Annotated in this window: 45 protein-coding genes and 1 pseudogene (2 of these 46 cut by a window edge); 21 read left to right on the top strand and 25 right to left on the bottom strand. The window is 63.1% G+C overall.

Annotation, left to right across the window (positions count from 1 at the left end; all coding sequences use genetic code 11):
* Window positions 1–579, bottom strand: the beginning of a protein-coding gene (locus J4G38_RS13770; protein WP_210517312.1) for a nucleoside/nucleotide kinase family protein. It extends 1,890 nt beyond the left edge of the window; only the first 579 of its 2,469 coding nucleotides appear in the window; its start codon is at window positions 577–579; the stop codon falls past the left edge of the window.
* 695 nt (window positions 580–1,274) lie between these two features.
* Between J4G38_RS13770 and J4G38_RS13765 the strand changes: the two genes are divergently transcribed.
* The 10 genes from J4G38_RS13765 (at window position 1,275) to J4G38_RS13720 (ending at window position 9,277) form a co-directional block, all read left to right on the top strand.
* Window positions 1,275–1,700 carry an Hpt domain-containing protein gene (locus J4G38_RS13765; RefSeq protein WP_210517314.1) on the top strand — a complete coding sequence of 142 codons (426 nt, stop codon included), beginning with the start codon at window positions 1,275–1,277 and terminating at the stop codon, window positions 1,698–1,700.
* Between the two features lie 4 nt (window positions 1,701–1,704).
* Window positions 1,705–2,922 (top strand): glycosyltransferase, encoded by a 1,218-nt coding sequence (locus tag J4G38_RS13760; RefSeq protein ID WP_210517316.1) that lies wholly within the window; start codon window positions 1,705–1,707, stop codon window positions 2,920–2,922.
* Window positions 2,923–2,963: 41 nt separating this feature from the next.
* Window positions 2,964–4,145 (top strand): glycosyltransferase family 4 protein, encoded by a 1,182-nt coding sequence (locus J4G38_RS13755; RefSeq protein WP_210517318.1) that lies wholly within the window; start codon window positions 2,964–2,966, stop codon window positions 4,143–4,145.
* An 88-nt stretch (window positions 4,146–4,233) separates the two neighbouring features.
* Window positions 4,234–4,572 carry a response regulator transcription factor gene (locus tag J4G38_RS13750; protein WP_210517692.1) on the top strand — a complete coding sequence of 113 codons (339 nt, stop codon included), beginning with the start codon at window positions 4,234–4,236 and terminating at the stop codon, window positions 4,570–4,572.
* A 27-nt stretch (window positions 4,573–4,599) separates the two neighbouring features.
* The gene (locus tag J4G38_RS13745) at window positions 4,600–5,766 is read left to right on the top strand and encodes a sugar transferase (RefSeq protein ID WP_317198202.1); all 1,167 of its coding nucleotides are present in this window, start codon (window positions 4,600–4,602) and stop codon (window positions 5,764–5,766) included.
* A complete protein-coding gene (locus tag J4G38_RS13740) occupies window positions 5,766–6,299 on the top strand; it encodes a TolC family protein (RefSeq protein WP_210517321.1) in 534 nt (177 codons plus the stop codon). Before J4G38_RS13745 ends, J4G38_RS13740 begins: the two co-directional genes overlap by 1 nt.
* Before the next feature lie 63 nt (window positions 6,300–6,362).
* A complete protein-coding gene (locus tag J4G38_RS13735) occupies window positions 6,363–6,533 on the top strand; it encodes a hypothetical protein (RefSeq protein WP_210517323.1) in 171 nt (56 codons plus the stop codon).
* A 110-nt stretch (window positions 6,534–6,643) separates the two neighbouring features.
* Window positions 6,644–7,717, top strand: a complete 1,074-nt coding sequence (locus tag J4G38_RS13730) for a hypothetical protein (RefSeq protein WP_210517325.1) — start codon at window positions 6,644–6,646, stop codon at window positions 7,715–7,717.
* Window positions 7,718–7,767: 50 nt separating this feature from the next.
* Window positions 7,768–8,154: a glycosyltransferase family 2 protein gene (locus tag J4G38_RS13725; RefSeq protein ID WP_210517328.1), complete on the top strand. Its 387-nt coding sequence runs from the start codon at window positions 7,768–7,770 to the stop codon at window positions 8,152–8,154.
* A 400-nt stretch (window positions 8,155–8,554) separates the two neighbouring features.
* Entirely contained in the window at window positions 8,555–9,277 is a 723-nt protein-coding gene (locus tag J4G38_RS13720) for a DUF4184 family protein (protein WP_210517333.1), read from the top strand.
* Window positions 9,278–9,363: 86 nt separating this feature from the next.
* On the opposite strand, the gene J4G38_RS28980 is transcribed toward J4G38_RS13720, so the two are convergent.
* The 18 genes from J4G38_RS28980 to J4G38_RS13630 all read right to left on the bottom strand — a co-directional run bounded on the left by J4G38_RS28980 (window position 9,364) and on the right by J4G38_RS13630 (window position 37,402).
* Window positions 9,364–10,881 (bottom strand): TlpA family protein disulfide reductase, encoded by a 1,518-nt coding sequence (locus J4G38_RS28980; RefSeq protein ID WP_210517346.1) that lies wholly within the window; start codon window positions 10,879–10,881, stop codon window positions 9,364–9,366.
* Between the two features lie 145 nt (window positions 10,882–11,026).
* Window positions 11,027–11,680, bottom strand: coding sequence for a hypothetical protein (locus J4G38_RS13710; RefSeq protein WP_210517349.1), 654 nt, complete (start codon window positions 11,678–11,680; stop codon window positions 11,027–11,029).
* Window positions 11,681–11,760: 80 nt separating this feature from the next.
* The gene (locus J4G38_RS13705; RefSeq protein WP_210517352.1) at window positions 11,761–14,478 is read right to left on the bottom strand and encodes a PAS domain-containing protein; all 2,718 of its coding nucleotides are present in this window, start codon (window positions 14,476–14,478) and stop codon (window positions 11,761–11,763) included.
* Between the two features lie 195 nt (window positions 14,479–14,673).
* Entirely contained in the window at window positions 14,674–15,861 is a 1,188-nt protein-coding gene (locus J4G38_RS13700) for an acyltransferase family protein (protein WP_210517354.1), read from the bottom strand.
* A 43-nt stretch (window positions 15,862–15,904) separates the two neighbouring features.
* Window positions 15,905–17,206 (bottom strand): O-antigen ligase family protein, encoded by a 1,302-nt coding sequence (locus tag J4G38_RS13695; RefSeq protein WP_210517357.1) that lies wholly within the window; start codon window positions 17,204–17,206, stop codon window positions 15,905–15,907.
* 6 nt (window positions 17,207–17,212) lie between these two features.
* On the bottom strand, window positions 17,213–18,340 hold the full coding sequence (locus tag J4G38_RS13690) for a glycosyltransferase family 4 protein (RefSeq protein ID WP_210517360.1): 1,128 nt from the start codon (window positions 18,338–18,340) through the stop codon (window positions 17,213–17,215).
* 222 nt (window positions 18,341–18,562) lie between these two features.
* Complete coding sequence (locus J4G38_RS13685; protein WP_210517363.1) at window positions 18,563–19,831, bottom strand: MATE family efflux transporter; 1,269 nt, start codon at window positions 19,829–19,831, stop codon at window positions 18,563–18,565.
* Window positions 19,828–21,969, bottom strand: coding sequence for a GumC family protein (locus tag J4G38_RS13680; protein WP_210517366.1), 2,142 nt, complete (start codon window positions 21,967–21,969; stop codon window positions 19,828–19,830). Before J4G38_RS13680 ends, J4G38_RS13685 begins: the two co-directional genes overlap by 4 nt.
* A gap of 10 nt (window positions 21,970–21,979) precedes the next feature.
* Complete coding sequence (locus tag J4G38_RS13675) at window positions 21,980–22,687, bottom strand: polysaccharide biosynthesis/export family protein (protein ID WP_210517369.1); 708 nt, start codon at window positions 22,685–22,687, stop codon at window positions 21,980–21,982.
* On the bottom strand, window positions 22,635–23,222 hold the full coding sequence (locus tag J4G38_RS13670; RefSeq protein ID WP_210517371.1) for a response regulator: 588 nt from the start codon (window positions 23,220–23,222) through the stop codon (window positions 22,635–22,637). The genes J4G38_RS13675 and J4G38_RS13670 overlap by 53 nt, the downstream gene beginning before the upstream one ends.
* A gap of 210 nt (window positions 23,223–23,432) precedes the next feature.
* Window positions 23,433–23,675, bottom strand: a complete 243-nt coding sequence (locus tag J4G38_RS13665; RefSeq protein ID WP_210517374.1) for a response regulator transcription factor — start codon at window positions 23,673–23,675, stop codon at window positions 23,433–23,435.
* A gap of 127 nt (window positions 23,676–23,802) precedes the next feature.
* Window positions 23,803–25,068 carry an ATP-binding protein gene (locus tag J4G38_RS13660; protein ID WP_210517377.1) on the bottom strand — a complete coding sequence of 422 codons (1,266 nt, stop codon included), beginning with the start codon at window positions 25,066–25,068 and terminating at the stop codon, window positions 23,803–23,805.
* Between the two features lie 9 nt (window positions 25,069–25,077).
* Window positions 25,078–25,524: a response regulator gene (locus tag J4G38_RS13655; protein WP_210517380.1), complete on the bottom strand. Its 447-nt coding sequence runs from the start codon at window positions 25,522–25,524 to the stop codon at window positions 25,078–25,080.
* The gene (locus tag J4G38_RS13650) at window positions 25,525–27,837 is read right to left on the bottom strand and encodes an ATP-binding protein (RefSeq protein ID WP_210517383.1); all 2,313 of its coding nucleotides are present in this window, start codon (window positions 27,835–27,837) and stop codon (window positions 25,525–25,527) included.
* The gene (locus J4G38_RS13645; protein ID WP_210517386.1) at window positions 27,822–28,397 is read right to left on the bottom strand and encodes a biliverdin-producing heme oxygenase; all 576 of its coding nucleotides are present in this window, start codon (window positions 28,395–28,397) and stop codon (window positions 27,822–27,824) included. The genes J4G38_RS13650 and J4G38_RS13645 overlap by 16 nt, the downstream gene beginning before the upstream one ends.
* A gap of 423 nt (window positions 28,398–28,820) precedes the next feature.
* A complete protein-coding gene (locus J4G38_RS13640) occupies window positions 28,821–30,335 on the bottom strand; it encodes a PAS domain-containing sensor histidine kinase (protein WP_210517388.1) in 1,515 nt (504 codons plus the stop codon).
* Between the two features lie 106 nt (window positions 30,336–30,441).
* Window positions 30,442–31,530, bottom strand: coding sequence for a chemotaxis protein CheB (locus J4G38_RS13635; protein WP_210517390.1), 1,089 nt, complete (start codon window positions 31,528–31,530; stop codon window positions 30,442–30,444).
* A 385-nt stretch (window positions 31,531–31,915) separates the two neighbouring features.
* Entirely contained in the window at window positions 31,916–37,402 is a 5,487-nt protein-coding gene (locus tag J4G38_RS13630) for a beta strand repeat-containing protein (protein WP_210517392.1), read from the bottom strand.
* A 723-nt stretch (window positions 37,403–38,125) separates the two neighbouring features.
* Between J4G38_RS13630 and J4G38_RS13625 the strand changes: the two genes are divergently transcribed.
* The 4 genes and pseudogenes from J4G38_RS13625 to J4G38_RS13610 all read left to right on the top strand — a co-directional run bounded on the left by J4G38_RS13625 (window position 38,126) and on the right by J4G38_RS13610 (window position 43,781).
* On the top strand, window positions 38,126–38,710 hold the full coding sequence (locus J4G38_RS13625; RefSeq protein WP_210517394.1) for a BLUF domain-containing protein: 585 nt from the start codon (window positions 38,126–38,128) through the stop codon (window positions 38,708–38,710).
* 58 nt (window positions 38,711–38,768) lie between these two features.
* Window positions 38,769–39,110, top strand: a pseudogene (locus J4G38_RS29170) (response regulator); the annotation flags it as partial.
* 191 nt (window positions 39,111–39,301) lie between these two features.
* Window positions 39,302–42,577 (top strand): PAS domain S-box protein, encoded by a 3,276-nt coding sequence (locus J4G38_RS13615; protein WP_210517396.1) that lies wholly within the window; start codon window positions 39,302–39,304, stop codon window positions 42,575–42,577.
* A 511-nt stretch (window positions 42,578–43,088) separates the two neighbouring features.
* Window positions 43,089–43,781: a hypothetical protein gene (locus tag J4G38_RS13610; protein WP_210517398.1), complete on the top strand. Its 693-nt coding sequence runs from the start codon at window positions 43,089–43,091 to the stop codon at window positions 43,779–43,781.
* Window positions 43,782–43,971: 190 nt separating this feature from the next.
* On the opposite strand, the gene J4G38_RS13605 is transcribed toward J4G38_RS13610, so the two are convergent.
* From J4G38_RS13605 to J4G38_RS13585, 5 genes are all read right to left on the bottom strand, one after another.
* Window positions 43,972–44,943 (bottom strand): deoxyhypusine synthase family protein, encoded by a 972-nt coding sequence (locus J4G38_RS13605; protein ID WP_210517401.1) that lies wholly within the window; start codon window positions 44,941–44,943, stop codon window positions 43,972–43,974.
* A gap of 171 nt (window positions 44,944–45,114) precedes the next feature.
* Window positions 45,115–45,657, bottom strand: coding sequence for an ATP-dependent protease subunit HslV (gene hslV, locus J4G38_RS13600; protein WP_210517403.1), 543 nt, complete (start codon window positions 45,655–45,657; stop codon window positions 45,115–45,117).
* A gap of 183 nt (window positions 45,658–45,840) precedes the next feature.
* Complete coding sequence (locus J4G38_RS13595) at window positions 45,841–48,438, bottom strand: TonB-dependent receptor (RefSeq protein ID WP_210517406.1); 2,598 nt, start codon at window positions 48,436–48,438, stop codon at window positions 45,841–45,843.
* 143 nt (window positions 48,439–48,581) lie between these two features.
* A complete protein-coding gene (locus J4G38_RS13590) occupies window positions 48,582–50,303 on the bottom strand; it encodes a pyruvate dehydrogenase complex dihydrolipoamide acetyltransferase (RefSeq protein ID WP_210517407.1) in 1,722 nt (573 codons plus the stop codon).
* Between the two features lie 155 nt (window positions 50,304–50,458).
* Window positions 50,459–51,082: a histidine phosphatase family protein gene (locus J4G38_RS13585; RefSeq protein ID WP_210517410.1), complete on the bottom strand. Its 624-nt coding sequence runs from the start codon at window positions 51,080–51,082 to the stop codon at window positions 50,459–50,461.
* A gap of 139 nt (window positions 51,083–51,221) precedes the next feature.
* Here J4G38_RS13585 and J4G38_RS13580 point away from each other — a divergent pair, with 139 nt between their 5' ends.
* The 4 genes from J4G38_RS13580 to menB all read left to right on the top strand — a co-directional run bounded on the left by J4G38_RS13580 (window position 51,222) and on the right by menB (window position 55,629).
* Entirely contained in the window at window positions 51,222–51,656 is a 435-nt protein-coding gene (locus tag J4G38_RS13580) for a hotdog fold thioesterase (RefSeq protein WP_210517412.1), read from the top strand.
* Entirely contained in the window at window positions 51,656–52,891 is a 1,236-nt protein-coding gene (locus tag J4G38_RS13575) for a chorismate-binding protein (protein ID WP_210517414.1), read from the top strand. Before J4G38_RS13580 ends, J4G38_RS13575 begins: the two co-directional genes overlap by 1 nt.
* 78 nt (window positions 52,892–52,969) lie before the next feature.
* Entirely contained in the window at window positions 52,970–54,676 is a 1,707-nt protein-coding gene (gene menD / locus J4G38_RS13570; protein ID WP_210517417.1) for a 2-succinyl-5-enolpyruvyl-6-hydroxy-3-cyclohexene-1-carboxylic-acid synthase, read from the top strand.
* Between the two features lie 128 nt (window positions 54,677–54,804).
* Window positions 54,805–55,629, top strand: a complete 825-nt coding sequence (gene menB, locus J4G38_RS13565; RefSeq protein WP_210517419.1) for a 1,4-dihydroxy-2-naphthoyl-CoA synthase — start codon at window positions 54,805–54,807, stop codon at window positions 55,627–55,629.
* 113 nt (window positions 55,630–55,742) lie between these two features.
* Here the strand turns inward: menB and J4G38_RS13560 are convergent, their stop codons facing one another.
* The gene (locus J4G38_RS13560; protein ID WP_210517422.1) at window positions 55,743–55,943 is read right to left on the bottom strand and encodes a hypothetical protein; all 201 of its coding nucleotides are present in this window, start codon (window positions 55,941–55,943) and stop codon (window positions 55,743–55,745) included.
* 217 nt (window positions 55,944–56,160) lie between these two features.
* On the opposite strand from J4G38_RS13560, the gene J4G38_RS13555 reads away from it, so the two are divergent.
* The 3 genes from J4G38_RS13555 to J4G38_RS13545 all read left to right on the top strand — a co-directional run.
* Window positions 56,161–56,739 (top strand): YdeI/OmpD-associated family protein, encoded by a 579-nt coding sequence (locus tag J4G38_RS13555; RefSeq protein WP_210517425.1) that lies wholly within the window; start codon window positions 56,161–56,163, stop codon window positions 56,737–56,739.
* A 132-nt stretch (window positions 56,740–56,871) separates the two neighbouring features.
* Window positions 56,872–57,186, top strand: coding sequence for a rhodanese-like domain-containing protein (locus tag J4G38_RS13550; protein ID WP_210517427.1), 315 nt, complete (start codon window positions 56,872–56,874; stop codon window positions 57,184–57,186).
* Window positions 57,179–57,671 carry the 5' portion of a spermidine synthase gene (locus J4G38_RS13545; protein ID WP_210517429.1) on the top strand. The gene runs 173 nt beyond the window's last position, so only the first 493 of its 666 coding nucleotides appear in the window; the start codon lies at window positions 57,179–57,181; the stop codon falls past the right edge of the window. The genes J4G38_RS13550 and J4G38_RS13545 overlap by 8 nt, the downstream gene beginning before the upstream one ends.

Here is a 57,671-nt window from a genome sequence, read left to right as displayed (position 1 = left end):
GGCGCGCCGGGCACCGGGCACCTTCACGCTGCTTTGCAGCAGGTGGCCGGGCTCGTAATCGAGCACGCGGGGCAGGTCGAACTCGGTGAAGCCGCGCTGGTTCAGGTCGCGTAGCGTGGTGGCTTCGGCCTGCACTTTTTCGGCCGCGACGGGGCCCAGCGGCAGCTTGGCAAACACCAGCTGGCCGGGGGCCAGCACGTAGCAGCACACCGCCTTGCGGTTGGGGCCGGGCGTGCCGGTAAACAAGGCAAAATCGGCCCGGGGCCACACTTGCTGGCCCGTGGGGGCAAAGCTCCCCGGCAACCGCCGGAAAAACACGCCCTGCAACCGGCAGAAAAACACCAGCCGCACGAAGGCACTAAACAGCTCCGCCCTGGGCGACGCCGCATTGTACAGCTCCAGGAACAGGGGCTGCCGCAGGGTAGTCGGCCACAGCCAGCGCAGGCTGCCGTCGGGGTTGTGGCAGCCCCGCAGGCGCACCCCGCCAGTGGTTACCGGAGCGTAGCCCAGGCGGCCCAGCAGAGCGGGCAAATCGGCTGGGTCAGTAATGTGGGCGGCAGCGGATAGCGAATTAGTCATGCCGGCCCCAAGGCTAATCGGGTGCCAAAGAACATGCGGTTTTTATTATTTTGAAAGTCAATGCATTAGCAATATTATTATTGGCCACTACTCCACCCGGTGGATTGGGTTTCCAGCATCTGGAGTGGTAGTCTGCCTCTCTTCTATTGCAACATAGCAGGACGTGAGAGGCCTGGCTGACGATGGCGGGCTTCGTGAAGTAGTTGGTGGAACGCCTCAAAGCAGAGTAGGGAGCACCCGGATAGCGGCGGCTTTTTACCGGTCGGCAGCTTATAGCTAACCCACGTTGCGGAGGATGCGGGTGAGCCCCAGCAGGGCGACATATCGGTAGTCCGCATCCCCGTACCGCTCGTGCGGGTTTCCGTCGGGGAAGCGGACTACAAAGTCCGTGCTCCATCTGCCCATGTGAATGGGCCAGCCGGGAGCAAAACCAAAATGGGTGGTACCGGAAGCCAGTGAGCCAATTGCTCTGGCTCCAGATGCTGGATGCTTACTCTATACGGTGGAGCAAGCGGGGTTCAAAATTCTGATTTAGTTGTTGATTACCAAGAAGTTAAAAAATATTCTTCTTTTGGCACCCGGTTGGCCTTAGGGCCGGCAGCACAGGCCCGTTGCTTCAGCCTGCGGCATGTTTCGGCGGCCCGCCCACAAGTACTTATCTCCCGATATATCAGCCCTCACAACTACAAACGAACATGCAACCCCAGGCCTACTCCCAAACCGCTCCCGTGAACATTGGGCACCTCATCGCCGCGGAGATAGTGCCTCTGGCGGCGCGGCCGCCATACGATTTTTCCGGCCTGGGCAAGCTGGCCAAAGATGCCGGGTTCGTGCGGGAGATGCAGCAGATGTTCATCGACCAGGTGCCTGTGCAGATTGCGCAGCTCAAAGCCACCATCGAAGTAGAGGACTGGGTGACCATTGCCCACCAGGCCCACAGCCTGAAATCCACCTTCGGCAACCTGCGCATTGAGCCCAGTGCCGGCCTCTTGAAAGAGATGGAAAACATTGCCTTTCAGCACCGCGACAAGCTGGAGCTGCTGGCTATTCTGCAGGTGGTGGCCACCACGACCGAGGTGGTGGTCCGGCTTTTTGAACAGGAGCTGAGCCTGGCAGCCTGACCCGATGGAACAGCAAAACATTATTATGCTGTGCCAGCAGGACTGGGACCTGAAGCCGGGTACCAACGCCCGCAACCTGGCGCGGGAGTTTGCCAAGCACAACCGGGTGCTGTACGTCAACCTGCCATTGGACGTTAGCACATTGGTGGCGGGGTTTCGGCGGCCGGAGGTGCGCCAGCGCTTCCGGGTGCTGCTGGGCTGGGCGCAAGGGCTCACCTACGTCGAGCCCAACGTGTGGCTGTGCACGCCCGGTTGCCTGGCGCTGTCCATCAACCTGCTGACTTCGCCCCGCCTGTTTGCGGTATTTAATAAGCTGAATGCGTGGCTGCTGGCGCGCAGTATTCGAAAAGCCGCCCGCACCCTGGGCTTCGGTGCACCCTACCTGTTGCAGGACGGCCTCATCTTCCCGGGTACCGAATTGAAGCGGCTGCTCAAGCCCCGCAAATTCATTTATTACCTGCGCGATTACATGGTGACGGTGCCGTATTTCCGGCGGCACGGGCCTCGGGCGGAGGCGCTGCTGTTGCAGCAGGCCGACGTGGTGGCCAATTCGGCCTCCCTGACCGACTACGCCCGGCAGGCAAACCCGCACAGCCACGACATTGGCCAGGGCTGCGTATTGGCCCTTTATCAGGCCGAAACTCCGCACGAAGTGCCCGCCGACCTGGCCGCCGTGCCGATGCCGCGCATCGGCTACACCGGGTTCCTCACCACTGTGCGGCTCGACCTGGGATTGCTGCTCATGCTGGCCCGCAAGCGCCCCGACTACCACCTCGTGCTGGTGGGCCCCGAAGATGCGGATTTCCGGCAAAGTGCCCTTCACGGGCTGCCCAATGTGCATTTTCTGGGCAACAAAACGCCCGCGCAGCTGCCGGCCTACGTGCAGCATTTCGATGTATGCATCAATCCGCAGGCCGTCAACGACGTGACGCAGGGCAATTACCCGCTCAAAATCGACGAGTACCTGGCCATGGGCCGGCCCGTGGTGGCCACCCGCACCCGCACCATGGAAGTATTTGCGGACTACGCCTACCTCGCCGGCAACCAGTACGAATGGCTGGCCCAGCTGGCCCAGGTACTGGTGGCGCCCGACCCCGAGCGCGCCGCCCGCGGCGTGGCCCTGGCCCAAAGCCACACCTGGGCGGCCAGCGTGGCCAAGCTCTACGCCGCCGTGCGGGCCGTCAGTCAAGCCCCGGCGGCGCGGCTGGTTTTAGCCCACTAATTAGCCCTTTCATAACGCTATTTATCCCCCTCCCCTATTCTATGCCGCGCAAAATCAGAGTTTTAGAAACCATCCGCCAAGGGCAGATTGGGGGCGGTGAAACGCACGTCCTGGACCTGGTGCAGGCCCTGGACAAAACGCGGTTCGAGCCCGTTGTGCTGTCGTTCACGCCCGGCCCCATGATTGACCGGCTGATGGCGATGGGCGTCAAAACCCACGTCATCCACACCGAGCGCCCCTTCAACATCACCACCTGGCAGCGGGTGAAACGGCTGCTGCGCGATGAGCAGATTGACATTGTGCACGCCCACGGCACGCGGGCCCACTCCAACATGTTCTGGGCAGCCCGGCAGCTGGGCCTGCCCATCATCTACACGGTGCACGGCTGGTCCTTTCACCTCGACCAGGCACCCCTGGCCCGCAAAGCCAACCAATTGGCCGAAAAGCTGCTGATGGCGCAGGCGGGAGCCACCATCTGTGTATCCGAAAGCAACCGGCGCGACGGTCTGAAATTCAGCAAGATGAGCCGCGCCGTGGTCATCAAAAACGGCATCAACCTGCAACGCTTCAACCCCAGCCTGCACACCTACAACGTGCGGGCCGAGCTGGACATTGCCGCCGACGTGGTGCTGGTGGGCTACATCGCCCGCATGACGGCCCAGAAGGACCCTTTCACCATGCTGCGGGCCGTGGCGGCCCTGCCGGCGGGGCTCAACGTGAAGTTTTTGGTGGTGGGCAATGGCGATTTGAAGGCCGATGCGCAGCAGCTGGCCCGGCAGCTGGGCATTGAAGCCAAGGTCATTTTCACCGACTTCCGCCAGGACATTCCCGACGTACTGCAGGCGCTGGACATCTTCTGCCTACCCTCGCTCTGGGAAGGCATGCCCATTGGCATTCTGGAAGCCATGGCCATGGGCAAGCCGGTCATTGCCAGTAACATCGAAGCCACCAAGGAAATCATTGAGCACGGCCTCAACGGGCTCCTCGTGCCCATCAAAGACCCCGCAAAGCTGGCCGCCGCCATCCAGCAGCTGGCAGCCAGCCAGGAGCTGCGCCGCTCGCTGGGCGCACGCGCCTACCAAACCATCCAAGCCGGCTTCACCGCCGAGGCCATGACCCGGCAAGTCGAGCAGCTCTACCTCCAGCAGGTGCCAAGCAGCACGCTGGTACCCCAGAACCAGAACCTTCGCCCGGTATTCAATCTAACCGTCGAATACAATTGAAAGCCGCTGGCAGACTGACCGATACTCGATTTTTTTAAATCTCTAAACGCATGGAAAAAATCTTACTGGCAGTCGAGACGAGCCTACTATTCAACTCATTCTGAAGCGCTACTTTGAGGATGAGTACCTGGTGGCACCGCAGCCCAACGGCCAGGAGGCGATGCGGTGGCTGGACGACGGCAATGACGTGGACGCCATTGTGGCCGACTACGAAATGCCCGTCATGAACGGCCCGGCCTCCATCAAGCCGTTGCGCACCAGCGTCTTGCACCGCCATACGCCCCTCATCATGCTCTCGGGCAAGGAAGAAAGCAGCAGCAAAATCCAGCGCCTGCGCCACGGCGCCGACGACTATATGGTGAAGCCTTTCGACCCGGAGGAGTTGGACCTGTGCCTGAAAAACATGATGCGCAAGCTCAGTTTTTAAGCTCCTTTTTAAGCAGCTCCCACAACGATGAAAAAGGCCAAAAAGACCGTCGTTTACCTCTCGGCCGATGCTGCGGAAGCGGCCCGGTTCCAGCAGACCTACGCCGATGACCTGGCGGTGCTGCACATCGACAGTGCCGCCCGGATGGTGGCCCTGTGCCAGCGGCCCGAACGCGCTTTTGAGGCCATCATCGACGCCGCGCCCCTCACCTCCCGGCTGGGCCTGGAACTGATGCGGATGCTGAAAAAGGAGCTGGCCGTGGAGTGCCCGGTTTTCTGGCTGGCCAACGCCGAGCTGACCCCAGCCGCCCAGGCGCTGCTGCTGGGCATCGCGGACGTATTGCCCCAGCATATGGCCCGCAAGGAGCTGCTGGCGCGCATTTACTTCGTGAACCGGCCCGCCGCGCCCGAAGCGGCGAGCCAGTACACGTTCCGCAAAACGCCGGGCAAGCGGGTCTTCGACATCGTGTGCGCCACGGCGGCGTTGGTGCTGCTGTCGCCACTGCTGCTGGTGGTGGCCGCGCTGGTGCGGCTCGAATCCAGGGGGCCGGTTTTTTACTTCTCGTACCGGGTGGGCACTGGCTATAAGGTATTCAAATTCTGGAAGTTTCGCTCGATGCGGCCCGACGCCGACAAGCTCCTGGCCTCGATGAAAAAGCTGAACCAGTACGCGACGCCCCCCACCGCCGCGCCGGCCGTGGTGGCGGGGCTGTGCGCGACCTGCGCGCTCGGAGGCACGGGCCGGTGCCAAAGCCTGCTCTTCGATGAAAAGGGCGCGGAGGTTTGCGAGAAGCAGTACTGGCTCGATAAAAAGGCACAGGGCGGCGCGGCGTTCGTAAAAATTGCCAATGACGCGCGCATCACCCGTGCGGGACATTTTATCCGAAACACCAGCATCGACGAACTGCCACAGCTCTGGAATGTGCTGCGCGGCGACATGGCCATTGTGGGCAACCGCCCGCTGCCGTTGTATGAGGCGGAGAAGCTGATGACGGACCAGTTTGCGGCCCGGTTTATTGCGCCGGCGGGCATCACCGGATTGTGGCAGGTGATGAAGCGCGGCAAGGGCGGCGACATGTCGGAAGACGAGCGCAAAGCCCTTGATAATGAGTACGCCCAGCAGCACTCGCTGCGGAAATGCCTGAAAATCCTGCTGCGCACCATCCCGGCGCTGTTTCAAAAGGAGAACGTATAATGAAGCACCTCGTGCTGCTGTTGCTGGGCCTGCTGGGGCATGCGCTGCCGGGCCGGGGCCAGGCCGCCGCACCGCTACCGGAGGCCTGGCAGGCCATCTTTTTCGAGGCTCCTGCGGTGGCGCTGCCGCTGCTGGCGGCAGCGGCCGTGCAGCACTCGGCCGCGCTGGAGGCCGTCAAAACCGATAAGGACATTACGCACGAAGACCTGCAAATGGCCCGCAAGGCCATTCTGAGCAGCATTCTGCTCTCGAACAACTTCGGCTATGGCAACATTGCCAGCGTGACGGTGGCCGACCAAAGGCTGCTGCCCAACGCCGGCACCACCTCGTCGCAAACGCACTATTCCACGGCCATCAACCTGAACCTGCCGCTGGACCGGCTCCTAAACCGGCGCAACCAAATCAACCGGCAGCAGTTGCAATACCAGAAGCTGGAGCACTTGCGGCAGGCCCAGGAAGACCGCCTGCGCCAGTCTATCATCGACCTGTACCAGACCGTGCTACTCAACTATAATACACTGTCTATGAGTTAACAATCCTACTATAATGCCCAGGTAAATTACCAGCTGGCCGAGAAGCAATTCAAAGCCGGCGAAATGCTGCTTAAATCCTACGCTTCGGAAACCACCATTTACACGGGCATTGCCTCGGGCTACTCGCTCACGGGCAACTCGGAGAGCGACTATTTCCGGACCAGCAACGCCTTCGACAACCTGCTGTCACTCATAAAATCGCGGGAAACCAGGGAGCAGGCCGCCTGCAACTGAAAGAGCTGGACCCCATGCTGTTGAACTGGGCTTCGCTCGCGCGGATGCGGGTTTTGCTGCCGGTCGCGCTGCTCTAGCAGCTCACCGGCCCCACGCTGGCCGCCGAAACCGTGCTGGCCATCCGCACCACGCTCAACGACCATTATGCCCAGCTCAGTTCGGTGGACGGCATTCCCAGCAAGGGCCTGCTCGATGAATGGGTGAAAAACATGCTGGAAGCCACCGAAAACAAGGTCAAGCTGGAGGTGATGGGCCGCCGCAAGGGCGAGTTTATGGCAGAATACCACAAAATGGCGCCCCTCGGGGCCATGCTCAAGCGCATCGAGCGGGAAATCGACCTGACCCAGAAAACCTATTTCGCGCTGCTCACCAGCCTCAACGACAGCAAGGCCTCGCAGCAAAACAACGAGCTGACCACCAACCTCAAAATCGTAGCGCCGCCGTTTCTGCCCTCGCAGGCCAGGGGCGGCAAGCGCCTGGTGCTGGTAGCGGGCGGGGCGTTTGGCGGCTTTTTCTTCGTGGCGGCCACGCTGCTGGGGATGGGGTTGCTGGATAAATCGCTGCGGATGCCCTCGGTGGCGCAGCAGCAAACCGGCCTGCCGGTGCTGGGCCTGCTGCCGGCCATCGACCCCAAAAAGTATGATACCAACGGCTACCACCAACGCAGCGTTGAGCATCTGGCGCGGCAGGTGCTGCGCAGAGTGAGCGCCGACGCCACCGCCCGGCCCTACGTGGTGGGCGTGGTGAGCCCCCTGCGCCAGGAGGGCAAAACCACGCTGGTGCAGGCCCTGGCCCAACGCGGCAACGATATCGGCCTGCCCACGCTGGCCCTGTACCCGGCGGGCAGCACCGGCATTTCGGCCAGCGCCGATGCGATGTTTTACGACGCCGATGCCGCCACCCGGCACCGCACCACGCTCGACGAGCTGACCCGGCACCGCGCCGCGCAGGCCCGGCTGGTGCTCATCGAGTTGCCGGCTTTGCTCGAAGCCACTTACCCCGTCACCCTGCTGCCGCAGCTCCAGCCGGTGCTGCTCACACTCAGGGCCAGCCGCGCCTGGCAGCCCACCGACCAGCAGGCCGTGGCCGATATCCGCGCCGCCACCGCCGCGCCGGTCGAAATCGTGCTCTGCGGCGTGGCCCGCTACGACAGCACGGCCCTGATTATTTCCGCAACTGGCTGAAAAAAGGCCGTCATGCTTCCCCCCAAAAATCCCCTCCTCAATCCCTGCTCATGCAGCCCCTCGTTTCCATCATCACCGTCAACTACAACCATCCCGGCATCACCTGCGAGATGCTGGCCTCGCTGCGGTTGCTGACCTACCCCAACTACGAGGTAATTGTGGTCGATAACGGCTCGCCCACCGAAGACCCAGCGCCCATTGCCGCGCAGTTTCCCGAGGTGCGGCTTATTCGTTCCAAAGAAAACCGGGGCTCCGCAGGCGGCAATAATCTGGGCGTGGCGGCGGCCCGGGGCGAGTACGTTTTCTTCCTCAACAACGACACCGAAGTGGCCCCCGACCTGCTGGAACCGCTGGTTGCCCTTCGCTATTCCTCCATTCCCAACCAACCTAATGGGCGTAATTCTTACCCAAGCCAGCCCGGCCGCAAGCCCGGCTGAACCGCAAAACGGCAGCTTTGCCAGCCGCGTCGGCGCCGCTTTGCCCGCCTCACGTGGGGCTCCGACGAGTCTCTGATTCACACCATTCTGTATAATTCGCCGCTCCGCCCCACCATCGTCAACGACAACCTGCGCTACATCGACTGGGCGGGCGGCGGTCCCAGCCCGGCACCCTCCCCCGCGCCGACCTGCCGGCCTTGCTGGCCTTGCTGGCCTCGCCCAAGCTCTGGGCCCGCAAGGTTGAGGTGAGTGCGGACGCAGCCGTGCTGGAGGCGCTGGATGCAGCCCACCGCAGCGCGGGGCCGGTGGCGGCCGAGCCAGCCACCAGCCCCGCGCTGCGGCAACGAGTTTAAGCTGAAGGACTGTTCTTTGCCTTGTCGTTCTGCTTTCCCTCCTGCCGATGCCTTTTACCTTGTTTCATGTGGCGGCGGTGCTGCCGCTGCTGCGCAACCGCAAAACCTGGTTTTCGGCTACGGGGCTGATTATCGGCAGCATTGCCCCCGATTTTGAAAAGTTTCTGCGGCTGGGATTGCACAATCGGCACAGCCATACCTGGGCCAGTATTCTGTATTTCAGCTGCCCCGTTTCGCTGGGGCTGGCGTTTCTGTTTCATTGGGTGGTGCGCGACCCACTGATTGCGCACCTGCCCCGGTTCCTGCGGCAGCGGCTGGCGCGGTTTCGGGGCGTGGAATGGGGCCGGTACTTCCGCCGGCACTACGGGGTGGTGGTGCTGAGCATCATCACCGGGGCCGCAACGCACCTTGTCTGGGACAGCTTCACGCACCGCCAAGGCCAGCTGGTGCCGCATTTTCCGTGGCTGAAAGCGCGCCTGCCCATCGGGCCGTTTGCCCCGGCGGTGTTCGTGGTGCTGGCGGTCTTGACTTCCACCCTCGGGGCCGGGCTGCTGCTGCGGTTTGTGTGGCGGCTGCCCCAAACGGCGGTGGCCGCCGCGCCGGCCGGGGCCATTGGGCGCTACTGGCGGCTGGCCAGCAGCACGGCCCTCACGCTGCTGCTGGTGCGCCTGTGCTGGCCAGGTTTGCCCTCGACGATTTTGAAACGCTCGTTACCGCGCTGTCAGCGGCCATGCTGGGGGTGGTGGCGGCTTCCGGGTATTCCCGCCTAAGCCAAACTGCCCGCCCGAGCGGTGCCGGGTAGCCTGACAGCCCCGGCCGGTTTACTGCCGCCCGCTCCGCTCGCAATACCGCTCACTTATTTCTTGCTGGCCGCCAGCTCGATGGCCGTGGTGTAGGTGCTGGCTTTTCCGAAGGACTGGCTGATTTCGTCCACGGCGGCGCGGCTGCTCAGGCGCTTGGGCTTGGTGTTGAGGAAGGCACCGTCTTCGCCCACCAGTATGTAGGTGGGCACGTCCTGCACGGCATAGGCCTGCGCCAGAGCCGAGAGCACGCCGCCGCCGAGGCGCAGCTGCACGCCGGGCAGCTTCTTGGCGGCCACCAGCTGGCGCCAGGCCAGCTCGTTTTCATCCAGCGCAATGTTGATGAAGACAATGTTCCTGCCTTCGAACCGGTGCATCAAATCCTGGGCGTAGGGCAGGTCGCGCAGGCAAAGGCCGTTGGTGGTTTTCCAGAAATTGAGGTACACCAGCTGGCCCACGAAATCGTGCAGGTGCACGGTGTCGCCGGTGGCCGAAGCCAGCGCAAAATCCGGGGCCGGCGCGCCAATGGCAAAGTCCTTGTGCCGGTTAAAATCGGCCAGTAAGCCGGGGTAAAACTGCGTTTTCAGGTCGTAGTTGCGAAAGTCCGCGAGCAGGGCGGCGGCCTGCTTCACGTGTCCGAAACGGAAGGATTGCTGCAGCACGCGGCCCAGAATCACGGCGCGGATGGAGCCGGTCAGCTTCTTGCTGGCCAGCGCGTAGCAGGCAGGGTAGAAGTCGGGGTCGGTGGGCTGGTGGTGGTCCTGGGCCACGGCAAAATGCACGTAGTTGAGCAGAAATTCGTAATACAGCTCGCTCTGCGCGGCGTTGGGCTCGTTGAGCAGGCCGGGCTCCCGCAGAAAGTTGTAGTAGTCGGGGGCCATTTTCAGGCGGCCTTCGGTGTTCACCACTTGCTCGCGCAGGTCCTGGAAAGTCAGCTTGTCGTTGGCGTAGGCGTACACCACTTCGGCGTGGGCATAGTTGTAGAACTCCTGCGTGAAGGACTGCCGGGCCGCGTGGTCGTCCAGAAACTCGAACTCGTGCTTGCGGCGGTACTCCAGGAAGGACAGGAACGGGGCTTCGTAGAGCTGAATGTTATCGGGCAGCACCTGAAACCCGTCGTTCTCCACGAATTGAGCATCGGCTTCCACCAGGTAGGTGTTGGCGTTGGCGGCCTGCTGGCGGTGGCGCTGCTCGTCGGTCAGGTTTGCGCCGTTGCGCAGCTTGGTGGCCAGGCCGGTGGGCACGTCGTTGGCTTTAAATTTCAAGGTGCCCGCCATGTCGCTGCCCTTGAAGCGCACGTCCATATCAGTGCCGGGGTCCAGGAAGAGCGGGGCCACGTCGTCGCCGTACACCAAATCGGCCTTGGTGGGGCCGCTCACCGGCACGGCCAGGCGGAATTCGCCCTTGCTGCTCAAGGCAATGCGGAACAGCTTCTCCGTCGGGTCGAGCGGGTTTTCGCGCAGCGACACAGCCACCGAATCGGTGGTGGCCCCGCTCACCCGGCCGGTGAGCACGGCCAGCCCCACCGCCCCGGGTTTGCCCCCCTGCCCGTAGCTCAGCAGTGGAACAATCACTGCGCAAATGCTCAGCAGCCAACGTTCACGCAAGAGTAAAAATGCTTTCATCAGAAATACTGTTATAAGATGGAAAGGCACGCGGCAAGGAAGGCGTCGGGCCGGCCTCCCACCGAAGAATTGTGCGGAAAACCGAAATGTGGGGCTATCGGAGGTCGGTGGCGGCCGCTTGGGGCGCGGGCTGTATGGTTGTTGCTACCGGCCCCGCGGCCAGCAACAACGGGCGCAGGCGGGTGGCCGCCGTGTCGAGCTGCTGCCGAATCTGGGCCAGGGCCATGCGCAGGGCCAGGGCATCGGACAAGCCGGGGGCGTGGCGCTGCGAATAGCCGTAGTACATGGCCACCTGCACCTTCGCCTGCCCATGGCCTTCGTACTCGCCCAGCACCTTGCCCTGCAAGTCCCGGATTTGCACCTTAGCCGTGAGGGTGGTTTGGTAGGTTTCCAGGGGCAGGCCCAGGAGGCTGGGCGTGAGCATCGTAACGAGCTGAATTATTTGCAGGGCGCGGCCGGTGCGCTTCACCTCGGCCTCGGGCACCTGCAGCAGCGCCGAGCCCAGGCTGGTCATGCTGGTCGGCTCCGCCACATTGCGGTAAATCTCGTTTTGGAACAAGCGCAGCAGGTCATCGTGCGACGTGCCGTCGGTGTTGTTCAGGGCCCCCATTTCTACGGTGGGCTCCAGGGGCGGCAGCCGGTGGGCGTTGACGGCAGAAGGCAGGTGCTGCAGCACGTGGCCGGGAGCGGCGCAGGCCACGGCAGCACCGGCCAGCAAGCCGCAACGAAGGAAGGCAATAATTTTCATGGTAGGCGGGGATAAATCCGAAAGAGCAGTGATTGAGCAGCGCTGGGCTTAATCGGCGCTATCGACTAAAAATCAACTTATTAGTAGCGCAGCAGCTTCCGCAGCTTGTCATACAGTTCGGCTTCTTCGAAGGGCTTGGCCAGGCAGTCGTTCATGCCGGCGGCGCGGTAGCGCTCGTGGTCGGCGTGGAAGGCGTTGGCCGTGAGCGCCAGGATGGGGACGCCGGCCCGCGCCGGCTCGGCATGGGCCCGAATGAGGGCCATGGCGTCCAGGCCGCTCATGCCGGGCATCTGGATGTCCATCAGCACCAGGTCGAAGGGCTGCTGGGCAAACCGGGCCACTCCGCTGGCGCCGTCCACGGCTTCGGTCACCACGATGCCCCACTCCTGCATGGTGCGCCGGGCCACGAAGCGGTTGATGTCGTTGTCCTCCACCAGCAGCACCCGCACGCCGGCCAGCACGCCGGTGTCGAAGGCCTCCGCCACGCTCTCCACGGCTGGTGCCACGGCCCTGGCCAGCGTCAGGCTGAAGGCAAAGGTGCTGCCCACGCCCAGGGCGCTGGCCACCGTCAGCTCGCCGCCCATCTGCTCCACCAGGGCCCGGCTGATGCTCAGGCCCAGGCCCGTGCCCCCAAAGCGCCGCGCCGTATCGGCGTAGGCCTGGGTGAAGCTCTCGAAGATGCGCGCCTGCACTTCCGGGGCCATGCCCAGGCCGGTATCCGTGACGCGGAACCGCACGGTGAGCGTGTCGGCGGTTTGGGCCAGCAGTTCGCCCTTCACTTTCACCCGTCCGCCCGCCGGGGTGAATTTGACGGCGTTGCTCACCAGGTTCAGCATAATCTGGTTGATGCGGTGGGCATCGGCCTGCACCAGCGGAAACGGGCAGGTGGCGCTCAGCGGCGTGCCCTCGAAGTGGAGGCCTTTTTCCAGGGCCTGCAGGGCCAGCGGCTGCAGGGCCTGCGCCACCGAATCGCAGAGATTGAACGATTCCAGATTCAGCTCCAGCTTGCCGGAGGCGATTTTGGCCATGTCGAGCACGTCGTTGAGCACGGCCAGCAGGTGCTGCCCCGAGACGCGAATGATGCGCAGCAGCTCCTGCTGCTCCACGGTCAAAGGGGTTTTAGCCAGCAGGTTGGCCACGCCCAGCACGCCGTTCATGGGCGTGCGGATTTCGTGGCTCATGTTGGCCAGGAAGTTTTCGCGGGCCCGCACGGCGGCCTCGGCGGCCTGCTTGGCGCGCTTCAGCTCTTTGCCGGCCAGCACGCGCTCCGTAATGTCGTGGGTGTGGACGATGATGTAGGGCACCTGGTTGGGCTCTTCTACCCGAAAGCTGCGGTACTGCAGGTAATGCAGCCGCGGGCTGCCGTGCGGGCTCATGCGCTGCACGCCCGTGGCTTCCCGCGCCGTGCTCATGAGCTGGAGGTACTGCTCGAAGGCCGGGATGTCTTCGGGCGGCAGGTTGATGGCCATGCTCTGGCCGAGCAGCTCCTCGACCGGGCGGTTGAGCAGCGCGGTCACCGCCGGGTTCACGGTGAGCACGCGGCCCTGCAAATCATGCGTAAAAATGAACGCCTGGCTGTACGTCATCAGGTCGCGGTACTGCTTTTCGCTGCGCTCCAGGGTTTGCCGGCTCTGCTTCAGGGCCGTGATGTCGGTGCTCACGCCCAGTACGTGCACCGTGCCATCGGGCCGGTGCAGGGGCCCCTTCACGGTATAGAACCAGCGGATGGTGCCATCGAGCAGCGTGTGGGCTTCTTCCGTGGCTATTTCCTGGCCCGTGGCCAGCACCTGCACGTCCACGGCCGCGTACTCGGCCAGCTCCCGGGCCAGCACGCTATCCGGGGCCACGGCGTCGGGCCGGGCCATGCCGGAGCCTGCCATCAGGCCCTGCATGGCCGGGTTCTGAAAGACAAATTGCTGCTTCGTATCCCGCACAAAAATCAGGGCGGGAATGGTATCGAGCACCTGCTGGGTAAACTGCTGCTGCTCGGCAAGCTGCTGGCGCACGGCCTCGCGCTCCGAGATGTCGGCGAAATACAGGTTGACGTAGCCTTCCCGTGGGAACGGCATCACGGCCACGCTGTACACCTGTTCCCTCAGCGCAACTTCGAGCTGGTGCGGGGCTGCCTGGGCCAGGGCAGCGGCGGCGGCACAGCGCAGCTGCTTTTGCAGCCGCACCTGCTCGGCCCGCGTCAGGTGCCGGCCCACGCGCCGGGCCGCCGGGTTGGCGTAGAGCTGCTGCCCGTTGGCCCCGATGCGCACAATGGGGCTGGGGTCCTCTTCGGGAATGCAGGACACGGATTTTAGGGCCGCCCGCAGGTGCTGCTGCTCGCTCACGTCGCGCAGCGCCAGCAGCCAGGTGCCGGCCGGGCCCGCTTCGGCGGCGGGCGGCATCATCTCACAAGCGAGCACGGCCCCTTGGTGGAGCGTCACCAATTCCTGCTGTTCCTGCTGCCGCCAGGGCAATTCGCGCTCGGCCCAGCGCACCAGCTCGGCGGGCGCGGCCACCAGGGGCTGCACCTTTGCCGCCAGGCACCGCACCGATTTGCCGTGCCACACGGCCGGCTCATCGGGCAGACCCAGCAAGCTGAAAAACCGGCGATTGGCCAGCACAATGATGCCCGTGGCGTCCAGCAGCAGCAGTCCTTCGAGCAGCCGGTCCGACAGGTGTTCCACCATCTGCTCTACCTCGCGGGCCCGCGCCAGGGCCGCGGTGAGCTTCTGGATGTGCTGCTCGGCGGCGGCCAGCGCCGCCGGGTAGTTGATGGCACTCGGCGCGATAAGGGTAGCAGTGGTCATAAATTAGCACAAAGTCGAATGAGTTACCAGGGTATTCGCGGGAAAACCGCTGTGGATTAGCCGGCGAATACTGGCTGGGGCCGAAACCGGCGCCGGGCCTCAATACCAATGCGCAAAGGGCGGGGCTGCGGCATGAGCCAGGAAGAAAAGAACCCAGTGACTGGGGGGGAAGAATAACGGGACGGGCGAAAACGGCTAGTGCCCCGCAACTGCCAGCGCGGCGGCCACCACCGGCTTTGGCCTGGGCTTCTCAAAGACGTCCCGCAGGCGCATAAAGGGCTGCTCCACATAGGTATACAGCAGTAGGGCCCCGCTCACCAGCAGCCCCCAGTACAGCACGTAGGCCACGAGCCAGCCGCCGGCCCCCAGGTACGGCGTGAGCACGGTGCGCTCCAGCGGCAGCAGCACCAGCTTTATCAGTACCGACTTGTTGAGCAGGTACATGGAGTAGGAAACGAGGCTCAGCAGTGTGAGGCCGCGCATGGCCGGTGAATAGCGAGCGTAGCGCAGCTGCGAGAAATACGGCAGCACCACCAGCACCACCAGGCCTTCGAGCAGGGAGCGGCACCACACGTTGTAGAACAGCACATGGGCACCCAGCTTCGGGTACAGAAACGTTACGAGCAGCAGCCCCACCGCCAGCCCCAGGCCGGGCCGCCGCAGCGCCCGCCACGCGCCGGCGTGGTAGTGCTGAAGGTAGCAGGCCAGCACGCCCAGGGCAATGGCATCGAGGCGGGCAGCCACCACGCGCCGGTAGTAGCCATCCCAGAGCGCCGCGGCCAGGCCCTGCCCCTGCTGGTACTGGTAGAACCTGAACACCAGCGGCAGCACCAAAAACAGCCCGATGGTGCCCGCCAGCGCCACCCGTCGGTTCCGGAAGAGGCCCAGGAGCACGAGCACCGTGGTGGGGAACAGCAGGTAAAACCACTCTTCTACCGCCAGGCTCCAGCCTTCGGGAAAGAAAGTGGGGTGGGGCGTGCTCAGGTTCTGGCTGAATATAAAATAGCGGTACACCCCGGCGGGCAGCTGGTGGCGCAGGGCCGCCAGCAGCACCAGGCTCGTGAGCACCACCAGGTAGGCCGGCAGCGTGCGCAGCCAGCGCCGCATCCAGAAATGCCGCAGCGAAAAGGGCTGGCGCGGGTCGAGCAGGGCCTTGAGCAGGATGCCGCCGATGAGGTAGCCGCTCAGCACGAAGAAGATATTGACCCCGTCGATGGCGGACGCCGGCAGGTTGTGCCACGACCGATAAGCCGGCGGCACCAGCATCGCCGCGTGGCCGTACACGGTGATAAAAATGGCCACGGCCCGCAGCAAATCAAGCCCGAAAATCCGGTTATGAGTGGTACCCAGCGCTTGCGCCGCCAGTGTTTTCAGGGTAAACATACGTTATATAATCTACTTTATTTCAGTGGTTTATTGCGTGCAATCAGGCTGCCGCCAGGGCCAGTTCGGGGCGGCGGCGGTGCAGCCACAGCTGCTCGCCGGGCGAGAGCCGGGCGTGGTAGTGCAGGCTGCCGAAGAAGATAAGAAACTGATAAAACAGAATGCCGTAGTTCGTCATGCCAAAAATGCCGAACTCGGTGAAGGAATTGATGAGAATGGGGATGAGCAGGCCCGCCCCCAGCAGCCGCACCTGCGGGTCGGCCTGCCGCACGAAGGCGCGGATGGTGAAGCCCAATTGCAGCATGGCAATGGTGAAGCCCACCAGCCCCAGGTTCATCAGCACCTGGATGAAGGTGTTGTGGGCCATTTGGGCGGCGTAGGTGTGCACGCTCTGGAAATAGTCGCCGTAGCTGATGCGCATGAAGCCGTAGCCCAGCAGCGGCTCGCGGGGCAGCGCCTCCGTCAGCAGGGCGTGCCAGAAGGGCAGCCGGCCGGTCATGCTCAGCACTTCCTCCAGGCCGCCTTGCTTGATGAACACCAGCGGCACCACGGCCGGCAGGGCCAGCAGGGCGGCAACGTTGGCGGCCCATTTCAGGCGCGGGTTGCCGGCCTGCCGGAGGTGGAAAAACAGCACCAGCACAAACCCCACCAGCGACGAGCGCGACCCGGTGAGCACCAGCGCCCCCAGCAGCAGCCCGATTTTGACCGCCGTGAGCACCGTTCGGTGGCGGCGCTCCAGGTCAAACATCAGGCAGGCAATGCCCACCACGCAGAGCATGCCCAGCTCGTTGGGGTTCATGATGAAGCCGCCCAGGCGGGCCTCTTCGCCGCCGTGGGTGAGGCGGTAAAACGTGTCGGGAGCCACCAGCGCGCCCACCAGAAACACCAGTAGAATCAGGAAAACCGCATTGCCCAGCACATGGTAGAAACGCACCTGGCTTTCCGGGAAAAACTCCTTGATTAGCAAAAAGCATTTCACGAAATAGTAGGCGAAGACGAGGCTTTCCAGGTCCATCACCCATTGCAGAAACGAGTAGCCGGGGTTGCGGGACCACAGCAGGGAGGCCAGCCCGAGCAGCAGGTACGCGCCATACAGCAGCGGCACCGGACCATTGTGCCAGCGAAACGAGTCGATGGCACCCCGGCGGATTATCAGCGAATACGTCCCGTAAACGGCGGCCGTCATGCCCAGGCGGGTCACCAGCTTGAGGATGCGCGTGATGCCGATGTCATCGTTCCAGGCAAAAAAACCGCTCAGCTTGATGAGCACAATCGCGGTAAGGAGCACGCTCAGGGTGCGCAAAAAAGCGCGGTGCGGCGCGGCGGCGGGTAGCAGGTTGGTCATCGTAAATCAGGCGGCTAGGGCGTCCTGGTACATCCGCTCATAAGCGGGCAGCAGGTTGGGCCAGTTGAAGGCGATGCGCACCATGCGGCGGCAGCGCAGGGCCAGCGCCTCCGCCTCGGCGGGGGCGGCCCATTGGGCATACAGGCGGTGGAGGGCATCGGTGAATAGCTCGGGACTGGCGGTGGCCATCACCTCGCCGCAGCCAAATTCGCGCACGTAGCTGCCCAGGTTGGTGGCTTCCGTCACCACGCAGGGGATGCCCAGGGCCACGGCTTCGAGCACGGCGGTGGGCAGGCCCTCGTAGTGCGACGTGTGGGCAAACACGTCGAGCTGGCCCAGCAGGCCAATTTTTTCGTCGCCGTAGCGGCTGCCCAGCAGCTGCACCGAACCTTCGGGCGCTTCGGCGGCCCAGTCGGCCACCAGCGCCCGGTCGGGGCCGTCGCCAATTACCCACAGCTCGGCCTCGGGCACCAGGCGGGCAAATTCGGCGAAGCCGGCCAGCAGGCAATCCAGCCCCTTGTGGTTGTCGTCGAGCCGGCCGCAGAAACCCACCCGGAAGCGGCCCCGCGCGGCCGGAAACATGGGCGACACCGGCCGGGGTGGCTCAAAGCCGTACGGCATCAGGCTGGTGCGCACGGCGTGGCTCATGTGCTCCACGCCCGTCACCTCGCTCGCCCCCAGGCAGTGCACCCGCGCCGAATGCCGCAGCAAATAGCCCTCGAACAAAAACGTATAAGCCAGCTTGGTGAGCCAGCTTTTGCGCCGCGCCGCCGGGCTGTAGCTGCCGTGCGGCGTGAGCACATACGGAATACCCAGCGCCGTGAGCTGCCGCGCCACCGTGTAGAACACCGGAATGAAAGCCCCGTGCAAATGCACCACTGCTGCGCTGCGGCTCAGCTCGTCCAGGGCCGCCAGCAGCTCTTTGGGCAAGCCAAAGGGGTTGCGGCGGGCGGCAAACAGCCGGGTGGCAAACTCGCGGGCCGGGTAGTTTTCGCTGAGGTCGGCGGCAATGCCCCACACGGCCACATCGGCCCCGGCGCGGTGCTGCTGGGTGGCCAGCGCGTGCACCACTTTGTTCACCCCGTTCATGCGTTCGGGGTTGGCTTTTCCGAGAATTAAATGAATGATTTTCATGTCATTGAATAGTTAGCAAACGACCGGTTTCTTTCGCGTCCGGTTCGGCGTGGCAACTCGCTTGGCCGAGGCTAAGGCCAATGAGGTGCCAAAACCAAGTTTTTTAGTTAAATTATTGGTTTTTAATGCATTATGATGGAAATTCAACTGAAATAGCTCCACTTTTCAGAGTATCGTCTGAAAAGTGGAGCTATTATTTTCAACCCCCAATTATGCTCATTATCACCTGGTAACCGCCGCCGGAGCGGTGCGGCGCAACGCCAGCGCCCAGTAGCCGCCCAGCACCAGCTGCGCCAGCAGCCAGCCCAGCACCACGCCGCTGGCCTGGTAGTGCCCCGTGAGCCAGCGCACCGACAGCAGCGAAACCACGATGCTAAGCACGTAGCCCGCGAAATAGTGGCGCGAATCGGCCTGCAGGCGAATTGTCAGCCGGAGCGGGTACACCAGCAGAATCACTACGTAGAGCAGGCAGCACCAGCGCAGTAAACCAGGGTATTGATTGCCGCCCGCCGGGCCAAAGCGCGCCACCAGCGGCCCGGCCGCCAGGGCCAGCAGCGCCAGCACCGGCACGGCCGCCAGCAGCATTTTCCGGACCAGCGCCGCCCGCTGCTTTGCAAACAGCTGGGGCGCGTGGTAGAAGCTTTGGCTGAGGCGCGGCAAGGCATAGTTTTCCACGGCTTGCAGGCCCAGGTTGAAGACGCCCATGGCCGTTTGGGCCAGCCGCAGCACGCCCAGCATGGCCGGCGAGCCCGCCCAGCCCGCAAACACCAGCAAAATATTAGCCGAGCCCCACTGGAGCAGGGACGTGGGCAGCAGCCAGCGCGCCTGCCGCCAGTGCCGCCGCCCAAACCGGTGCCAGCCGCGCAGGCTGGGCCACGCGCCCAGCGCCCGCCCGCTCAGCAGCAGCGCCGGCACGGTGGTGAGGCCCACGGCCCACATCACCTGGGCCAGCGTGGCCCTTTCGGAGCGCAGGGCCAGGGCCAGCAGCACCAGCAACTGCCCGCCCGCCGAAAGCACGTCGCTGGCCAGGGCCACCTGCACTTTGCCATCGGCGAGCAGCAGCTTGCGCAAGGTGTCCTGGCCCCCGGCGGCGGCCACTAGCACCAAAAAGGCGGGGAGCACCGTGGCTGCCTGAGGCAGCCGGTGCGCACCCGCCAGCACGCCGGCCACGGCCAGCAGACTAAAAATTAATTGCCCCGCCAGCAGCAGCTGCTGATAGGCCGGGCGGCGGGCAGCGGGCAACGCGCCCACCACCACCTGCATGGGCTGCGTAATGATGGCCCCCTGCACGGCCAGCAGCAGCAGCAACACTAGCTGCCAGGCGCTGTATTCGCCGAATGTCGTTAGTCCGCATAGCCTGGCAATAAAGAGGTTGGTAAGAAAACTGGTGGCGCTCACGGTAGCCTGGCCGGCCACCACCCAGTAGCGCGGGGCCACCTGAAACCGCCCCGGACGAAAAGCCCGGAGCGGCCAGAAGAAGGTTGGGCTCACGCTTGCAGGTCGAGCCCGGCGGGCAGCGGCAATCCCGTGGGCTCGGCGGCCGTTTGCGGCGCGCGGCGCGTCGAGCGGCGCAGGCGGCGGGCCATAATGCGCAGGAAGCCGGGGTCGTAGCCGTCACGGTTCAGGCAGAGGTGCACGTTGGGCAGCTGGTAGTCGGCCACCAGCAGGTCCAGCTCGGCGAGGCGGAACGTGGGCGTGGTGCGGCTGTCGATGACGAACAGGTTGGCCTGGGCGCCGGCCATCACGGCCAGGGCGTAGCTGTCCTGGGCCAGGGGGAGGTTTTGCACCAGCAGCAATTCGTCGGGCTGGGCATCGGGGTTGGGCGAAGTGGGGTCGCGCAGCACCAGGGCACGCACTTTCAGGCCCTGCGCCACCAACGCCTGCCGCAGGTGCTCGAAGAAGAACGACTGCCCTTCTTTATCGGTGAATGCACTCACCACCAGCTTGTTGCCGGGCACGAAAAAGCCCTTCAGTGCCAGCCGCGTGGCCAGCTGCTTGAAGAAGGCCAGCTGACCTTCAAAATCCTCGCCCAGGTGCGGAATGGTGGCCGCCAGCGGCGTAGCAGCCTCTTTTTGTACGGAGTACGCATCACCGGGCGTCGACCGCACTCCGGCAATCAGATAAGCCAGCAGCGAGCCCACCAGCAGGCCCAGGAAGCCGGACACCAGCAGCACGAAGCCGCGGTGCGGGGCCGTGGGCTCGGTGGGCACCAGGCCGTCGGCAATCACGCGGTGGTAGGAAATGGGCGTGGCCTTGGCAATTTCGGCCTCGGTTTCCTTCTCCCGCAGAAAAGTGTAGAGCTTCTCATTCAGCTGGAAATCACGCTCCAGAATGGCCAGGTTCTTCTCGCGGGTGGGCAGGCCCACAAACACGCCCTGCGACTGCCGGATGGTCCGGTCAATGTCGCGGTAGCGGATGGTGAGGCTGGTGCGCGTGTTGCGGATGCTTTCGAGCAGGTAGCTGTTGAGGTCGGCCAGCTTCAGGTCCACGGTTTTCACCTGGGCATCTTCGGGGGTGAAGCGCAGCAGCAAGTCGTGCTTTTCGGCTTGCAGGTCCTTGATTTTCTTGATGATGTCGGTCGAGAGCATGTCGTTGAACGCCTCGAAGTTGGGGGCCAGGGCCAAGGCGTGGTTCTTGCCGTTGGTCATGTAGCGGTACAGGTTGTTGGCGGCGGCCAGGCTCATCTGGATGTTCGCGCGTTGGATTTTCAGCTCCGCAATCTTGTGCAGGTCGGTTTCGGTTTCCTGCTTGATGTTGACGATGCTTTTCTTGTCGCGGTACTGCTCCACCGTGTCTTCGGAGTGCGACAGCGTGCGGCGCACGGTTTTCAGCTGCTCCGTAATCGACTGGGACGTGGCGTTCACCACCTTGTACTTGGTGGCCAGGTAATCATCGAGGTACACGGCCGTGAGGGCGTTCACCAAATCGGCGGCTTTCTCAGGCACCGGGCTCTGGTAGCTGATGCGCAGCACCGGCACGTTGCGGTCGGTACTGCTCACATCCAACTGGCTGCCAATGGCTTCAATCAGCTCGCCACGGTTGTGCTGCACCAGGCGGTAATGGTCGGCCAGGGGCACGTCGGGGCGGTTTTTCAGCTCCTCCTCGTTGCGCGTAATGGTCACTTCCGCGCCGCTTAGCCGCAGGGGCTGGCCCAGGCGGCCCTCGGCTACTTCGCCCGAGGGCGCGGTCAGGCGCAGGGCCCCGGCGGCGTCAATGCGCAGGTCGAAGGGCTTTTCGGCCCACTTCGGGTTGTGCAGCGTCAGGGCCACCAGGAAGGGGCTGGCGCGGTACATTTCGGTGGTGCGCAGCTTGCCCACGCGGTACGTGCTCAGGTCGAAGGGCAGGTGGTCGAGGGCGCGGCCCAGCAGCAGCGGCGAGCGCACCAGCTCGGCTTCGGCGCTGCTGCGGTCGGTGCCCGAAAAGGCGTCCAGGTTCTTAATCAGGGTCGTGTTCATCGCCCCTTCGTTCACGTCGGCCAGCTTGATTTTGGCCGTGCTCTCGTACATCGGCGTGGCGTAGCGCAGGTATTGCCAGGCCGCGCCCAGGCTCAGGCCCAGGCACAGCAGCACCACGGGCAGGCCCCGCCAAATGGGGCGCAACGGGCGTTTATTTTGTTTAAATTCGCTCATGGCAAGAAACTTATAAGAAGAAGCGGGTGAAAATCAGGATGGTGCTCACGATGGACGCAATGCCCAGCACCGACGGCGCTTTGCGGTCGAACTGCTTGCCGTTTTTGGACGGCACGTACACCACGTCGCCGGGCACAATCACGAGGTTGTTGCGCTCGAAGCTGCTGAGCTGGGTCAGGTCGATTTCGGTGGCTTGGGTGCCGGCCGCGTTCTGGCGCAGCACTTTCACGTGGCGCTTGTCGGCATAAACCCCGAAGTCGCCGGCCTTGCCCAGCACTTCCACCAGCGTGTTGCGCTCTTTTTCGAGGCGCTGCTTGCCGGGAATGCCTACTTCGCCCAGCACGGTGGTTTCCATGTTCAGCACCTTCAGCGTGAGCTGCGGGCTCACAATCCACTTGCCCAGCACTTTTTCCAGCAGCTCTTCGGCCTCGGGCACCGTGAGGCCTTCGACGTGGTAGCTGCCCACTTTGGGCACGTTCAGGTTGCCCTGGGAGTCCACCTTGGTCCACTTGCCCTCGTTTTCGTTCACGCTGTAGTGCCCGTAGATGGAGCCCACGCTCAGCTCCTCGTGGTCCCACACGCTAATGGTCATGATGTCGTCCTGGCGCAGGCGGTACTGGTAGCCGGAGCCCACGTCGAGGGTGCTGGCCGCCGGCAGCGGCTTTTTAGTAGTGAACAGGTTTTGGGTGCAGCTGCTCAGCAATCCAAGTACGAGCAAGAGACTCAGAACCAGGGGCGCGCGAAGAAATAACGGTTGTATCACGGATAGGATAATTGGAAAGTGAAGGCGGGGCCACCACGGGGGCCTGCTTGGAAAACGAAGAGAAAAAGGCTTTGAGCCGCGAGGGCTGGGGCACCTGGCGCTGGGCCAGCAGCTGGCTCACCGCGCCAATTTTGTCGAGCACGGTGACGAGCCGGGTGGTGAGGTGTTCGTCCTTCACCACGTAGTCGAAAGCCCCGAGCTTGAGCGAATCCACGGCTACCTGCACGTGGCGCTGCCCGCTCACCAGCACCACGTAGGTGTCGGGGTTGAAGCGCTTGATGGCCCGCAGCGCGTCGGTGCCCGACACGCTGCCCATCGTCTGGTCCAGGAAAATGATGTCGGGCTCGTCGATGAGCGCATCGAGGCAGGCCGCGCCGTTGTCAAACAGGTGCACGTCGCTGAAGCCGTGGCTGCGCACCGCGTGCTCAATCAGACAGCGGCAATACGGGTCGTCGTCGACCAGGAAAATTTTTTGAAGTTTATCCGGCATGGTGGTAGTTCGTTTGGCCGGGGCAAGGCCAAAGAAGTGCCAAAGGATAAACCGGCATTCAATCAATTAATATAAAGCAACTTAAGTAAAATAATGCACAATGCGTACTCTAGTTATCAGACGATAATCTGAAAAATGGAGCCATTGAATGTCCCTTTATTGAGCGAATAGCGTAAAAAGTGAATGCCAGTATTACGCACTACCACGCTGTTAATCAGTGTCGCTTAAAAGCGGGTATGGGCGTGGCGTTTCCTGGGGGGCGCGGTTGGTCAGGCCTCCGGCAATGAGCTGCAGAACCTCCGTTTCCCGCCTGGTGAGGGCCGTTTCCGGCAGCTCCAGGCCGTTGCCGGCTTCGTCCACCACTTGTAGTCCGGGCGGGCGGGCCAACAGCGGCCGCAGGCCGGAACGCAGCAGGGTGTGGTCATCAACGAAGAAAACGCGAATCATCGACATGGGGCGGTAGCTGAACGCTGCCCCGCCAAGGAACCGCTCGTTAAGGTGGGGCTTATTAAAAGCACGTCGCTACCTGGCCTCATTACGTGCCGCCACCGGGCAGCACGCGGCGCACCATCGGACATGCTCAGGCTTGGTGTTCCCCGTGCAGATGCACCCGGAAGGTGGTGCCGTGCCCCGGCTCGCTTTCCACTTCGATGTGGCCGCCGCAGCCCTCTACCAGCCGGTTGACCAGAAACAGCCCGACGCCGGTGCCTTCGCCGGCCTCGGGGTGGAAGCGCCGAAACAAGTGGAACATCTCGGTGCCGAAATGGGGCAGGTCGATGCCCAGGCCGTTGTCCTGCACTTCGAGCACGGCGCGACCGTCCTGGTCGTAGGTGCGCATCTGCACCCGCAGCGGGCGGCCGGGCTGGTGGTATTTCAGGGCATTGCTGAGGAGGTTGAAGACGACGGTGCGCAGGCTGCTGCGCACGTAGCGCAGCACCGACAGGGCCGTGAAATCAGGCGTGAGCTGCGCTTGCGTGGCCAAAAACTCCGGGCGGAAGGCGAGTTGCGCTTCGGCCACCAGCTCGGCAAACGAAACCACCTCGCTGGCCTGGTCGCCGGGGCGGCGCTGCACCTGCACCACCGCCGCCAGGTCGGTGATGGTGGTGGAGAGGTTGCGCAGCGATTCATCGAAGAGCCGGAGCACGACGGCTTCCTCGGCGTCGTGGAAGGTGGCGGTGCGGCGCAATTCGGCAAAGAGGCCCACCAGGTTATTGACGGGCTGCTTGAGGTCGTGGCTGGCCGCGTACACGAAGTTGTCGAGGTCCTGGTTGGTGCGGGCCAGCTGCTGGTTCGTGTGCGCTAATTGCTGGTTGCGCACCCGGATTTCGTCATTGGCTACCTGGAGGCAGTCGTTTTGTTCGTGCACCTGCTGCCGGCTGGCTGTGAGCTCCAGCAACGACTCGCGCAGCTGCTGGTTCACGGTTTGCAGCTGGCCGTGGTAGCGGGCCAGATACTGGCGCCACTCGTTTTTATCAATGGCGTGCCGTACCGTTTTGTCGAGCACAACGCGGTCAAACTGCTGCTTCACTAAGTAATCGATGGCGCCGTTTTGGAGGGAGCGCACGGCCAGCGTTTCGCTGCCGCTGCCCGTCACCATCACCACGCACAGCGTTTCGGGCGGGCACAGGGCCTGCAGGCTGGCCAGCATGAGCAGGCCGTCGGTGTCGGGCAGCTGGTAGTCGAGAATTACGCAATCAGGGCGCCAGGCGGCGAACAGGGCCAGGCCCTCCGCGCCCGTGGCGGCCTCTTCAAACTGCAGCCGCTCGCCCCCCGGCTGCTGGGCCAGGTAGCGCCGGTAGAGCATCCGGTCGGCCGCGTTGTCTTCGATGAGCAGGATTCGTTTCACAGAAAAAAGTTAGGCCGGGTGGGGTAATTCGCAGGCTCCGAGCCAGTAGCGGGTCAGCAGGCCCACTTTTTCCTCTAGGGCGCGGTAGGCCATGGGCTTGGTCAGGTAGCTGTTGGCCCCGAGGCGGTAGCACTCCTCCACGTCGCGGGCATTGGCCGAAGTGGTGAAAATGATGACCGGGATGACGTGCAACGCGGGTTCTTGCTTGAGCGTGGCGAGCACATCGCGGCCATCGAGACCGGGCATGTTCAAATCGAGCAGCACCAGAACGGGCAGGGCGCATGGCCCGGCCAGGTGCTGCCCCCGGCCCTGCAGGTATTCGAGGGCTTGCTCTCCACTGGCGCAATGCACCACGGGGTTGGGCACGGCGTGGTGGCGGAAGGCGCGGCTGAGGGCCACAAAATCTTCGGAGTTGTCGTCCACCACCAGGATGGGGGCGTGAGTTTGGTCGTTCACCTACAGGTGTCTGGAGAGAGAAAACAGAAACGTGGCCCCCTGGCCCGCCTCGGAATCGACCCACAGCTCGCCGCCGTGCTTCTCCACCATTTTGCGGGCAATGGCCAGGCCCGCGCCGGTGCCGCCGCCGTACTGGTCCTGGGCGTGCAGCCGTTTGAAGAGCTTGAAAATGTTTTCGTGGTGCCGGGGGGCGATGCCGATGCCGTTGTCCTGCACGGCAAAAACGTAGAAATCGGCCGGACTGCCGGTGCCCTTGGGCCCGCGCGCCGCAGCCGGGGCCAGGCCGATGGTGACCCGCTTTTCGGGCTGGTTGTTGTAGCGCATGGCGTTGGTGAGCAGGTTGTTGAACACTTCCCGAATGCGGATGCGGTTGCAGGACATGGTGGGCAGCAGCCCGGCCACGACCACGGTGGTGCAGGTTTGTTCGAGGCGCGGCTGCAGGAGGTCCAGCACGTCGGCCAGGGCCTCGTTCAGGTCGGTTTCGGCCATCACCACGTCGAGGCGGCCCACCCGCGAGAGCTGGAGCAGGCCCTCAATCAGGCCCTCCATGCGCTGGCTGAGGCGCACCAGGGTTTCGAGCTTGCTCACGCCCTCGGCATCGAGCTGGGCGGCGTAGTCTTCGAGCAGAAATACGGCGTAGTTGTGGATGCCGCGCAGGGGCTCCTTCAAATCGTGGGAGGCCACGTAGGCGAAGGAGTCCAGCTCCTCGTTGCTGCGCTCCAGCTCCAGATTCAGACGGGCCAGGGTAACGGCTTTAGCCTGCAGCTCGTGGAAGGCTTTGAGGCGCATGTCGGCCAGGTGCTGGCGGATTTCCTGCGCGGCTTCCCGCTCCGGGGCCGTCCACGGGGTGGCGGTGTGCTCCACCAACTGCTTCCAGGCCTCGAACGACTGCCGGGGCGAAAGAAATACCTGGCCGTCAACAACAGTTGGCATTTTCTCGTGGCGGCCGGCCCAGGTCACGGTTTGCGCCTGCTCGGGGCGGAACCACAGGATGTACTCGCCCAAATCCGCGTCCAGCGCCACGGCCAGTATGCCGCTCGCCGTGGCCCGCAGGGCCGCCCCGGCCGGGTTGAGCGGTGCGTAGGAGTTGGTCGCGAATACCTCCTGGGTATTGTGCCGGCGCAGCCAGGCCACCAGGTCCGTAATCTGAGCGGGGGTCGGGGTTTGGCCCAGGCACACGATTTCACCGCCGAGGCACACAGCGGCCCCGCCGCAGTCGAACACGTCGGCCACGGTGGGCCGGTGCTGATACAAGTCCGCTACGAAAGTCGCGGGCGATTTTATCCGCGCCAGGAGCTGGGCCTGGGTCTGCTGAATGCGTTGGCGGGCGGCTTTCGCGTCCTGCTGCTCCTTGGTCTGCAGCAGCGTGGAGGCAGCTTTGCCGAGGAACTGGCACAGGTCGCGCAGCTCGTAGCTCACCAGGCGCGGGGTTTCGTGGTGGCAGGTAATCATGCCCCACAGCCGGCCCTCCTGAATGAGCGAAATGGTCATGGTGGCCGCCGAGCCCATGTTGCGCAGGTATTGGAGGTGGATGGGCGACACGCTCCGCAGCACGGCGTAGGTCATGTCGGGCGGCCGGCCGCTGGCGGGGTTCAGGGCCGGCACCAGCGGCACCGGCGCGTAGGCCACGTCGGCAATGAAGCGCAGCCAGTTTTTGAGGTACAGGGCCCGCGCCTGCCGCGGAATGTCGGTGGCCGGGTAGTGCAGGCCCAGCCAGGGCGCCAAATCAGGCCGCAAGGCTTCGGCCACGACGTGCCCGCTGTCGTCGTCGGCAAAGCGGTACACGGCCACGCGGTCGAAACCGGTGAGGTCGCGCACCTGCTCGGCCACGCCCTGGCACAGGTCCAGCATGGTGTCGGCGGCCAGCAGGCGGCCCAGCGTCAGGTTGAGCGCGGGCAGGTCGAAGGCGCTGACCGTAGTACTGCCCACGGCCTCGCCCTCCACCCACAGCAAGCCGTCGTGGCGGTGCAGCAGGAGCTTGTAGAAGGGCTGGCCCGCCAAGCAGTCGAGGCGCACACCCAGCAGCCGGGGGGCGGCCGTGAGCGTGGGCCAGAGGCGTGCCACTTCGGCCAGCTGAGCCGGGCCCAGCAGCAGCTCCAGCCCGTGCCCGAGCAGGTTTTCGGCCGCCATACCCAGCAATTCCCGGGTGTTGGCGCTGGCCTGCACCACGCGGTGGGTCTGCTCATCGAGGCACAGCAAAAAGCCGTAGGGCTGAATGAGACCGGGCAAATGAATGGGCTCCCGGTCGCAATCGGTCAGCGTAATCGGGGCGCCGATGAGTGCCTGGTCGGTATCGGCTACTGATTCAGCCACGCGGTCAGGGTCTGGAAAGAGTGAATGGCCGAGGCCGCAATGGCCGCCTGGGTGTGGTCGGTGGCGGTGGCTTCCAGCTGCTGGCAGAAGGATTTCCACATCGGGCCGGTGCGCTCGGCCCGGCCCGCGAAGTAGGTGCGGCCCGCAATGCCGGCCGTGGCCAGCTGCCGGGCAATCACCTGTCCGCCCAGGGCCGAGCCTTCGAGCACGTACATCGCGCCCAGCAGCTGCGGGCGCGTGTGCAGCGGCGGTAGCGCCGGGCACAGCGGGGGCGCGGCCAGGTAGCCGAGCTGGTCCAAATCTTCGAGAATTAAGTGGGCCCGGTAGCGCTGGTCGAGCTGCCAGGCGGGGCCAAATTGGCCGGCCTGCTCGCGCAGCTGCGTTTCGTAGGGCTGCACGAACCCGTACATCCGGCTCAGAAAGCGGGCCGTGAGGGCCGTGGTGACCGTGCCGGCCCCCAGGGCCTGATTGAAGGGGTTTTGCTCCACGGCGTCGTGGTAGGGCCGCGTGTCGGCGCGCAGCCGCTGCATGAGGGTCGGGCTTTCGAGGGTCAGCAACATGAGGTAGAGTGAAATGCAGCAAAAAGGAGCTTTCGTGGCCAGTCTGCGGCCCAATGGGCTAAGCCATTGGAGTCCGGCGCCTCAATGGCGGAAACGGCGCGTAGTTCGCCAAAGCCCGCCGGGAGCAAACAGCCGTCGTATCGTATTGAAACCCGTACAAGGACAAAGTTGCCCTGCACAACCACGCTACTCGTGAATAACGCGCAAAAAGCAGGTCCGAAAAGGGCCGCCAGCGCGTTAGCGCGTCACGAATTCTTTAAAGGTAACCTCCTCAGGCCACATAGCAGCGCCGCCCGCTGAGTTATTTCGGGGCGGGCGGCAGGGGCTGAATAACAGGTCGCTTTAGATTAGCTGAACCTGAAAGGACGTAAGCAGTTGACCCCTTCTGATTCCGGTTGGCGGTGCCCGGCTAGGCACACCCGGTTAGGCACGCCCAAAATGCACCCGGAAGGTGGCGCCCTCGCCCACCTGGCTTTCTACTGCCAGGTGGCCGCCCTGCACCTGCACCAGGCGGTTGACGAGGTACAGGCCCACGCCGGTGCCCTCGGTGTGGGTGTGGAAGCGGCGGAACAGCTGGAACAGCTCGGCCCCGTAGCGGGCCGCGTCGAACCCAAGCCCGTTATCCTTTACCCAGAGCACGGGCCGGCCGGCCTCCAGCCACAGCGAGCAGTGCACGCGGGACGGGCGGGCGGGGTCGGCGTATTTGAAGGCGTTGCTGAGCAGGTTGAGCAGAATGGTTCGCAGGCTGGCCCGCGAATAGAAGAGGATGGGCCGGACGCTAAAATCGGTGGTGACGCGGGCGCGGGCGGCGCGCACCTGCGGCTCCAGGGTTTGGAGCACGTCCTGCACCAGGGCCTTCAGGTCCACGGGTTCGGCCGGGGCCAGGGCTACCTGCTGGGCCTGGCCCAGGGCGGCCAGGTCGTCGATGTTGGTGCTGAGCTGGCGCAGCGCGTCGTGAATGAGGGGCAGCAGGAGCTGCTCTTCGGCGGGGTCGGCAAACGTGACGCTGCGGTGGAGCTCCTCAATGAGGCCGGCCAGGTTATTGACGGGCTGCTTGAGGTCGTGGCTGGAGGCATACACGAAGCTGTCCAGGTCCTGATTGGTGCGGGTGAGCTGCTGGTTGCTCAGGTTCAGGGCAGTGTTGGCGTGCTCGACGTCGTGGAGGGCGGCTTGCAGCTGGTCGGTGCGCTCGGCCACGCGGGCTTCGAGCTGCTGGTTGAGCTTGCGCAGGGCTAAGTGGGCCCTGTGCAGCTCCTGGGCCTGTTGCTGAATGTTGAGGTTGGACGTCCGGAGGTGCTCATTGGCGGTGGCCAGCTCCAGGTTGGTGGCGGCCAGATGGTGGTTGCTGGCGTCCAGCTCCTCGTAGCTCACCGACAGCTCCTCGTTGGCGATGGCCAGCTCCTCGTTGGCAATGGCCAATTGATGCGCCGTGGCCGGCGGCCGGTCGTCCGCCTCGGCCAGCTGGCGGGCCTGGACGTGCGCGCTCACGTTGTAGACAAACAGCAGCACGCCCGTGACCCGGCCCAGGGTGTCGCGCACGGGCTGGCCAATGAAATTGAAATAGACCGGCCGGTTCTGGCCAGCGTGGGTAGAATCGGCGTTGGCCCCGGCTTCGCGGCCGTAGCACGGCTCGCCGGTGCGGTAGGCCTCGTCAAGCAAGTCAAAAAAAGGCTGGCCGACCAGCTCCGGCAAGGCCTCGCGCAGGGGCAAGCCCGTGAGGGGCCGCTCACCAAACAGCTGCCGAAGCAGCTCATTGGTGATGGCCACCAGGTGGTCGGGCCCCGCCAAGCTGGCCATGCACGTCGGCGCATTCTGGAGCAGCGTGCGCAGCCGCTGTTCCTCGGCGGCGGCGCGAGCGGCCTGTTCCAGGGCCCGCCGGGGCGTCTCCGACGGGTGGGGTGGAGCAGTAGAAGCAGGAAGTGGCGTAGAATCAGGCATTAATAGGAACAAGGGGGTTAGGAAAGGTACGGATTTGCCAATGCAAAACCGATGGGCTTTCCCAATTGCAAAGCCACAACCAGCGTTTATTTCTGCTTTTCGCAGCTTAGATAACGGCGGTGCTATGCGGCAACGCCCCTGCCATTGCGGAGAACCGGAGGTCGCCGCTGAGAGCTTCGTGTTGCAGGATGGAGGCGTGCACCACCTTTGCCTGCTTGCCGATTTCGTCGGCTTTTTGAAAAAACAGTTTGGCTACCTCGGGTTGATGCCGGGCCGCATAGTGCTGGCCCAGGCTGTGGACCAGCATTTTGGTTTCTTCGAGCCCGCGCATGGACTGGTACAGCAGCCCTTCTACCGAGGCGGTGACTTCGCCCAATAGCGCACTTATCGTATAAGCGTGACCGGTGTGGCAGCGGTAGCGGATGAGCTTGCCTTCAATGAGCTGGGTGAGGGCGCCGTGGCATTCCGGGCAGGTGAAGGGCGTGAGCTTGCCTCTCTCAATAATGCCCAGCTCAAAGGCATTGTCCAGCTTGGCAATGGTGAGCTCAATCTTGAGCAGTTCGAGCTGGTCGACGGGGATGCGCGGCTTGGCGGGCGAGGGCTCGGCGGTGAGCCGGACCAGCAGCGAGCCCAGCTCGGCCAGGGGCACCACGTAATCGGCCGTGACGTATTCCAGCGCGTTGGAGGGCATGGACGGGGCCTGGGCGTCGGCGGGGTCTTGCACAATGGCCAGCCCGCCCATGCGCTGCACCGACCACAGGCCGGAGGTGCCATCGTCGAGGTAGCCGGTGAGCACCACGCCAATCACCCGGGGCCCAAAAGTATAGGCCGCCGAGCGGAACAGGGCGTCGATGGAGGGCCGAAAGCGGTTTTCCTTGGGCCCCCGGGTCACTAGCACCTGGTTGCCTTCGAGCAGCAGGTGGTAGTCGGGCCGCGCCACGTAGATGACGCCCGGCACCACGATTTCGCCGTTTTGCGGGTGCCTGACCGGCAGTGCGGATGCGCTGCTAAGCAGTTGCGGCAGAATGCTATGCGAGTCGGCCCCGACGTGCTGCACCACGAAGATGGGCGCCGGAAAATCAGCCGGCAGGGCTTTCACCAGCTCCAGCAGCGCCGAGACGCCGCCCGCCGAGGCCCCGATGACGACAATGTCGCGGTGATGTGAGCGAGTTTTTTTGGAGAGCGGCGTGGGCATGGGGGACAGATTAGGGCGGGAGTATCACCCATGCCGCATACGGAAAAGAAGCACCTGCCGCCGAGATGCCGGGGCAGATTAATTCGATTCACGCACAGCAGTATACCCGCAGCTAGTGAGCTGGTCTAGCTAAGCCGTACAGAGTTGGGAAGTAGTTTGGCCTTGGGTTTCGACGTGGCCGGGGATAGCGCGGGATGAGTTGCTACCGCGCCGGAGGCACAACGCCCACCAGGCTGGGCAAATTTGAGGGCATCCGACGCCGCCATTGGCCGGCTGCAAACGGCAACGCGCTGCTAAAAATACACGGGGCCATGGCAGTAACCCAGTAACGCGCCAGCTCAAACACGGGGCGCTTTTAATGCACTGCCTTTCCATGCGCTGCACGCTATTGCTTCAGGAGCTTCTGAGTGCCCGCCAGCCCGCCATCGGCATTACGGACGAGGACCAAGTACAGGCCCGTGGCCCAGCCGCTGACTTCCAGGGCCTGGTCAGTTCCGGTGGCCGGCCCGGCATATATTAGGCGGCCATCGCTGCCATACACGCGCAGGACTTGGCCGGGGTGCAGCCCCAGGAGGCGCACGGTGCTCGTGGCCGGGTTGGGCACCAGGCGCACGGTGCTGGCGGTGCCGCAGGCGACGGTGAGCGTGACGACGGGGCTGTACGTGCTGGTGCGGTCCACGTCGACCAGCCGGAGGCGATAATAGTTCACTCCCTCGCCGGGCTGCTGGTCGAGGTAGCTGTAGGTGCTGCCGCTGGGGCTGTTGCGACTCGCGACGGTGGCTATTTTTGCGAACAAACGGCCGTCCGGGCTTCGCTCCAGCTCAAACCGGTCGCTTTGCACTTCGCTGGCCGTGGCCCAGTCGAGGCGCGCGCCGCAGGTGCCGCTGGCCGTGGCCGTAAAACGGGTCAGCGTCACGGGTAGCGGGGAGGCCCCCAGCGTCTGGCCCAGGCCAAACTGGCTGAAGCTGCTCAGGCCCAGGCGCAGGGCGTAGCCATTCGCCAGCATGCGCCCCGCGCCGCCATCGGGGTTGAGGGTGCCGCCCCCACCGGTCCAATCGGCCGCGTCGGTGCTGGCGTCGGGGCGCTTGAGGATAGCGAAGTAGTTGTCATTCAAATTACTGAAGGGCAGCAGGCTCACTTTGGCGTCGTAGGTGCCGGCGCTGGGCTGGGTGCCGGGCGTGAGCGTCCAGACCCCGGCGTTGTTTACGGTGCTGTACGGGGTGCGATAGCCCGGCTCGTGGTAGGTCAGGTTGGCATCGGTGCCGGGCTTGGGGCCAAAACTGGCGTCGATGGTGCCGAAGCCCGTGCCGCGCAGGTTGTGGTCCAGCAGCTCGTAGAGGGCGTATTGGCTGGCCGTGCCCACGGGAAAGGCATACGTCGCCGAAACATTGCTGGCGAGGGTTCGGCGCAGGTTGCCGGCCACGTAGCTGCCGGCGCTGTAGCCGCTGAGGCTGGTGGCGCTGGCGTTGCTGTGCACCCATTTGCGGCTGCCCGTCGTGATGGTGCCGGCGGTCAGCACGAGCGTACCGCTGGTGCTGGCGTCGGTGGCCAGCGTCAGGCCGGCGGGGTTGTTCACCACTACGCTGCCGAAGAGGCCGCCGGTCAGCGTTTGGGCGCTGCTGCCCTGGAAGGTGACCTGGCTGGTGGGGGCCGGCGTCACCGTGCCGGTATTCAGCCAGTCGCCGGCAACGGCCAGCTGGCCGCTGCTGCCCAGCGTGAAGGTGGTGCCGGCCGGAATAGTGAGCGCATGCACGGCCGCGCCCGCCGCATTCAGCGTGGGCTGCACGGGTACGTTAGCCATCAGGCTGTTGCCCAGGCTCACCGACGTGGTGTTTGGGCTGATGGTCGCGTCGGTGGTGACATCGGGCACCGTGCCGCTGGCCCAGTTGTGGCAATCAAGCCAGTTGCCATCGGCCGGGGTGCTGTTGCCGCTCCAGGTGCCGGTCGCCCCGGCCAGGATGGCATCGGTCACGACAGGGAACGTGCTCAGGTCGGTATTGCTGGTGCCGCCGCAGCCGCTGGTAGGCGAGGTGCCCAGCGAAATTACTTGGTACTGCGTGGTGGCGGTGCTGGTCGGGATGGGGTAGTAATAGGGCGTGGCGGGGGCACTCACGTCTTCGTAGGTGTTGGCCGTGAGGTTGTGCACGCGCACGGCGAGCGGGAACTGCGCGGTGGTCAGCGCAAGGCCGGCCACGTTGTTGATGCCGTCGTAGGCCGTGAAGTCGAGGCGGAGCGTGTGCGCGCCCTCGGCGGGGCAGGTGGTGCGGTTGGCGTAGCTGGCCCGGGGCAGGAAGCCGAAGCTCCAGCCCGGGTTGTTGCCCTGGTCGTTGGCCCCGTTGCGGCCGGCCTCGAAGTAGGCCCCGCCCGTGGCCCGGCTGTCGCGGATGTAGGTGTAGTCGGCGCAGATGCCGCCCGTGGCCTTGGTCCAGGTGAAGAGGCTGCCGTTCACGGTGCTTTGCAGGGTGACGGGGTTGTTGCTCAGGCCCACCGATACCAGCGTGGCATTGGGGCCAAACGTGGTGGTAGTGGCGGCGGTGAAAACGTAGGCCCGGCCGGGGAAAAAGGTCAGCGTGCCGTTGACGGTATTGCTGCCCAGGATGTTAGTGGACCCGGTTAGCTGGAGGTTGTGAAACGTATTGTTCCCGGCCAGCGCAATGACGGTTAAGGGATTATCAATCAATACGTCATTATAAGGCTGGCCGCCCCCGGTGAAGGCGCTGGCATTCACGGTGAGCAGCGAGGTGCCCGGCGTCACGACCAAGTTCGCCGTTACGGCCACCACCCAGCTGCCATTCACGGTTACCGGCGAGGCCCCCAGCTGGAGGGCCTTCGCCAGCACACCCGAAGTGGCGTAGTTAACGATGCTGACGGGCTGGTCATTGGTCGTAAGCGTGCCGGCCGTGTGCGTAATCCCGGCGGAGCTGGTGAAGGGGTCGGCCAGCGTCACGCTGCCGCCGGGTACGTTGAGATTGAGGTTGCCCGTCAGCCGTTGCCCGGCACTGGTGAGGGTGCTGGCGGTGCCGGGGCCCAGTATGGCCAGGCCCCCGGCCAGGGCCACGGTCATATTGGGGGCGGGGGCCCAGGTCACGGAGCCGTACACGCTTAGCAGGTTGCCGGCTACGCTGCGCAGGGTCAGGCCTTTGCCGTTGGTTAGCGCACTGCAATCGATGCTGCGGCAGTTGGAGGAGGCCAGGTCGATGGTCAGCGTCTGGCCCGTGGTCGTCACCGAGCTGGCATCTAGCACGACGTTATCGACGAGCGAGGGGGTGCATTCGCCGCCGGCCCCGCCGCTGCTCAGGCTCCAGTGCGCGGCATCGTTCCAGTTGCCACCTCCGCCCACCCAGTACAGGGTGCGCATCGGGGGCGGCGTGATGGCGATGCCCGTGTTGCTGCCATTGTCCAGGCCGCTCTGGTCCTGCCAGGTGGCGCCCCCCGAAAAAGCGGTGTACTGGAGTATCACGTACTGCAACGGTGCATTGCTGGCCGATACAAAGCTGGTCGCCGCCGCGCTCGAAGGACCCGTGATGGTAATGAAGTTCGAGCACGTCCCCGTTGCATTCAGCGTAGCCCCGCTCCGGAACGTTTGGGTGGTGGCGTTTGCGACCAGGTAGGTCTTCCCCGGACTCAGCAGCAGCTGCCCGTTGAGGGTGTTGTTGCTGCCGATGGTGGCCGACCCGTAGAACAGCAGGTTCTGAAACGTGTCGGAAGCGGTGGTATTGCCGATTATCGTCGCCGAAGCGCCCCCGGTGTTGTTCGCAAAGGTGACAGTGCCGTACGTCAGGCCGAGTCCTCCCCGGAAGATGCTGTTGTAGAAGGTCGTATTGTTGCCGTTGAGCAGGTTGATGGTGCTGCTGCCGGCGTTGAGCGTGACGGGCGTGGTGGTAACGCCCGCCGTCGTGACGCTGGCCACGTCCCAGGTATAGTTGCTGACCGCCACATTGGCATCGTTGCGGGTGTTGGTGCCCAGCAGGTTCAGCACGCTTGCGCCCAGGTTCACGGTCGGCGGCGACAGACTGAGAGGCCCTGCCGGCCCCGAGCCGGTGCCGTACACGGAGTAGTTAAATCCGTAGCCGCTGCTGAAGGACTGGGCATTGATACTATGGTCGTTGGTCGTGAACGTGCCCGATTCCACGAACACGCGCCCGGTGGTCGTCACGTCATCCAGCAGCGCATAGCTCCCCCCTGCGGCCCGAAACCACAGGTGGGCCGCCAGGGGCTGGCCGGCCGTGGTGAGCGTGTAGCTGCCCCCGCCCGGCTGGCCCAGAAACAGGTCGGCCACCAGCGCCTGCGTCAGGCTGGCCGGCCCCACCAGCGTCAGCGAGCCGGCCACCGTGAGCACGCACCGGGAGGTCGCGTTCAGCGTGGGCTTGTTCGTGACGCCCGTCCAGTCCATATTGCGGCACTGTTGGCCGGTCAGGTCCAGCGTCACCGCGCGGCCCGTGGCCGTGAAGGAATTGGCATCGAAGTGCACGTCGGTAAACACGTTGGGCAGGCAGGTATTGCCCCCGGTGGAGCCGCCGCTGGTGCTGGCCCAGTGGCTGGGGTCGTGCCAGCTGCCGCTGTTGCCCACCCAGTAGAGGTCGGTCACCGGCAGGCCCGCAATCGTAATGCCCGAGCAGCCGCCCTGGTTGGCGCTGGCGGTGGCCACGGCCGCCCCGTTGGCCGGGTTGCCGCTGCTGCCATCCGTGAAGGTGAGGTCCTGCAACACCGCGTAGCTGAGCGGGGCCGAGGCCCAGCCCCCGCTGCGGGCCAGGATGGCCGGGCTGCCCGCCAGCGTCGATTGCACCGTGCCGAAGCCCGCGCAGCCGCCACTCGTGGCCAGGGTGGCCCCGCTGCCGAAGCTCAGCACCTTCGTGGCGCCCGTTCCCACCAGCAGCGTCGCATCGGCCCCCAGCGTCAGGCTGCCGCTGGCACTAATGGTAGCGGCGCTGTTCAGCGTCAGCCGGCTGTTCACGGTGAGGGCATTGAACGACGAGTTGGCCACGTTGAGGACCGCGCCATTCCCGGAATTCACCACCACGGCATTGAAAGCAAAGGCCTTCCCGGTGGTAACGCTTACCGGGCTGCTGTAGTTGGTGAGCGCGCTGGCGCCCACGTTGAGGGTGCTGGTCCCGGCCGTCAGCGTCAGGTTCGGATTGCTCAGGTTCAGCGCCCCGGTGTTCGACTGCACCAGCAGCGTGGTCGTGCTGCTGCCCAGGTCGAGGGTGCCCACCACCGTGCTCGCCACGGCGCTCGCGCCCGTGTAGGTGCTCAGCGTGCTAAACGTGAGCGTGGTGCTGCCAAAGCTCACCCGGCGGGCCGCCGAGATGTTCACGACGGTTCCCGACGCACCATTAAAAGCACTGGTAAACGTCCAGCCGCCATTGGCACTGTCGAAGGTTAAGGAAGCCCCAAACGGCACCCCCTGCATATCCACCACCGCGCCGGTAGTGGCCGCCAGCATCCGGTGGGGCACGGTGATGACCGGCGTCGTCGCCATGGTGGCGGTGTAGTGCAGGTCGCCGTTTATTTCCAGCACCCCGCTGGCCCCCTGCACAAAGGTGGCCAGGCGCACGTTGCCGCTCCAGGTCATGTCGTGACAGGTCACGGTCCCGACAATGGTTACCCGCTGGCTACTGACCGTGAAGGAACTTGCATCGAAGTACACATTGTCGGTGTTTTTCGGCACGCTGGCGTAGGCGTTGCCGGCCCCGCCGCTCGCGTTGGCCCAGTGGCTCATGTCGGTCCAGGCGCCGCTGTTGCCGACCCAGTAGTAGTTGGCGGCGCGGGCAGTCGTGCCCAGGCCCAGCAGGCAAAGCAGCAGGCAAAGCAGCAGGCAGAAACGCCTTAGCGCGGCGCTGGCCGGGCAAGAACCAAGTAAATAACGTTGCATAGAGTATTCCGTGATGCCGGTCGCAAGGCCAACCGGATACCAAAGAATTTTTATTTTTTAACATCCTGTAGTTAAGAGCATTATAAATCATTCCCGATGAATGGCCCTCCCGCCTATGGAGTAATGTTCCAGCTTCTGGAGCCGCGATTTGGGCAATGTGGTTAATCGAATAAGGCCGGCCGGAGAGCGGAGGTGGTGTCAGCATGCCGGCCGGCAGCAGGGCATTCCGATGGGGGTCGCCGGGCTTTTCCAGCCCTCTCAAATGCGCCCGAGGGCCATTCGGCTCTTCCCCTACCCCGGAATTGAGCAGTCGGTCCCGCCCGTTCTGCCCCGCGGAACGGCCCGCTACCGGCTGGACCGGGCAGGGACAATCTGCTTTTTGGAAAGGTTTTCTAAAATCAGGGCTCTTTGCAGTTAATAAACAACATTAATTGTTTGATTTTCAGATAAATAATTATCCTGCATGTTCTGGCATTGCCTTGGCTTGGTGCCAGCCAAACGAAACGCCCGGCCCACGAAATCCCAAAAAACACGCCTGGCAGATGGTGCCCGCTACTGAGCCCCGAAAAAGCCCGCCTTTTCTTCTCCGGTCTGTACGCCCCCATCCCAGCGGGCCGCAGGCGAGTCGCCGGGGTACCGGAAAGTGCCTGATGCCCCAAGGTAAGCCGAGCCGATTCCCTGCTCCTTTTAATTTATTTCATCCCCTGTTCCCCGCCGCTGCGCATGGATACTCCACTCACCGATGCCGAAACCGAAACCCAACGTCAACGCGCCGTGGCCTGGATTGTGGCCCTCACGGCCAACATTCCGCGGCCGGCTTCGCACCGCTACGCCCAGTTGCTGCTGGCCCGTCACCAAAGGGGCGAGCTGAGTATCGCGCAGGTGGCTGCCCTGCTCAGTACCAGCATATACCGGGTGCTGTACCGCAGCCGCGCCACGCGCCACTTCAGCGCGGGGCAGCTTCAGGAGCTGCTGGCCCAGGCGCGCCCGGAAAACGCCCGGTTGGCGGTTTCGGGCATGCTGCTCTACAGCGAAGGCATGTTTGTGCAGGCCATTGAAGGGCCGGAGGAAGCCGTGCGGGCCCTGTACGCCAGGATTGAACAGGACCCCCGGCACACGCGGGTGGAGACGGTGAGCGAAGGCCTGATGCCGGCGCGCCAGTTTGCGGAGTGGAGCATGGACTTTGGCGTGGTGGAAGGCCCCGAAGTGGAACGCGTGCTCGGCGCGATTGAGGGGCAACAGCCCCCGCCAGGCCTGGCCATTGTCAATAAACGCCTCCAGGCACTCCTCCAGGCATTTCTCGACTAGCCAGAGGGAGCCGACTGGGGCCGCGCCGGACGCTGCTTCCGAGGAACTCGACACCGGCGTGCTGGCCGGCGCGCGGGTGCTGCTGGTGGAGGGCAACGACATCAACCGCCTCGTGGCCCGGCGCACCATGCAGGCCTGGGGCGTGGTGGTCGCGGAAGCCGTGGACGGCGCCAGCGGGGTGGCCCGGTTTGCCCAGCAGCCCTTCGACCTGGTGCTGATGGCCATTCAAATGCCCGGCATGAACGGGCTGGAGGCCATGGCCCTGATGCGGGCGCATCCGGTGGCGGCGCAGGCCAATATTCCCATGCTGGCGCTCACGGCCAACGCCTTCCACGCCGACCATGAGCGCTGCCGTGCCGCCGGCATGAACGACTGCCTGGCCAGGCCCTTCGGGGAAGCCGAGCTGTATGCCAAGCGGCGGAAGCTGCTGCGCCGCGGGCGGGCCGCCGCGGGCCCGCCACACCGTATCTTGCCCTTGCCCTGGGGGAGAAAGGCCGCCCGGCCCATCCCCGATTCTCCGGGGCGGTGGCGGGCCGGTCATTTTGCCCGCAAAGGGCGCGCCCGCTACCCTCATCTTTTCCGCCAGCTCACATGCCCGCCAAGCTTACCCGTGCCTTGCTCGAACACACGCTGCACCAGCGCGAGTCCGAAAACCGGGAGCTGCGCGCCCGGCTGGCCGCCGCCACGGCCGGGGGGGGCCTCGTCGGGGTCCGTCCGGTGGCGCTTCCCGAGCCGGAACCCGCCCTGTCCGAAACCCAGCTCGCCGATTTTGCCGCCCAGGTGCCCTGCGTCGTCTTCCGGGGGTACCAGCCGAAAGATGGGCCCCGAAAAATCGTGTATTGCAGTCCCAAGCTGCAGGAGATTTTTGGGATTGCCGACATCCAGCAGCTGGGCCGCTTTATTCACCCCGATGACCTGACGGCCAGCGATGCCGCAGTGGCCGCCACGGTGGCCGCCGGCGCCCCCGTGAACGTGGAATTCCGCCTTGTTGTGCCCGGCCAGCCGCTGCGCTGGTGCCGCAGCACCTCGGTGGCCTCGGGCCAGGATGCCGCCGGGGTCATGTACAGCGGCAGCCTGGAGGACATCACCCTGAGCCGGCAGGCGGCGGAGGAAAATCGCCTGCGGGACGTGCGCGGGGTGCTGCTGATGGAAGAGCTGGGCGTGGGCAGCTGGGAATACCACTTCGGCACCAACCGCATGCGCATCTCGCCCGAGTGCAAGACCATGATGGGCTATGCCGGCCAGGAGTTTCTTGACGAACACGCCAGCCTGCTGGACTCCACGCATCCGGACGATGCCGCCGCCGTGCGGCAGGCCTGGGTGGCCTGCCAGCGCGGCGAAAAGGAGCTGTTTTCCTGCGAGTACCGCCTGCGCTGCCGCGATGGGAGCTACAAATGGGTATTGAACCGGGGCCTGGTGACCGAGCGCGACGCGCAGGGCCGGCCGCTGGTGTTCACGGGCTTTAGCGCCGATGTGTCGATTCGCCGCCAGGCGCAGCTGGCCCTCGACATGACCACCCTGCGCCTGGCTACCACCATCCAGCAGCTGAAGGGCGGCGTGTTGCTGGTGGATGAAAACGGCCGGGTGGTGCTCACCAACAATTCCTTCTGCCGGCTATTCGGCCTGAATACGTCGCCCGAAGACTTCATTGGGACCGACTATTTCGTGCTGGAGGACCGGATGCGGCAGTGCGTGGCCGCGCCGATTAGCGGGGAAGCCCTGGACATGGCCGTGCTGGTAGCCCGCCGGGCAGAAGCCCGCCCCGACCGATTCTGGCTGCACGACGGCCGCGTAGTCGAGCGGGCTTTCGTGCCGGTGCGCAACGCTGACGCGGATATTGGCTTTCTCTGGACGTTTGAGGACATCACCGAGAGCTACAATGCCGAGCGCAGCCTGCGCATGCGGGAGGAGAAATACCGCACCATCATCGACAACATGCAGCTCGGGCTGGTGGAAATGGACCTGGAAAAACGCGTGCTCTACGCCAACCCCAACTTTTGCCGCACCATCGGCTACACCCGTGACGAGCTGCTGGGCCGCCCGCTGCCGGCCCGGCTGTTGGCCCCTGGCAATCGGTCGCATCTGCACGAGCACATTGCGCTGCGCCCCCATGGCGTGAGCAGCTCCTACGAGTTGCCCATCGTGACCAAGGACGGCGAAACGAAGTGGCTCTTCAACAGCGCCTCCCCGCTCTACGACCAGCACCGGGTGGTGACGGGCAGCATCGGCATCATTCTCGACATCACGCACCAGAAGGAGCTGGAGCAGAACCTGCGCGAAGCCAAGCAGCAGGCCGAACTATCCACCCGGGCCAAGGAATTGTTTCTGGCCAACATGAGCCACGAAATCCGCACGCCCATGAACGCCATCCTGGGCATGAGCCAGCTGCTGGCCAAAACCCCGCTGGCCACCCGCCAGAGCAACTACCTGCACGCCATCACCACCTCGGCCCAGAACCTGCTCGTCATCATCAACGACATCCTGGACCTGTCCAAGCTCGACGCCGGCCGGATGAGCATCGAGCAGGTGGGCTTCAACGTGCCCCGCCTCTGCGCCCAGGTCGAGAAAACCCTGCTCTACAAAGCCGAGGAAAAGGGCCTGGGCCTGCTCATCCGGGTGAGCCCGCGCGTGCCCGACGTGGTGCTCGGCGACCCGCACCGCATCACCCAGATTCTGCTCAACCTGGCCGGCAACGCCGTCAAGTTCACCCCCAAAGGGGAAGTTGCCATCGAGTGCGACGTGGTGTGCTTTCACGCCGGCGCGGTGGAGCTCGCCTTCGTGGTGCGCGACACGGGCATCGGCATCGACGCGGCCTACCTGAAGCAGATTTTTACCGAGTTCAGCCAGGAGGATGCCTCCATCACCCGCGAGTTTGGCGGCACGGGCCTGGGCCTGAGCATCTGCCGCCGCCTGGCCCGGCTGATGGGCAGCGAAATCGTGATTGAGAGCGAGAAGAACGAGGGCACCACCATTCAGTTCTCCCTGTCGCTGCCCATTGGCACGGTCGACGACCTGCCGCAGCGCCGGCCCGCCACCCGCCCCAACGCCCGGGAGCTGCGGGGCAAGCGCGTGCTGCTGGTCGAAGACAACGAATACAACATGCTGCTGGCCAAGACCTGCTTGCTGAACGCGCACCTCGACGTAACCGAGGCGGAAAACGGCGCGGCGGCCATCGAATGCGTGCGAAACCAGTCGTTCGACCTGATTCTGATGGACATGCAGATGCCCGTGATGGACGGCTTCGAGGCCACCCGCTACCTGCGCCAGCAGCTGCGGGTCACCACGCCCATCATCGCCCTCACGGCCTCGGCCATCAGCGGCGAGAAAGAAAAATGCCTGGCCGCGGGCATGGACGATTACCTGACCAAGCCGTTTTACGAGGATGAGCTGTTGCAACTGCTGGGCGACTGGCTGCTGCGGCCCCTCCACAAGGCCGAAGCAGCCGGCGGGAGCCCGGTGCTGCCGTTGAGCGCAGGCCCCGCGCCCCCGCTGTACAACATTGACGTCCTGCTGCGCATGGGCCGGGGCAACCAGCAGTTCGTCATCACCATGCTGCAAACCTTCATCGCCAGCACCCGCACTGCCTTGCGCGACCTGCACAGCGCCCTGGCCGTGGGCAGCCTGACCGGGCTGCAAGCCGCGGCCCACCAGCTGAGGCCCAGCCTGCGGCAGCTGCAGATTCAGGCCGCCCTGCCCCTGCTGGATGCCGTCCAGGGCTGGCCGGAGCCCTTTTCCTACGATGACTTGCAGCCGCTGGTCGAAGCGGCCGACCACGTGCTGGACGCGGTGATTGTGGCAATGCTCGCCGAGGTGGAAACCCGTCGCTTCGGCGCTGGCCGAGCCGGGGAACGAGGAACGGCTTTTTAGTCGGCTCCAACAGGGCCGCCGCATGGCTGGCCGCTACGACGAAACGGCCAGCCGCTTTTTGGGAATGCGGCACGTTGCTTCCGCCTTGCCGGGGCTTCGCTATTTTGCGTTTCTGCAGCCGTACATCGACCGAAGAACCGCTCTGGTGCCCCCAGTAAAGCCCAACCCCTGCCCTCCCAACTCCGGGAAGGCAGGGGTTGGGCTTTACTGGGGCCATCCTAACGTTTGGAAAGGACCTTTAAGCCCACCGCCGACCATCCAAACGTTTGGAAGAAGCATTTAGGCCCAAAACCGACCATCCAACCGTTTGGAAAGAACATTTGGGGCTAAAACCGACCGTCCAACCGTTTGGAAAGAACATTTGGGGCTAAAACCCGCCATCCAACCGTTTGGAGGGGCAGTTGGATGGCAAAAATGGGCTGACACTGGCCGGCCGTGAAGCGTTGAGCTTATGAGGGAGTGATAGTTTACCTACCTTACCGGCTCACCATTCACTTATCCCATTCTCCTCATGTTCCTGCCGTTCCTCAAAAACCCATTCTACTCCAAAAACCTGGCCCGCGAAGCCTTTCGCGACCTCATGGCGGGCAACCTCACCCGCATGAGCGGCCAGAACAAAGACGGCCTCTACACGGGCATGATTGCCGCCCTGCAGCCCCTGCACGATGGCTACGCCACCTTTCTGGGCACGCAGGACGTGAACGTGGGCGAGCGCCTGGGCAACACCGACGCGGTGGGAAAACTACTGGCCGCCTTCAAGCTCTTCGCCCGGGAAGAGCTGCTGGTGGACGTGGCCTACATTTTCGGCCGCAAAGCCCCCGATGCCGCCGCCCTCACCCTCTTCCTGCCCAAGGGCCGCTCCGAATACAGCGGCGCCAGCCTGCTCACCCTGCCCACGCTGCTCGACCGCGTGGCCACCCTCACCGCCACCTACCAGGACGCCCTGGGCGAGGACCTGGCCCAAAAGGCCGCCAAGTTCAAGCAGGACTACGACGCCGACCGCCAGCTTCAGGGCGAAAGCAAAGGCGCCGTGCAGGGCGACAGCAAAGCCGAAAAGAAGCTGCGCCAAGCCGCCGCCCGCCAGCTCAAGCTCAACCTGCTGGACCAAATCAAGCTGCACATCGATGCGCCCGACGACGTGAAGGCGCTGTATGACCCCGGCATTTTCGCCCAGCCCACCAAGCCGGGGCCGCCGAAAGTGTAGCCGCCGGCCGCCAGCCGCCAATGCCTGAAAAAGCCAAAGAGCCTGCCGCTGATGAAGCGGCAGGCTCTTTGGCTTTTTCAGCGCAGTTAAGTAGTCGGGCAGAAGTAAGCGCATACTCTGGTCTGACCGCCCCAGGCGGTCTGACCAGAGTATGCGCCAAATAGACGCTTACTTCTGCCCGACTACTTAACTACTGCCCCAGCACGATGGCAAACACCAGCGGCGCGACAATGGTCGCGTCGCTTTCGATGATGAATTTCGGGGTTTTCTCGCCCAGCTTGCCCCAGGTGATTTTCTCGTTCGGCACGGCGCCGGAGTAGCTGCCGTAGCTGGTGGTGGAGTCCGAAATCTGGCAGAAGTAGCCCCACAGCGGCACGCTGGTGCGGCCCAGGTCCTGGTGCAGCATGGGCACCACGCAGATGGGGAAGTCGCCGGCAATGCCACCACCAATCTGGAAGAAGCCCACTTTGCTCTCGTCGGTGGCCTGCTGGGTGTACCAGTCGGCTAGGTAAATCATGTACTGGATGCCCGTGCGCATGGTGTGCACGTTCTTCACATCGCCCGAAATAACGTGGCCCGCGAAGATGTTGCCGAGCGTGCTGTCTTCCCAGCCAGGGCAGATGATGGGCAGGTTTTTCTCGGCCGCCGCCAGCATCCAGGAGTCTTTGGGGTCAATCTGGTAGTACTGCTCCAGCTCGCCCGAGAGCAGAATCTGGTAGAAAAACTCGTGGGGGAAATACGACTTGCCCTCGGCATCGGCCTTCTCCCAGAACTTGAGCACGACGTGCTCGAGGCGGCGCATGGCCTCTTCCTCGGGGATGCAGGTATCGGTCACGCGGTTCATGTGGCGCTCCAGCAGGGCCTGCTCGTCGGCGGGCGTGAGGTCGCGGTAGTTGGGCACGCGCTCATAAAAGTCATGGGCCACCAGGTTGAAGATGTCCTCCTCCAGGTTGGCCCCGGTGCAGCTGATGATTTGCACCTTGTCCTGCCGAATGAGCTCGGCCAGCTGGATGCCCAGCTCGGCGGTGCTCATGGCCCCGGCCAGGGTAATCATCATTTTGCCGCCATCGGCGAGGTGCTTGTTGTAGCCATCGGCCGCGTCGATGAGGGCAGCGGCATTGAAGTGACGGTAATGGTGGCGGAGGAAATTGGAAACTTGCATTTCGGGGGAATTGGGTTGTTTTTGTTTAGTAAGTAAGACAAACAGCACGTCATGCTGAGCGTAGCCGAAGCATCTCTACCGCAGGAGTAATCCAATTATCAGGATTTAGTTACACGGTAGAGATGCCTCGGCTACGCTCGGCATGACGTGCTGGTTTTATTCAATGCCGGCCTACGTCGGCGACTCAATCATCAAATTATGATTGGTGTAAATGCAGATATCGGCCGCGATGTGCAGGCCTTCTTCCACCATCTGGCGGGCGGTGAGGTGGGGCGCGTGCTTCTTCAAAGCCAAAGCGGCGGCCTGGGCATACATCGCGCCGGAGCCAATGGCAGCCACGTCGGAATCGGGCTCCAGTACGTCGCCGGTGCCGCTCAGGATGAGTAGCTCGTCCTTATCGGCCACCACCATCATGGCTTCCAGCTTGCGCAGGTACTGGTCTTTGCGCCAGTCCTTGGCCAGCTCGATGGCGGCGCGCTTGAGGTTGCCGCCGTAGCTGGTTAGCTTCTCATCGAACTTATCGAGCAGCATAAAAGCATCGGCCGTGGAGCCGGCGAACCCGGTCACGACTTTGCCATCCTGCAGCTTGCGGATTTTGCGAACGTTGCTTTTGGCAACGTGCTTGTCCATGGTGGCCTGGCCATCGGCCCCAACGGCAATCTCACCGTTGTGGCGAACGCCGAGAACGGTAGTAGAACGGATTTTTGCTTGCATAAGGCCGCAAAAATACAACGGCTATTCCCAGCGGGGATGGTGGCGGGCATTAAATGAAAAAGAACGTCATGCTGAGCTTGTCGAAGCATCTCTACCGCGCGAGTAAATCCTGATGATTGGATTACTGCTGCGGTAGAGATGCTTCGACAAGCTCAGCATGACGTTCTTTCTGCTTGGTTCTACCTACTTCTTGCTCACCCGAAACTGCAGCTTGGCGAAGTAAAACCGGCCGTTGCTGCCCATTTGCACGGCATCCCAGGCGCCGCCGTTTTCGGTGGCCTGCGGGTTGAAGAAGTTGGGGTACACGTTGAAGATGTTGGACGAGCCCACCGACAGGCGCAGCTGGTTGGTGAGGGCGTAGGACAGGGCCACGTCGGTGGTCAGGCGGTCGCGGTACTTGTTGGGGTCGCCGTTGTAGTCATACAGCAAGACGTGGCCGAACTGCACCAGCCGCACCAGCGCCCCAAAGCGGCCCAGGCTGTAGTCAAACGTCAGGTTGACTTTGTAGGGCGGGGCCGAGGCTTTCACAAACGCCTGCTCGCGCACGCCGAAGAAAATTTCCTCCTTGCCCGTGAGCCGGGGCGTCGTCTTGGCATTGCCCACGATGAGCAGGCGGTTGAGGTTGCCGGCCAGCGTGGTGGTGAGGCGGCCTTCGCCCACGGTGAGCGTGTTGGCCAGCACCACATCGAGGCCCCAGGTATCGGTCGAAACGGCGTTGGCGAAGAACTGGGCCTGGCCCACGTTCAGGTTTTGCAGAATGGTCCCGATTTGGTCGTCGTCCTGCCCAAAGGTGCCCGTGAGCACAATCCGGTCCTTGATGTGGATGTAGTAGCCATCGACGGTGAAGCTGAGCACCGAGCCGGCGCGGCCCGTGAAGCCCACGCTGGCCGACTGCGACCGTTCCTGCGTGAGCGCCGGAATGCCCACCGCCTGCGACACCGGCCCGTTGTTGCGGTCCAGCAAAATATCCACCGGCACCCCGCCCACCACGTTGGTAAATACGGTATTGAAGTTCACCTGCGCCAGCGACGGGGCCCGGAAACCGGTGCTGTAGGTGCCGCGCAGCGAGAACGTCTCGCTCAGCTTCAGCCGCGCCGCCCCCTTGTAGGTAAAGCTGCTGCCGAAGTCAGAATAGTTCTCAAACCGCACCGCGGCGGCCAGCAAAAATGCTTTGGTCACATCCAATTCGGCATCGGCATACACGCCGATGTTGTCGCGGCTGGCCTTCACCTCGTTGCGCGGCTGGAAGCCGGGGAAGCCCTGCGAGCCGGCCGCACGGTCGTTCAGCGGGCCGGGGTACTTGCGCCAGGAGCCCTCCTCACCGGCAAACAGCATGTACCATTCGCGGCGGTATTCGCTGCCGATGGCCACGTTCAGGCCTTGCAGCACGGTTTTGTAGTTGCGGCTCAGGTTGAGGTTCACCACGTTTTGCTGAAGCTGGAAGCCGCCCGCATCAAACGTGGTAGGCGAGGCCGCACCCAGCGTGGCGTTCAGCGTATTGGTCACGCCGTAGTGAAAGCGGTTCGAGCCGAAGCCCTCGCTCAAGTCCACATCGAACCCGCCGAAGGTGCCGCGCACGCCCACCGCGCCGTGCGCATCAGTCAGGTCGCTGGTGATGATGGGGTCGAAGCCGTTGGGGTAAAGGGTGGGGTTGCTGCGCGGGTTGGGAACGGGGTTGCCCAAGGTGTCCGTCACCGTCGGAAAGCGCGTGTAGGCGTAGGCGTCGCCCTTGCGGAAGTTCACGCCGCCAAACACATAGGCGTAGATATTCTCATTAATGGGCAGCTTGCTGTTGAGGTACGCCGAGGTATTGCTGGCCTTCGGGTCGCCGTATTCGCGCCGCTGAATGCCGTCTGTATTGGGCACGTTGGCGCGCTGGGTGTGCTGGCGCTGGTTGAAGTCGACGGTGGCATTCACGAAGCCGCCCTTGCCCACACCCACCCCATAGTTGAGGTTGGCGTTGAAGTTGCCGCCGTCGAATTTCTTGTCGTCGAAGCGGTACTTGGCGTCGTATGCGCCGTAGTTCACGTTCGCGGTCAGCTCATTCACGCTGGTTTTGAGCACGATGTTGATGACGCCCGCAATGGCATCGGAGCCGTACTGGGCCGAAGCCCCGTCGCGCAGAATCTCAATCCGCTCGATGCTGGCGGCCGGAATCGTGTTCAAATCGGTGCCGGTGTTGCCCCGGCCCCGGCTGCCGAACAGGTTCACGAGGGCCGACTGGTGCCAGCGCTTGCCATTCACGAGCACCAGGGTTTGGTCGGGGCCCAGGCCGCGCAGGCTGGCGGGGTCCACGTGGTCGGCGCCATCGGCCCCGGTCTGGCGGTTCGAGTTGAACGAGGGCGCCACGAATTGCAGCAGCTGGTTCACGTCGAGCTGGCCGGTTTTGGCCGTCACCTCCCGCACGTCGATGATGTCGACCGGCGAGGGCGAGTCGGTCACGGAGCGGTTCTGGCTGCGCGAGCCCACCACCTGCACGGCGTCGAGGCTGGTGCTGCTTTCGGCCAGCTTCACGGTCAGGCTGCCGCCCTGCGCGGCTACCTCCTGCGTGGTGTAGCCCAGCGAGCTAATGACGAGCTGCGGCTGCGCGGTGCGGGACCGGAACGAAAACCGGCCGTCGGGGCCGGTCGAGGTGCCGTTGTTGGTGCCTTTCTCCACCACCGTGGCCCCGATTATGGGCTGCCCGGCGGCATCCTGAACCTGACCGGTCAGGTTGGTGCTCTGGCCCCAGGCCATGCTGCTGACGAGGCAGATAGGGGCAATGAGTAGACTTCTTTTCATAGCTCAAACAGAAAAATGGTGCAGGTAAATGAGGAGAAGCAAGTATTTTAATTTTTGCAATCTAACTCCGAAGGGCCAAAAAAAAAACCAGCCGGCTAGGGCTGGTTTTTAAAAATTCGCGCAGTAAGCGCGACTGTTTCCAATCAAATCATCAACCGCATGGGGTCTTCCAGCAGGCTTTTCAGCGTCTGGAGGAAGGCGGCACCGGTGGCACCGTCCACCACGCGGTGGTCGCAGCTCAGCGTCACCTTCATGACGTTGCCGATGGCCAGTGCGCCGTCTTTCACAATAGCGGTTTGCTTGATGCCGCCCACCGCCAGGATGCAGGCATCGGGCGGGTTGATGATAGCCGTAAACTCATCAATGCCGAACATGCCCAGGTTCGAAATGGTGAAGGTGCTGCCCTCCCACTCGGCGGGCTGCAGCTTCTTGCTCTTGGCCCTGCCGGCCAGTTCCTTCACCTCCGTGGCGATTTGGGCGAGGCCTTTCTGGTCGGCGTTGCGAATCACGGGCACCAGCAGGCCTTCGTCCACGGCCACGGCCACGCCGATGTTGATGAGCTTGTTCTGCCGGATACGGTCGCCGAGCCACGAGGAATTCACTACCGGATGCGAGCGCAGGGCGATGGCCGCCGACTTCAGCACCAAATCATTAAAGCTCAGTTTCACCGGCGACAGCTCGTTGAGCTTCACACGGGCCTCAATAGCCTTGTCCATGTTGATTTCCATCGTGAGATAGAAATGCGGAGCCGTAAACAGGCTTTCCGAGAGGCGCTTGGCAATCACCTTGCGCATCTGCGACACGGGTGTGTCGGTGTAGGTATCGGAAGCGGGGCTGGCGGCACTTGGAGCGGCAACCGCAGCTTGTGGCTGAGCAGCTGGCGTCGGCGCGGCGGCCGGGGCCGTGGTAGCCACGGGAGCGGCTTGCGCGGCAGGAACCGAAGCAGCGCCGGGCTGGAAGTTCTCCACGTCGCGCTGCACGATGCGGCCATTGTCGCCGCTGCCCACTACCTGGGCCAGGTTGATGCCTTTGTCTTTGGCAATGCTCTTGGCCAGCGGCGAGGCCAGAATGCGGCCGGCCGGAGCAGCGGGTGCAGCCGCCGGTTGGGCCGGAGCTTCAGCAGCCGGAGCGGCTGCTTCGGTAGCCGCGGGTGCTTCGGCAGCAGGCGCGGCGGCACCGCCGGCTTGGCCACCGAGCAGGGCCTGAATGTCAGCGCCTTCTTCACCAATAATGGCCAGAATACCATCTACCGCCACGGCTTCGCCGGCTTTGGGGCCGGTGTAGAGCAGGGTGCCGTCCTCGTAGTTTTCCAGCTCCATCGTGGCTTTGTCGGTTTCGACTTCGGCCAGGATGTCCCCGGATTTAACTTTATCACCAACTTTCTTGAGCCAGGAGGCAATGGTGCCTTCGGTCATGGTATCGCTCATTTTGGGCATGCGTACCACCGTGGCATTCTTGCCATTGGCGGGCGCGGCGGGGGCAGCCGGAGCAGCAGCAACCGGCGCGGGAGCCGGAGCCGCTTTGGGAGCCTCGGGGGCAGGCGCCGCGGCCGGAGTCGGCGCGGGGGCAGCGGCGGCCGGAGCAGCGCCGCCGGTCTGGCCGTTCAGCAGGTCGGAAATATCCTCGCCTTCCTTGCCCACAATGGCCAGAATGCCGTCCACGGGCACGGAGTCCTTCTCTTTGGGCCCGATATAAAGGAGGGTGCCGTCTTCGTAATTCTCCAATTCCATGGTGGCTTTGTCGGTTTCGACTTCGGCCAAGATGTCTCCGGATTTAACTTTATCACCCACTTTTTTGAGCCAGGCCGCGATGGTCCCTTCGGTCATCGTGTCGCTCATTTTGGGCATTTTTATGATTTCGGCCATCGGATTTGTAGCGCTTGGATTGAGAAGGCCAAAATTAGCCCGAAAAGTTGGTCAGGCAATGTTTGCTGTTGTTCCTGCATTGCAGGAATATCTCCTTGCAGTGCATGGCGGGAACAAGTGTTCATTCATGCAATGCCGTACTGGAGCAGGCGGCTTTAGCCAACGGACTGCAAATGCGAAACGTCCAGGAAATTCTTAACGGTGAACACCCTGCCGGTAAACTCCAGCTTATACAAGCATAAGTTACTGTGTTCAAATCCCTCCATGTAGCTGAGCGGGTAATTTAACAGCTGGCAGAGCAGCACGCGCATGGCGCGGCCGTGCATGCAGACGAGGACGGTTTCTTCGTCTTCGCGGGATTTCAGCAGCTCAATAAACGGACGCTGGCGCGCGGCTACTTCTTCGGGGCTTTCGCCGCCCTGCAAGCGGCCATCGGTGCGCCCGGCCGCCCAGCCGGCCAGCACCTGGCGGTATTCGGCATCTTCTTCCATGGTGATGCGAGTGCCCTCGCGCACACCCCAGCTGATTTCGTTGAGGCCGATGTGGGCTTCGTGGGGCAGGCCGAGGTCGAGGAACTGCTGCACCGATTCCTGGGTGCGGCGCAGGGCCGAGGTGTAGACTTTTTGGAACGGGACGTGCGCGTAGGCCGCGAAAAACTGTTCGGCCTGGCGGCGGCCGGTGGCGTTCAGACTCGAATCGACGCCACTGCCCTGCACAATGCCTTGCACGTTGAAATCGGTCTGGCCGTGGCGGAGCAGGAAGATGGTTCGGGGCGTCACGTTGCGTGGTAGTTTTGCGTAACAATGCGTCAACAATAGTCAAAGTACGGGGTTTTAACCCCGACCGTTGGCGTTTAACCCTTATAAATCACCGGCGACGAAGGACCTGTGGCTCTCTTCCTCGCCTTGCCCCTCCCCCATGACTCTGGAAGAAGTGAAGCACTGGACGGCCTCCCGCCCCACCCTGGCCGATGCCCTCGGCATGGAAATCACCGCCGTGACCGACGATTATATCGAAGGCCGGATGCCGGTGGACGGGCGCACCCACCAGCCCATGGGCCTGCTGCACGGCGGCGCATCGGTGGCATTTGCCGAAACCCTGGGCAGCATCGCCGCCGCCCTGCGCGTCGACAACACCAGGCAAGCCTGCGTGGGCCTGGAAATCAACGCCAACCACCTCAAAGGCGTGCGCGACGGCTGGGTGCTGGGCCGGGCCACGCCGGTACACATTGGCCGGAGCACGCAGGTGTGGGAAATCCGCATCACCCACGAAGCAACGGGCGCGCTGGTGTGCATCAGCCGCATCACCATGGCCGTGATTGACCTGCCGGCCGCCACCGGAAAAGTTGCTTGATGCGCCTGACTGAACCCCGGCAGCTTGCCTGGCCCACCGCGGCGGCGGGGCTCGATGCAACGGCCCGCCTGCGCCACCTCGTGGCCGGCGCGCTGCGTACCGGCCGGCCGCTGGCCGTGTGGCGCGAGCCCGGCGCCGACTACCCGCGCCTGCTGGTGGCCCGCTCCCTCGAAGCCGCCTACACTGGCCTGCCGCCCGCGCTCGACGCCCAGGCGCCGGCCGGTTTCGCCTTCTTTCCCTTCCGCGATTCCGACCACAACCCGGCCCTGTTTCTGCCCGCCGATGTACTCTACGACGTGGCCCGGCCCGATGCGGTGACAGTAGCTCCCGCCGCCCGCGACCTGGTGCCGGCCCTCACGGCCTGGCTGGCCCTGCCGCCACTGGCCGAGCTGGCCTGGCACCACAGCCCCCAGCCCGCCCCGCACACCGCCACCGAAGCCGAGTACACCCAACTGGTGCGCACCGGCGTGGCTGCCATCGAGGAAATGTCGGTGGTGAAAGTGGTGTCGTCGCGGGCCGCCCGGCGCCCTCTGCCGGCTGGGTTCGACCCACTGGCGGCATTCGCAGAGTTGAGTGAGAAATACGGGCGGGCTTTTGTGTCGCTGGTGAGCGTGCCGGGCGTGGGCACCTGGCTGGGGGCCTCGCCCGAAGTGCTGGCCGAAGTTACGGCCGATGGGCAGTTTCACACCATGGCCCTGGCCGGCACCCAGCCCATCACGCCGGGCCTCGCGCCACAGGCCGCCATCTGGCGGCAGAAGGAAATTGAGGAGCAGGCCCTCGTGGCACGCTACATCGTGAACTGCTTCAAGCAGTTGCGCTTACGCGAATACCACGAAACCGGCCCGCGCACGGTAGTGGCCGGACAGCTGCTGCACCTGCGCACCGACTTTGAAGTGGATTTCAGGAACGTCCCGTTTCCCGCCTCGCTGGGCACCGATATGCTGCGGCTGCTCCACCCCACCTCCGCGGTGGGCGGCATGCCCAAGGTGCCGGCGCTGGCGTTTTTGCAGGCCCACGAGGGCTACGACCGGGCGTACTACAGCGGCTTCCTCGGCCCGGTGAACGTGACGGCACCCGGCATCTCGCGCCTCTTCGTGAACCTACGCTGCCTTCAATTACGCCCTACCGAAGCCATTCTCTACGCCGGCACCGGCCTCACCATCGACTCCGACCCAACCCGGGAATGGCAGGAAACCGAAATGAAAATGCAAACCATTGGCGCTGTACTACAGTGAGCAGTAAGCAATGTCGTTCTGCTGGCTCCTAACAACTGCTCATTGCTCACTGCCCACTAATAACTGTTCACTGACCTTATGCAGGCCGTTTATAATATCGCCGAAATCTGCGCCCAGCACGGCATTACCGATGTCGTTTTATCGCCCGGCTCCCGCTCAGCGCCGCTCACACTGGCCTTTGCCCGGCACCCAGATTTGACGGTGCGCGTGGTGCCTGATGAGCGCGCAGCTGCCTTCATTGCCCTCGGCATGGCGCAGGCGCAGCGGCGGGCGGTAGCGCTGGTCTGCACGTCAGGAACGGCCGGCCTGAACTACGCGCCGGCCGTGGCCGAGGCCTTTTTCCAGCAAATTCCGCTGGTGATTTTCACCGCCGACCGCCCACCGGAATGGATTGACCAGCTCGATGGCCAGACCATCCGCCAGCGCAATCTCTACGGCGCCCACGCCAAGGGCGAGTTCGAATTCCCAGTCGATACCTCGCACGCCGATGCCAAGTGGCATTCGGCGCGTATCGTGAACGAGGCCATCAACCTGGCACAGGCCGCGCCCGCCGGGCCGGTGCAGGTGAACGTGCCGCTACGGGAGCCGTTTTATCCGAAGGCGGGGGAGGAAATTGGGTACGAAAAGGACGTAAAGATTATTCACGAAGATGCTAACGCTCCGTCAAATACATTCTACGCTGATGTTCATCGTCCTGAGAAGCATATTTTGATTGTTGTTGGCCAACATATTTATGATGCACATCTTATTAAGGCCGTTAAGCATTTCGCGCATCAGTCCGGGGCTATAGTAGTTGTGGATTCAATCAGTAATATTCCCTCAGATGTTCCTGCAATAATGTTTCAGGACATTATTCTGAGTAGCGCCAATGAGGAATTTCGAAAATCTTTACAACCAAGCCTGTTAATCACCTTTGGCAAATCCCTGATATCCAAAGCACTAAAAATATACTTGCGCAACTATCCCGCACAGCAACACTGGCACCTTCAGCCACATTCCGGCCAGGTAGCAGATGTATTTCGTTCGCTGACACAAGTCATACGGACTAATCCCGCACATTTTTTAGGTGATTTTGCCCACGAATTCACACAGGAATTACGAGTGGAGGCAATGTCATACGGGAAGATTTGGCGAAGCGCGAGTCGACAAGCGGCCGAATTTATAAGCAGCTTTTTTCAAGTCGAAGACCAGCCCTTCAACGAATTCTCCGCCTTCCGCCACGCACTGGCTAATGTACCGGACAACACCGCCCTGCACCTGGCCAACAGCATGGCCGTGCGCTACGCCAACATCCTCGGCATTCCACAGGGCAAACAAATCGAAGTCTTCGCCAACCGTGGCACCAGCGGTATCGACGGCTGCACTAGTACCGCCGTAGGCGCGGCCCTGGCCCAGCCCGGCCGGCCGGTCGTGCTCCTCACCGGCGACGTGGCGTTTTTCTACGACCGCAACGCCTTCTGGCACAACTACCCCACGCCCAACCTGCGGGTGGTCTTGTTCAACAACCACGGCGGCGGCATTTTCCGCATCATCGACGGGCCGCGCCAGCAGCCGGAGCTGGACGAGTTTTTTGAGACGCGCCAGGCGCTCACGGCCGAGAACACCGCCAAGGATTTCCGCCTGCGCTACTTCCCGGTTTCGTCGTTTGAAGAACTTGAAGCCGCGCTACCGGTTTTCTTTGCAGCCGAAACCGGCGCGGCCATCCTGGAAGTGTTTACCGATTCCAAAACCAACGCCGCCTTTTTTGAGGAATACCGCGCGGCGGTGAAACATGCTTTTTCTTAATTCTTACCTGGCCGTCATGCTGAGCGCAGCCGAAGCATCTTGCCCGCTTCGTTGCAATCATCTCGATTACTACTGCACGCGAAATGCTTCGGCTGCGCTCAGCATGACGGCCACACCTTTTTCATTCTATGACCGAACCCATCAATTGGACGCCCATTAAGGAGTTCAAAGAAATTCTCTTCACGCAGTACGGCGGCATCGCCAAAATCAGCATCAACCGGCCGCAGGTACACAACGCCTTTACGCCGCTCACGGTGCAGGAAATGATTGAGGCGATGAACATCTGCCGGGACCGCACCGACCTCGGCGTCATCATCCTCACCGGCGAGGGCGGCCGGGCCTTCTGCTCGGGCGGCGACCAGAGCGTGCGCGGCCACGGCGGCTACGTGGGCGACGACGCCGTGCCCCGCCTCAACGTGCTCGATTTGCAGCGCATCATCCGCAGCATTCCCAAGCCGGTGATTGCCATGGTGGCGGGCTGGGCCATTGGCGGCGGCCACGTTCTGCACGTAGTCTGCGACCTCAGCATTGCGGCCGATAACGCCCGGTTTGGCCAAACCGGGCCCATTGTAGGCTCATTCGACGGCGGCTTTGGCGCCTCCTACCTGGCCCGCGTGGTGGGCCAGAAAAAGGCCCGCGAAATCTGGTTTCTCTGCGACCAGTACGATGCCCAGGAAGCCCTCGACATGGGCCTCGTCAATAAGGTAGTACCGCTCGATAAGCTGGAGGAAACTACCGTGGCCTGGTGCCACAAAATCCTCCAGAAAAGCCCGCTCTCGCTGCGCATGCTCAAGTCGTCGTTCAACGCCGAGTTGGATGGGCAGGCCGGCATCCAGGAACTGGCCGGCAACGCCACGCTGCTGTATTATCTCAGCGACGAGGCCAAGGAAGGCCGCAACGCCTACATGGAGAAACGCCAGCCGGACTTCTCCAAATTCCCAAAATTTCCGTAGCGTTCGAATAATTTATCGTAAAACCAGTGTAGCCTATTTCTGCCGTGGGCAGAAGTAGGCTACACTGGTTTTATCCCGTTGTCCGGCAATCGTACCCGGAAATAAAAATATGCTTAGAAGCTGAACCCCAGCGCGTGAATACACGAGCACCAGCTGATAAAGTAGCGCCGGTCTTCCTGCTTGCGCAGCTTTTTGATGGCTTTGGCGCGGGCCTTGATTGCCGATAAATCAAATCTGTGGCCCTTGGTGGGCGGGGCGGAGGGGCTGCCGACAGCCGGAACCACGGCAACAGGTGGTTGTGGGTGGGATTTCATGGCGGAGCAGGTGAAGTGTGTAGTAATAATACGGAATTTATATTAAGATGGCAACAGGGTTGCATGGTTTCTTTGGTTTTGGGAGTAGGCTGCGTGTCCCATTCAATTGTGATGTCATCTTAATTCGCAAATTTTAACACGCTCTACGCCGGATTGTGGTATCTTGGTATTCAGGCCCGTGAATAGAACAATCATTTCATTGCAGTCAATAAACAGAATGAATCCTACGGTTGATTTTTATTTTAGTAAAGCCAAAAAATGGCAGGAAGAAATGGCGCAATTGAGAACAGTGGCTCTTGACTGTGGGCTGACCGAAGAATTGAAGTGGGGAGTTCCGTGTTATACGTTTCAGAAAAACAACATCGTTTTAATACATGAATTTAAAGAATACTGCGCGCTTTTGTTTTTCAAAGGAGCGCTGCTGAATGATGCCAATAGTATTCTAATTCAGCAAACAAAGAATACGCAGGCAACGCGCCAGATTCGGTTCGCCAACATTCAGGAAATAGTTGAGAAGCACCCTATAGTAAAAGCCTACATTTATGAAGCTATTGAAGTGGAAAAAGCTGGTTTGAAAGTTAATTTTAAAAGGAATGCAGAGTTCGACATTCCTGAAGAGTTTCAATATAAATTAGACGAAATCCCTGCCTTAAAAACCGCTTTTGATGCATTGACACCGGGACGAAAAAGGGCATACTTACTTAATTTTTCTGCGCCCAAGCAATCCAAAACCCGGGCGTCAAGGGTTGAAAAATGTGTGCAGCAAATTCTCAATGGGAAAGGATTAAATGACTAGTAACCAATCGTCATCATGCTTGCGAGCGTCAGGAAGTTTTGGAATCTAATTATGGAACAGTACAAGCAAATACTACGCGTTAATCGCGAAACATCAAACTTTAACAGGCTCTTATATTAATTACAGCACCGCATGCTGAATTTCCTGAGAAAGCTATTCGGCCTGGGGGCGAAAGTGAATGTGGGCGAGCTGATTGCCGCCGGAGCCACCATCATCGACGTGCGCAGCAAGGGCGAATACCAGGGCGGGCATCTGAAAAAATCCATCAACCTGCCGCTCGACACCCTGCCCGGCAGCCTGGGCCGGCTCGACAAAACCAAGCCGGTGATTACCTGTTGCGCTTCCGGGATGCGCAGTGCCTCGGCGCGCGGCATTCTGAAAGCGCAGGGGTTTGCAGAGGTGCATAACGGCGGGAGCTGGACCAATTTGCGCAAGTACGATGCCTGAACAAACCGGCATGACGCTCACGCAAAAACTCCTCAGCTACCTGTTTCCAACGACGCGAAAAATCCCGTCGGCCTACAACGGCATCCTGGAAGTCACGGTGTTTCAGGGGCGTAAGGTGCTCGACAGCGCCAATGCCAACTATTCGTACGGGTCGCTACAGCGCATTTTGCGCACAGCGCTGCTGCAGCTTGACCTGGCGGCCGTGCGCACCGTGCTGCTGCTGGGGCTGGGCGGGGGCTCGGTGGTGGCTACGCTGCGGGCGGAATTGGGTTTTCGGGGCCACATTACGGCGGTGGAGCTGGACCCGGTGGTCATCCGGCTGGCGGCGGAAGAATTTGGCATCGCGGCCTCGGATGAGCTGCGCATTGTGCACGACGATGCCCTCGACTTCGTGCGAACCGACCCTGGGCGATACGACCTGGTGATTGTGGACTTATTTATCGACACCACGGTGCCGGCTGGTTTTATGGCGGCCCCATTCTGGC

The organism is Hymenobacter terricola, from assembly GCF_017921975.2.
GTDB lineage: Bacteria > Bacteroidota > Bacteroidia > Cytophagales > Hymenobacteraceae > Hymenobacter > Hymenobacter terricola.
This window is presented reverse-complemented; position numbering and strand designations above follow the sequence as displayed.

Excerpts from the sequence above, each read along its gene's own strand:
- J4G38_RS13765 (WP_210517314.1), top strand. The coding sequence starts at position 1,275 with ATGCAACCCCAGGCCTACTCCCAAACCGCTCCCGTGAACATTGGGCAC.
- J4G38_RS13760 (WP_210517316.1), top strand. The coding sequence starts at position 1,705 with ATGGAACAGCAAAACATTATTATGCTGTGCCAGCAGGACTGGGACCTG.
- J4G38_RS13755 (WP_210517318.1), top strand. The coding sequence starts at position 2,964 with ATGCCGCGCAAAATCAGAGTTTTAGAAACCATCCGCCAAGGGCAGATT.
- J4G38_RS13745 (WP_317198202.1), top strand. The coding sequence starts at position 4,600 with ATGAAAAAGGCCAAAAAGACCGTCGTTTACCTCTCGGCCGATGCTGCG.
- J4G38_RS13740 (WP_210517321.1), top strand. The coding sequence starts at position 5,766 with ATGAAGCACCTCGTGCTGCTGTTGCTGGGCCTGCTGGGGCATGCGCTG.
- J4G38_RS13735 (WP_210517323.1), top strand. The coding sequence starts at position 6,363 with ATGCTGCTTAAATCCTACGCTTCGGAAACCACCATTTACACGGGCATT.
- J4G38_RS13725 (WP_210517328.1), top strand. The coding sequence starts at position 7,768 with ATGCAGCCCCTCGTTTCCATCATCACCGTCAACTACAACCATCCCGGC.
- J4G38_RS13720 (WP_210517333.1), top strand. The coding sequence starts at position 8,555 with ATGCCTTTTACCTTGTTTCATGTGGCGGCGGTGCTGCCGCTGCTGCGC.
- J4G38_RS13710 (WP_210517349.1), bottom strand. The coding sequence starts at position 11,680 with ATGAAAATTATTGCCTTCCTTCGTTGCGGCTTGCTGGCCGGTGCTGCC.
- J4G38_RS13705 (WP_210517352.1), bottom strand. The coding sequence starts at position 14,478 with ATGACCACTGCTACCCTTATCGCGCCGAGTGCCATCAACTACCCGGCG.
- J4G38_RS13700 (WP_210517354.1), bottom strand. The coding sequence starts at position 15,861 with ATGTTTACCCTGAAAACACTGGCGGCGCAAGCGCTGGGTACCACTCAT.
- J4G38_RS13695 (WP_210517357.1), bottom strand. The coding sequence starts at position 17,206 with ATGACCAACCTGCTACCCGCCGCCGCGCCGCACCGCGCTTTTTTGCGC.
- J4G38_RS13690 (WP_210517360.1), bottom strand. The coding sequence starts at position 18,340 with ATGAAAATCATTCATTTAATTCTCGGAAAAGCCAACCCCGAACGCATG.
- J4G38_RS13680 (WP_210517366.1), bottom strand. The coding sequence starts at position 21,969 with ATGAGCGAATTTAAACAAAATAAACGCCCGTTGCGCCCCATTTGGCGG.
- J4G38_RS13670 (WP_210517371.1), bottom strand. The coding sequence starts at position 23,222 with ATGCCGGATAAACTTCAAAAAATTTTCCTGGTCGACGACGACCCGTAT.
- J4G38_RS13665 (WP_210517374.1), bottom strand. The coding sequence starts at position 23,675 with ATGTCGATGATTCGCGTTTTCTTCGTTGATGACCACACCCTGCTGCGT.
- J4G38_RS13645 (WP_210517386.1), bottom strand. The coding sequence starts at position 28,397 with ATGTTGCTGACCCTCGAAAGCCCGACCCTCATGCAGCGGCTGCGCGCC.
- J4G38_RS13640 (WP_210517388.1), bottom strand. The coding sequence starts at position 30,335 with ATGCCTGATTCTACGCCACTTCCTGCTTCTACTGCTCCACCCCACCCG.
- J4G38_RS13635 (WP_210517390.1), bottom strand. The coding sequence starts at position 31,530 with ATGCCCACGCCGCTCTCCAAAAAAACTCGCTCACATCACCGCGACATT.
- J4G38_RS13630 (WP_210517392.1), bottom strand. The coding sequence starts at position 37,402 with ATGCAACGTTATTTACTTGGTTCTTGCCCGGCCAGCGCCGCGCTAAGG.
- J4G38_RS13625 (WP_210517394.1), top strand. The coding sequence starts at position 38,126 with ATGGATACTCCACTCACCGATGCCGAAACCGAAACCCAACGTCAACGC.
- J4G38_RS13615 (WP_210517396.1), top strand. The coding sequence starts at position 39,302 with ATGCCCGCCAAGCTTACCCGTGCCTTGCTCGAACACACGCTGCACCAG.
- J4G38_RS13610 (WP_210517398.1), top strand. The coding sequence starts at position 43,089 with ATGTTCCTGCCGTTCCTCAAAAACCCATTCTACTCCAAAAACCTGGCC.
- J4G38_RS13605 (WP_210517401.1), bottom strand. The coding sequence starts at position 44,943 with ATGCAAGTTTCCAATTTCCTCCGCCACCATTACCGTCACTTCAATGCC.
- hslV (WP_210517403.1), bottom strand. The coding sequence starts at position 45,657 with ATGCAAGCAAAAATCCGTTCTACTACCGTTCTCGGCGTTCGCCACAAC.
- J4G38_RS13595 (WP_210517406.1), bottom strand. The coding sequence starts at position 48,438 with ATGAAAAGAAGTCTACTCATTGCCCCTATCTGCCTCGTCAGCAGCATG.
- J4G38_RS13590 (WP_210517407.1), bottom strand. The coding sequence starts at position 50,303 with ATGGCCGAAATCATAAAAATGCCCAAAATGAGCGACACGATGACCGAA.
- J4G38_RS13580 (WP_210517412.1), top strand. The coding sequence starts at position 51,222 with ATGACTCTGGAAGAAGTGAAGCACTGGACGGCCTCCCGCCCCACCCTG.
- J4G38_RS13575 (WP_210517414.1), top strand. The coding sequence starts at position 51,656 with ATGCGCCTGACTGAACCCCGGCAGCTTGCCTGGCCCACCGCGGCGGCG.
- menD (WP_210517417.1), top strand. The coding sequence starts at position 52,970 with ATGCAGGCCGTTTATAATATCGCCGAAATCTGCGCCCAGCACGGCATT.
- menB (WP_210517419.1), top strand. The coding sequence starts at position 54,805 with ATGACCGAACCCATCAATTGGACGCCCATTAAGGAGTTCAAAGAAATT.
- J4G38_RS13560 (WP_210517422.1), bottom strand. The coding sequence starts at position 55,943 with ATGAAATCCCACCCACAACCACCTGTTGCCGTGGTTCCGGCTGTCGGC.
- J4G38_RS13555 (WP_210517425.1), top strand. The coding sequence starts at position 56,161 with ATGAATCCTACGGTTGATTTTTATTTTAGTAAAGCCAAAAAATGGCAG.
- J4G38_RS13550 (WP_210517427.1), top strand. The coding sequence starts at position 56,872 with ATGCTGAATTTCCTGAGAAAGCTATTCGGCCTGGGGGCGAAAGTGAAT.